At 68.7% G+C, this 55,298-nt stretch carries 56 protein-coding genes and 1 pseudogene (2 of these 57 cut by a window edge); 28 read left to right on the top strand and 29 right to left on the bottom strand.

Annotation, left to right across the window (positions count from 1 at the left end; genetic code table 11):
* The 7 genes in view from KPL78_RS05490 to KPL78_RS05460 are tightly spaced (at most 33 nt apart) and all read right to left on the bottom strand, a layout consistent with a single transcriptional unit that may run on beyond the window.
* Nucleotides 1-4: the 5' portion of a hypothetical protein gene (locus KPL78_RS05490; RefSeq protein WP_219761918.1), read on the bottom strand. Its footprint begins 2,867 nt before the window's first position; the window shows 4 of its 2,871 coding nt (coding positions 1-4); the start codon lies at nucleotides 2-4; the stop codon falls past the left edge of the window.
* Nucleotides 4-597 carry a protein phosphatase CheZ gene (locus KPL78_RS05485; RefSeq protein WP_219761917.1) on the bottom strand — a complete coding sequence of 198 codons (594 nt, stop codon included), beginning with the start codon at nucleotides 595-597 and terminating at the stop codon, nucleotides 4-6. The genes KPL78_RS05490 and KPL78_RS05485 overlap by 1 nt, the downstream gene beginning before the upstream one ends.
* Complete coding sequence (locus KPL78_RS05480) at nucleotides 590-970, bottom strand: chemotaxis response regulator CheY (RefSeq protein ID WP_219761916.1); 381 nt, start codon at nucleotides 968-970, stop codon at nucleotides 590-592. Before KPL78_RS05480 ends, KPL78_RS05485 begins: the two co-directional genes overlap by 8 nt.
* Before the next feature lie 33 nt (nucleotides 971-1,003).
* A complete protein-coding gene (locus tag KPL78_RS05475; protein ID WP_219761915.1) occupies nucleotides 1,004-1,645 on the bottom strand; it encodes a MotE family protein in 642 nt (213 codons plus the stop codon).
* The gene (locus tag KPL78_RS05470; protein ID WP_219761914.1) at nucleotides 1,642-2,073 is read right to left on the bottom strand and encodes a DUF6468 domain-containing protein; all 432 of its coding nucleotides are present in this window, start codon (nucleotides 2,071-2,073) and stop codon (nucleotides 1,642-1,644) included. The genes KPL78_RS05475 and KPL78_RS05470 overlap by 4 nt, the downstream gene beginning before the upstream one ends.
* Nucleotides 2,070-3,158: a flagellar motor switch protein FliM gene (gene fliM / locus KPL78_RS05465; RefSeq protein ID WP_219761913.1), complete on the bottom strand. Its 1,089-nt coding sequence runs from the start codon at nucleotides 3,156-3,158 to the stop codon at nucleotides 2,070-2,072. The genes KPL78_RS05470 and fliM overlap by 4 nt, the downstream gene beginning before the upstream one ends.
* Nucleotides 3,155-3,697: a flagellar basal body-associated FliL family protein gene (locus KPL78_RS05460; RefSeq protein ID WP_219761912.1), complete on the bottom strand. Its 543-nt coding sequence runs from the start codon at nucleotides 3,695-3,697 to the stop codon at nucleotides 3,155-3,157. The genes fliM and KPL78_RS05460 overlap by 4 nt, the downstream gene beginning before the upstream one ends.
* 178 nt (nucleotides 3,698-3,875) lie before the next feature.
* On the opposite strand from KPL78_RS05460, the gene flgF reads away from it, so the two are divergent.
* The 5 genes from flgF to KPL78_RS05435 all read left to right on the top strand — a co-directional run bounded on the left by flgF (nucleotide 3,876) and on the right by KPL78_RS05435 (nucleotide 7,664).
* Nucleotides 3,876-4,619 (top strand): flagellar basal-body rod protein FlgF, encoded by a 744-nt coding sequence (flgF, locus tag KPL78_RS05455; RefSeq protein WP_219761911.1) that lies wholly within the window; start codon nucleotides 3,876-3,878, stop codon nucleotides 4,617-4,619.
* A 117-nt stretch (nucleotides 4,620-4,736) separates the two neighbouring features.
* Nucleotides 4,737-5,522: a flagellar basal-body rod protein FlgG gene (flgG, locus tag KPL78_RS05450; protein ID WP_219761910.1), complete on the top strand. Its 786-nt coding sequence runs from the start codon at nucleotides 4,737-4,739 to the stop codon at nucleotides 5,520-5,522.
* On the top strand, nucleotides 5,522-6,472 hold the full coding sequence (flgA, locus tag KPL78_RS05445; RefSeq protein ID WP_219761909.1) for a flagellar basal body P-ring formation chaperone FlgA: 951 nt from the start codon (nucleotides 5,522-5,524) through the stop codon (nucleotides 6,470-6,472). The genes flgG and flgA overlap by 1 nt, the downstream gene beginning before the upstream one ends.
* A 5-nt stretch (nucleotides 6,473-6,477) precedes the next feature.
* A complete protein-coding gene (gene flgH, locus KPL78_RS05440; RefSeq protein ID WP_219761908.1) occupies nucleotides 6,478-7,212 on the top strand; it encodes a flagellar basal body L-ring protein FlgH in 735 nt (244 codons plus the stop codon).
* A 116-nt stretch (nucleotides 7,213-7,328) separates the two neighbouring features.
* Nucleotides 7,329-7,664 carry a hypothetical protein gene (locus KPL78_RS05435; RefSeq protein ID WP_219761907.1) on the top strand — a complete coding sequence of 112 codons (336 nt, stop codon included), beginning with the start codon at nucleotides 7,329-7,331 and terminating at the stop codon, nucleotides 7,662-7,664.
* Nucleotides 7,665-7,749: 85 nt separating this feature from the next.
* Here KPL78_RS05435 and argC read toward each other — a convergent pair whose 3' ends face one another.
* The 3 genes from argC to rplM form a co-directional block, all read right to left on the bottom strand.
* Entirely contained in the window at nucleotides 7,750-8,715 is a 966-nt protein-coding gene (argC, locus tag KPL78_RS05430; RefSeq protein WP_219761906.1) for an N-acetyl-gamma-glutamyl-phosphate reductase, read from the bottom strand.
* A 141-nt stretch (nucleotides 8,716-8,856) separates the two neighbouring features.
* Nucleotides 8,857-9,342, bottom strand: coding sequence for a 30S ribosomal protein S9 (gene rpsI / locus KPL78_RS05425; RefSeq protein WP_219761905.1), 486 nt, complete (start codon nucleotides 9,340-9,342; stop codon nucleotides 8,857-8,859).
* Between the two features lie 4 nt (nucleotides 9,343-9,346).
* On the bottom strand, nucleotides 9,347-9,832 hold the full coding sequence (rplM, locus tag KPL78_RS05420) for a 50S ribosomal protein L13 (protein WP_219761904.1): 486 nt from the start codon (nucleotides 9,830-9,832) through the stop codon (nucleotides 9,347-9,349).
* 181 nt (nucleotides 9,833-10,013) lie between these two features.
* On the opposite strand from rplM, the gene KPL78_RS05415 reads away from it, so the two are divergent.
* From KPL78_RS05415 to rutD, 12 genes and pseudogenes are all read left to right on the top strand, one after another.
* A complete protein-coding gene (locus KPL78_RS05415) occupies nucleotides 10,014-10,415 on the top strand; it encodes a VOC family protein (RefSeq protein WP_219761903.1) in 402 nt (133 codons plus the stop codon).
* 675 nt (nucleotides 10,416-11,090) lie between these two features.
* Nucleotides 11,091-11,250, top strand: a pseudogene (locus KPL78_RS30980) (DapH/DapD/GlmU-related protein); the annotation flags it as partial.
* Nucleotides 11,251-11,509: 259 nt separating this feature from the next.
* A complete protein-coding gene (locus tag KPL78_RS05405; protein ID WP_219761902.1) occupies nucleotides 11,510-13,249 on the top strand; it encodes a dihydroxy-acid dehydratase in 1,740 nt (579 codons plus the stop codon).
* A 46-nt stretch (nucleotides 13,250-13,295) separates the two neighbouring features.
* The gene (locus tag KPL78_RS05400) at nucleotides 13,296-13,961 is read left to right on the top strand and encodes an extensin-like domain-containing protein (RefSeq protein ID WP_219761901.1); all 666 of its coding nucleotides are present in this window, start codon (nucleotides 13,296-13,298) and stop codon (nucleotides 13,959-13,961) included.
* Between the two features lie 175 nt (nucleotides 13,962-14,136).
* Nucleotides 14,137-14,997, top strand: a complete 861-nt coding sequence (locus tag KPL78_RS05395; protein WP_219761900.1) for an SDR family oxidoreductase — start codon at nucleotides 14,137-14,139, stop codon at nucleotides 14,995-14,997.
* 16 nt (nucleotides 14,998-15,013) lie between these two features.
* Entirely contained in the window at nucleotides 15,014-16,195 is a 1,182-nt protein-coding gene (locus tag KPL78_RS05390; protein WP_219761899.1) for a M20 aminoacylase family protein, read from the top strand.
* 146 nt (nucleotides 16,196-16,341) lie between these two features.
* Nucleotides 16,342-16,830 carry a hypothetical protein gene (locus tag KPL78_RS05385; protein WP_219761898.1) on the top strand — a complete coding sequence of 163 codons (489 nt, stop codon included), beginning with the start codon at nucleotides 16,342-16,344 and terminating at the stop codon, nucleotides 16,828-16,830.
* Nucleotides 16,831-16,983: 153 nt separating this feature from the next.
* Entirely contained in the window at nucleotides 16,984-17,481 is a 498-nt protein-coding gene (locus KPL78_RS05380; protein WP_219761897.1) for a cupin domain-containing protein, read from the top strand.
* Nucleotides 17,482-17,645: 164 nt separating this feature from the next.
* A complete protein-coding gene (locus KPL78_RS05375; RefSeq protein ID WP_219761896.1) occupies nucleotides 17,646-19,148 on the top strand; it encodes an ABC transporter substrate-binding protein in 1,503 nt (500 codons plus the stop codon).
* A 7-nt stretch (nucleotides 19,149-19,155) separates the two neighbouring features.
* Nucleotides 19,156-20,139, top strand: a complete 984-nt coding sequence (locus KPL78_RS05370; protein ID WP_219761895.1) for a zinc-binding dehydrogenase — start codon at nucleotides 19,156-19,158, stop codon at nucleotides 20,137-20,139.
* Nucleotides 20,140-20,337: 198 nt separating this feature from the next.
* Nucleotides 20,338-20,724: a pyrimidine utilization protein C gene (rutC, locus tag KPL78_RS05365; protein WP_219761894.1), complete on the top strand. Its 387-nt coding sequence runs from the start codon at nucleotides 20,338-20,340 to the stop codon at nucleotides 20,722-20,724.
* Nucleotides 20,721-21,500, top strand: coding sequence for a pyrimidine utilization protein D (gene rutD, locus KPL78_RS05360; RefSeq protein ID WP_219761893.1), 780 nt, complete (start codon nucleotides 20,721-20,723; stop codon nucleotides 21,498-21,500). Before rutC ends, rutD begins: the two co-directional genes overlap by 4 nt.
* Nucleotides 21,501-21,785: 285 nt before the next feature.
* Here the strand turns inward: rutD and KPL78_RS05355 are convergent, their stop codons facing one another.
* From KPL78_RS05355 to KPL78_RS05345, 3 genes are read right to left on the bottom strand one after another with little or no spacing between them, the layout of a single operon-like run.
* The gene (locus KPL78_RS05355; RefSeq protein ID WP_219761892.1) at nucleotides 21,786-22,586 is read right to left on the bottom strand and encodes a substrate-binding domain-containing protein; all 801 of its coding nucleotides are present in this window, start codon (nucleotides 22,584-22,586) and stop codon (nucleotides 21,786-21,788) included.
* Entirely contained in the window at nucleotides 22,583-23,419 is an 837-nt protein-coding gene (locus KPL78_RS05350) for an alpha/beta fold hydrolase (protein WP_219761891.1), read from the bottom strand. Before KPL78_RS05350 ends, KPL78_RS05355 begins: the two co-directional genes overlap by 4 nt.
* The gene (locus KPL78_RS05345; protein ID WP_219761890.1) at nucleotides 23,416-24,132 is read right to left on the bottom strand and encodes a PIG-L deacetylase family protein; all 717 of its coding nucleotides are present in this window, start codon (nucleotides 24,130-24,132) and stop codon (nucleotides 23,416-23,418) included. The genes KPL78_RS05350 and KPL78_RS05345 overlap by 4 nt, the downstream gene beginning before the upstream one ends.
* 104 nt (nucleotides 24,133-24,236) lie before the next feature.
* On the opposite strand from KPL78_RS05345, the gene KPL78_RS05340 reads away from it, so the two are divergent.
* Nucleotides 24,237-25,859, top strand: coding sequence for a GMC family oxidoreductase (locus KPL78_RS05340; RefSeq protein WP_219761889.1), 1,623 nt, complete (start codon nucleotides 24,237-24,239; stop codon nucleotides 25,857-25,859).
* Between the two features lie 117 nt (nucleotides 25,860-25,976).
* On the top strand, nucleotides 25,977-26,771 hold the full coding sequence (locus KPL78_RS05335) for a DUF2189 domain-containing protein (RefSeq protein WP_219761888.1): 795 nt from the start codon (nucleotides 25,977-25,979) through the stop codon (nucleotides 26,769-26,771).
* A 210-nt stretch (nucleotides 26,772-26,981) separates the two neighbouring features.
* Here KPL78_RS05335 and KPL78_RS05330 read toward each other — a convergent pair whose 3' ends face one another.
* The gene (locus KPL78_RS05330; protein WP_219761887.1) at nucleotides 26,982-27,536 is read right to left on the bottom strand and encodes a TIGR00645 family protein; all 555 of its coding nucleotides are present in this window, start codon (nucleotides 27,534-27,536) and stop codon (nucleotides 26,982-26,984) included.
* A 94-nt stretch (nucleotides 27,537-27,630) separates the two neighbouring features.
* Complete coding sequence (gene hemA / locus KPL78_RS05325) at nucleotides 27,631-28,842, bottom strand: 5-aminolevulinate synthase (protein WP_219761886.1); 1,212 nt, start codon at nucleotides 28,840-28,842, stop codon at nucleotides 27,631-27,633.
* A 247-nt stretch (nucleotides 28,843-29,089) separates the two neighbouring features.
* Here hemA and KPL78_RS05320 point away from each other — a divergent pair, with 247 nt between their 5' ends.
* Nucleotides 29,090-29,476 carry a c-type cytochrome gene (locus KPL78_RS05320; protein ID WP_219761885.1) on the top strand — a complete coding sequence of 129 codons (387 nt, stop codon included), beginning with the start codon at nucleotides 29,090-29,092 and terminating at the stop codon, nucleotides 29,474-29,476.
* Here the strand turns inward: KPL78_RS05320 and KPL78_RS05315 are convergent, their stop codons facing one another.
* On the bottom strand, nucleotides 29,477-30,445 hold the full coding sequence (locus tag KPL78_RS05315; protein ID WP_219761884.1) for a hydroxymethylglutaryl-CoA lyase: 969 nt from the start codon (nucleotides 30,443-30,445) through the stop codon (nucleotides 29,477-29,479). It lies immediately after the preceding gene.
* Nucleotides 30,446-30,575: 130 nt separating this feature from the next.
* On the opposite strand from KPL78_RS05315, the gene KPL78_RS05310 reads away from it, so the two are divergent.
* Both KPL78_RS05310 and KPL78_RS05305 read left to right on the top strand, forming a co-directional pair.
* Nucleotides 30,576-31,553, top strand: coding sequence for a Bug family tripartite tricarboxylate transporter substrate binding protein (locus tag KPL78_RS05310; RefSeq protein WP_219761883.1), 978 nt, complete (start codon nucleotides 30,576-30,578; stop codon nucleotides 31,551-31,553).
* A complete protein-coding gene (locus tag KPL78_RS05305) occupies nucleotides 31,550-32,686 on the top strand; it encodes a CaiB/BaiF CoA transferase family protein (protein ID WP_219761882.1) in 1,137 nt (378 codons plus the stop codon). Before KPL78_RS05310 ends, KPL78_RS05305 begins: the two co-directional genes overlap by 4 nt.
* On the opposite strand, the gene KPL78_RS05300 is transcribed toward KPL78_RS05305, so the two are convergent.
* Together KPL78_RS05300 and KPL78_RS05295 are read right to left on the bottom strand one after the other, a co-directional pair.
* Entirely contained in the window at nucleotides 32,687-33,658 is a 972-nt protein-coding gene (locus KPL78_RS05300; RefSeq protein ID WP_219761881.1) for a Bug family tripartite tricarboxylate transporter substrate binding protein, read from the bottom strand.
* A 101-nt stretch (nucleotides 33,659-33,759) separates the two neighbouring features.
* A complete protein-coding gene (locus KPL78_RS05295; protein WP_219761880.1) occupies nucleotides 33,760-34,461 on the bottom strand; it encodes a GntR family transcriptional regulator in 702 nt (233 codons plus the stop codon).
* Nucleotides 34,462-34,541: 80 nt separating this feature from the next.
* On the opposite strand from KPL78_RS05295, the gene KPL78_RS05290 reads away from it, so the two are divergent.
* Nucleotides 34,542-35,873: an LLM class flavin-dependent oxidoreductase gene (locus KPL78_RS05290; protein WP_219761879.1), complete on the top strand. Its 1,332-nt coding sequence runs from the start codon at nucleotides 34,542-34,544 to the stop codon at nucleotides 35,871-35,873.
* Between the two features lie 3 nt (nucleotides 35,874-35,876).
* Here the strand turns inward: KPL78_RS05290 and KPL78_RS05285 are convergent, their stop codons facing one another.
* Together KPL78_RS05285 and KPL78_RS05280 are read right to left on the bottom strand one after the other, a co-directional pair.
* Nucleotides 35,877-37,109 (bottom strand): alpha-hydroxy acid oxidase, encoded by a 1,233-nt coding sequence (locus KPL78_RS05285; RefSeq protein WP_219761878.1) that lies wholly within the window; start codon nucleotides 37,107-37,109, stop codon nucleotides 35,877-35,879.
* Between the two features lie 67 nt (nucleotides 37,110-37,176).
* A complete protein-coding gene (locus tag KPL78_RS05280; RefSeq protein ID WP_219761877.1) occupies nucleotides 37,177-37,569 on the bottom strand; it encodes a YraN family protein in 393 nt (130 codons plus the stop codon).
* Between the two features lie 17 nt (nucleotides 37,570-37,586).
* On the opposite strand from KPL78_RS05280, the gene ggt reads away from it, so the two are divergent.
* Nucleotides 37,587-39,269: a gamma-glutamyltransferase gene (ggt, locus tag KPL78_RS05275; RefSeq protein ID WP_219761876.1), complete on the top strand. Its 1,683-nt coding sequence runs from the start codon at nucleotides 37,587-37,589 to the stop codon at nucleotides 39,267-39,269.
* A gap of 146 nt (nucleotides 39,270-39,415) precedes the next feature.
* Complete coding sequence (locus KPL78_RS05270; protein WP_219761875.1) at nucleotides 39,416-39,886, top strand: CreA family protein; 471 nt, start codon at nucleotides 39,416-39,418, stop codon at nucleotides 39,884-39,886.
* A gap of 769 nt (nucleotides 39,887-40,655) precedes the next feature.
* On the opposite strand, the gene KPL78_RS05265 is transcribed toward KPL78_RS05270, so the two are convergent.
* The 6 genes from KPL78_RS05265 to KPL78_RS05240 form a co-directional block, all read right to left on the bottom strand.
* A complete protein-coding gene (locus KPL78_RS05265; RefSeq protein WP_369412639.1) occupies nucleotides 40,656-41,657 on the bottom strand; it encodes an ABC transporter ATP-binding protein in 1,002 nt (333 codons plus the stop codon).
* Entirely contained in the window at nucleotides 41,650-42,636 is a 987-nt protein-coding gene (locus tag KPL78_RS05260) for an ABC transporter ATP-binding protein (RefSeq protein ID WP_219761874.1), read from the bottom strand. Before KPL78_RS05260 ends, KPL78_RS05265 begins: the two co-directional genes overlap by 8 nt.
* Complete coding sequence (locus KPL78_RS05255; RefSeq protein WP_219761873.1) at nucleotides 42,636-43,550, bottom strand: ABC transporter permease; 915 nt, start codon at nucleotides 43,548-43,550, stop codon at nucleotides 42,636-42,638. The genes KPL78_RS05260 and KPL78_RS05255 overlap by 1 nt, the downstream gene beginning before the upstream one ends.
* Nucleotide 43,551: 1 nt before the next feature.
* Entirely contained in the window at nucleotides 43,552-44,535 is a 984-nt protein-coding gene (locus KPL78_RS05250; RefSeq protein ID WP_219761872.1) for an ABC transporter permease, read from the bottom strand.
* 200 nt (nucleotides 44,536-44,735) lie between these two features.
* A complete protein-coding gene (locus KPL78_RS05245) occupies nucleotides 44,736-46,322 on the bottom strand; it encodes an ABC transporter substrate-binding protein (RefSeq protein ID WP_255568653.1) in 1,587 nt (528 codons plus the stop codon).
* 66 nt (nucleotides 46,323-46,388) lie between these two features.
* The gene (locus tag KPL78_RS05240; RefSeq protein WP_219761871.1) at nucleotides 46,389-47,480 is read right to left on the bottom strand and encodes an AI-2E family transporter; all 1,092 of its coding nucleotides are present in this window, start codon (nucleotides 47,478-47,480) and stop codon (nucleotides 46,389-46,391) included.
* A gap of 112 nt (nucleotides 47,481-47,592) precedes the next feature.
* On the opposite strand from KPL78_RS05240, the gene otnI reads away from it, so the two are divergent.
* Nucleotides 47,593-48,372 carry a 2-oxo-tetronate isomerase gene (gene otnI / locus KPL78_RS05235; protein ID WP_219761870.1) on the top strand — a complete coding sequence of 260 codons (780 nt, stop codon included), beginning with the start codon at nucleotides 47,593-47,595 and terminating at the stop codon, nucleotides 48,370-48,372.
* A gap of 49 nt (nucleotides 48,373-48,421) precedes the next feature.
* Here otnI and KPL78_RS05230 read toward each other — a convergent pair whose 3' ends face one another.
* Nucleotides 48,422-48,973, bottom strand: a complete 552-nt coding sequence (locus KPL78_RS05230; RefSeq protein ID WP_219761869.1) for a hypothetical protein — start codon at nucleotides 48,971-48,973, stop codon at nucleotides 48,422-48,424.
* 176 nt (nucleotides 48,974-49,149) lie between these two features.
* Here KPL78_RS05230 and KPL78_RS05225 point away from each other — a divergent pair, with 176 nt between their 5' ends.
* Entirely contained in the window at nucleotides 49,150-50,034 is an 885-nt protein-coding gene (locus tag KPL78_RS05225; RefSeq protein ID WP_219761868.1) for a 2-hydroxy-3-oxopropionate reductase, read from the top strand.
* A gap of 121 nt (nucleotides 50,035-50,155) precedes the next feature.
* Nucleotides 50,156-51,034: a helix-turn-helix domain-containing protein gene (locus tag KPL78_RS05220; protein WP_219761867.1), complete on the top strand. Its 879-nt coding sequence runs from the start codon at nucleotides 50,156-50,158 to the stop codon at nucleotides 51,032-51,034.
* Nucleotides 51,035-51,813: 779 nt separating this feature from the next.
* On the opposite strand, the gene KPL78_RS05215 is transcribed toward KPL78_RS05220, so the two are convergent.
* Together KPL78_RS05215 and KPL78_RS05210 are read right to left on the bottom strand one after the other, a co-directional pair.
* Nucleotides 51,814-52,770, bottom strand: coding sequence for a Hint domain-containing protein (locus tag KPL78_RS05215; protein ID WP_219761866.1), 957 nt, complete (start codon nucleotides 52,768-52,770; stop codon nucleotides 51,814-51,816).
* 491 nt (nucleotides 52,771-53,261) lie between these two features.
* A protein-coding gene (locus tag KPL78_RS05210) for a bifunctional acetate--CoA ligase family protein/GNAT family N-acetyltransferase (RefSeq protein WP_219761865.1) crosses the window boundary here: on the bottom strand, nucleotides 53,262-55,298 show its 3' portion. Its footprint extends 594 nt past the window's final position; 2,037 of the gene's 2,631 nt are visible here — the last part of the coding sequence; its start codon lies beyond the right edge, outside the window — the gene reads right to left on this strand; its stop codon occupies nucleotides 53,262-53,264.

The following is a 55,298-nucleotide window of genomic DNA, read 5'->3' as shown; positions in this document are numbered from 1 at the left end:
GCATCAGTCGAAACTCGCCAGCAGGCGGTCAATCTCTTCCTGCGAGGTGCCACCGCCGGGCAGTTGCGGCCCGTGCGCCAGTTCCTGCCCCTCGGTGCGCGGCACCGCCGGCGCGGCGGGCGCGGGCGCGACGCGGCCGGCAGCATTGGCGACGGCAGCCTCGACCCGGGATTCGATCGCCTTCAGCGCAGAGACCACCTTGCTGATCCGCTGGCCGGTGATGTCCTGGAAGGAGCATGCCTCGTAGATCCGCGTCACCGCGCCCTGCAGAGCGGTCGAGGCCGGCTCGGGCACCTCGGTCTGGAGGCGTTCCAGCACCTCGCAACTGTCGAGGATCTCGTTCGTCGCCTCGGCCGTATGGCCGACGATGGCGTCGAGTTCATCGGTCGCGGAGGGGATATGCGCGCCGGTGATGTCGTCCACCGACAGCGCCGCGATCTCGGCCTTCGCCCGGGCGATGGTGCGGCCCAAAGCCTCGAGCTCGGCGAGCAGCGCCGCCTCGCGTGCCGTGAGGTCGCCGGCCATGGAACCGAGCACCGCGCGCACCGCGGCCTCGATGCGATCGTCGTCTGACGTGCCGGGGGTTCCGTCAGGCATGGACCATCACCTTCTCGATCTTCTCCTTCAGCGTCTCGGCGTTGAAGGGCTTGACGATGTAGTTGGACACGCCCGCCTGCTTGGCAGCGACCACGTTCTCCGTCTTGCTCTCGGCGGTGATCATGATGAAGGGCAGGTTCTTCAGCTTCGCGTCGGCCCGGACCTCCTTCAGCAGGTCGAGCCCCGTCATCGGCGCCATGTTCCAGTCGCTGATGACCAGGCCGAAATTGCCGGCGCGCAGCTTGGCCAGCGCCTCCTGCCCGTCCGTCGCCTCATCGACATTGTTGAAGTCGAGCTGCTTCAACAGGTTGCGGATGATCCGCAACATGGTCCGGTAGTCGTCCACGATCAGGACGTTGATGTTCCGATCCATCGGTGGTGTTCGCCTCCTGCCAGGGGTCCGTCGTCAATCCGCCGCGTTGCGCTGCGCGCGGTGCCGCGCGAGCTCGGCCGTCACCGTCCGCGCCTTTTCAGGGCGCATCGCCCCGATCACGGGCGCGGCCTTGCGCTCATTCATGCGGTCGAGGATCTCGACCAGCACGGGGAGTTCGAGGTCGTCGAAGATCGCCGCCGCATCGCGCGGTCGCATCGCCTCATAGGTGCGCACCAGGCCGCGCCAGCCGGCTTCCTCGCGATCCGTGCGGGCGCGATCGAGGGATTCCAGACGCTGCTGGAGCGCGGTCAGTTCCTCGACGCGACGGGCGAGACGCTGTTCGGCGGCCTGGATCATGACCTGCTGCGCCGCCACGGCCTGCTCGCGCGCCTCGATGTCGGCACGGCGGGCGCGGAGCTGCTCCAGCAGCGCGCGCTCCGCCTGGGCGGCCGGATCGGGCGGCGCCGGCGGCGCGACGGGCGTGGCCGCGGGGGCGGCAGCGGGCCGCGACGCGGGTGCCGGTGCCGGCGCGGGATCGGAGGCCTGCGCGGGCGCCACGACGGCCAGGGACGGTGCACGCAGCGCGACCAGCAGCGTCTCCGCCTTCACCAGGAACAGGCCGCCCATGGCGAGAATCGCCGCGGGCACCAGGCGCGGGCGCGGCAGGGCCATCATCGCGCCGTCCGTGCGGCGCCGAGGCTAATGGCGCGCAGCAGGTCGCGCTCGGCCTGGCTTTGCAGCGGCGCGGGCTCGGCGCGCGGCGCGTCGTTCGTCAGCGGGCGGCCGGCGCGCACCAGCCCTTCCAGGCGGTCGGCCAACGCCTCCGCGCGTTCGATCAGGTAGCGCAGATCGTCGCGCAGAGGTTCGGCCGTCGCGGTGCGTTCGGCGACCTGCCGACCCGCCAGTTCCGCCGAGGCGCGCAGCCGCACCATCGCCGCCTCGGCCATGCGCGCAGCCTCGCCCAGGCCCTGGGCGCTGCTGTCGAGCGCGGAGCGATCGCGCCGGATCTCCCGCAGCGCGCGTTCCAGCCGCAGCGCGAAGGGAATGGCGGCCGCCAGCATCAGCAGCAATACCAGTTGCAGCACCCATTCGAGCGGCGTCATGCGGCAATCCCTCCCGCGGCGCGGCCGCGTTCCAGTTCGCGCGAGATGCGCACGGCCAGCCGCTGGTCCTGGCGGCCGAGCTCAGCCTCGAAGAGCGGCACCTCCCCGCAGCGCAGCCGCACCGGCGCGCCGGGCGCGACGCCAAGCGCGATGCGGTCGCCCACCTTCAGGTCGATCACGGTGGAGAGCGGCAACACCTGCTCATCCAGCACCACGTCGAGCGCGACCTCGGTGGAGCGCAGCTCCTCGGCGAGGTGGGTTTCCCAGATGCTGTCGCGGCCGAACTTCTCGCCCATGAATTGCTGGAGCAGCAGCTCGCGCACCGGTTCCAGCGTCGCATAGGGCAGCAGCAATTCGAGCTTGCCGCCGCGATCCTCCATGTCGATGCGTAGCCGCACGAGCACGCAGGCATTGGAGGGCCGCGAGATGGCGGCGAAGCGGGGATTCACCTCCAGCCGCTCGAAGCCGAAGACGACCGGGCAGAGCGGTTCGAAGGCCGCGGTCAGGTCTTCGAGCACCACGCCGATCAGGCGCTCGACCAGGGTGCGTTCGATGGTGGTGTAGGGGCGGCCCTCGATGCGCATCGCCGCGGTGCCGCGCCGCCCGCCCAGCAGCACGTCCACCACGGAATAGATCAACGCGGAATCAACGACGATCAACCCGTAGTTGTCCCATTGCTCGGCGCGTGTGACGCCGAGCATCGCCGGCAGCGGGATCGAGTTCAGGTAGTCCGCGAAGCGCAGCGAGACGATGCCGTCGATCGACACCTCGACATTGTCCGAGGTGAAGTTGCGCAGCGTCGTCGACATCAGGCGCACCATGCGGTCGAAGACGATCTCCAGCATGGGCAGGCGTTCATAGGACACCAGCCCGGAGGAGATGATCTTCTGGATCCCGCTCTCCTCGCCGCCCTCGCCCCCCTTGCTGTCGAAGCCGAGCAGGCTGTCGATCTCGGCCTGGTTCAGCACGCGGGTGGCATCGGGCGGCGGCGCGGCCTCGGCGGGCTCGCCGCCGCCGGTGCCTTCCTCCTCGAGCGCCGCGCCCCAGGCTGCGGCGAGATCGTCGTCCTCCGAGGAGCCACTCATTGGACGAGCATCTCGAGGAACAGCACGTCGGTGACGCGCGGTGCGGGTTGGGTGCTGCCCGGCGGCGGGGCGACGGCGATGTTGGCGCGCGCGATCAGCTCCTCCCGCAGGCGCTGGGTACCGGCGGAACCGCGCAACTCCTCGGGGCGCATCTCCCGCAGATGGGTCTGGAACAGGTCGAGCAGCCGCGGCATCGCGGTCTGGATCGCCGCGGCATCCTCGGCGCGCGTGATCTCGAGCTTGCTGCGCAGCTTCACATAGACGGGGCGGCGGCCGGAGGCGTTCAGGTTGGTGATGATGTCCGGCATCTCGAAGAAGACGGGTGGGCGTGGCGCCTCGGCCTGCGGCTGTTCGCCGTGTCCGGCCGCCGCGTCATGCGCGCCCATGCCGAGCAGCTTCGGCAGGATACCGCTGAACCACAGCCCCGCCCCGATCCCGGCCAGGAGCAGCGGCAGGACGATGAGGATCAGCTTCTTCCTGCCCCCGCCGCCCTTGCCTTCCGCTGCGTCAATCGCCTCGGCCGCTGCTGCCGTTGCCATGCCATGCCTCCTGCATCCGGGCAGCATCCCTCAGCGCCGTTAAGGAAGACTTGCAGAGGCCCGTGCTGCCGGGTGCCGGGGCCAGCCCTGCCGCCTCCCGGCAGCAAATGCCGGCGGAAACCCGTCCCGGGGCTGGCACGCCGGTTGCGCCAGCGGTCGCGGGAACGGAGAGCACCACATGGACGGCCCCGGCTACATCATCCTGTCGCGCCTGGCGTTGCAGAGCCGCGCCACCGAGGTGCTGGCGCACAACGTCGCCAATGCCGACACGCCCGGCTTCCGCGCCATGCGGCCGGTATTCGCGGAATTCGTCTCGCGCCAGACCGGAACGGAAACGCCGACTGGCGGCCGCAACGTCGCCTTCGTTCAGGACCGCGCCACCTGGCGCGAGATGGAGGCCGGCCCGTTGCAGAGCACCGGCAATCCGCTCGATGTCGCGATCAGCGGCGAAGGCTTCTTCGCGGTCGAGACCCCGCGCGGCGAGCGCTTCACCCGCGCCGGCCGCTTCACCATCGGCGATGGCGGCAGGATCGTGGACATGGAGGGCAACCCGGTGCTGAGCGACCAGCAGCAGCCCATCGCCGTGTCCCCCAACGACACGCGCATCACCATACAGGGCGACGGCGCCATCCGCAGCGAGAACGGCACGCTCGGCCGGCTGCGCGTAGTGAACTTCGCCAATCCGCAATCCCTGCGCGCCGAGGGCGACCGCAACTTCGACGCCGGGGGCGAGCAGCCCCAGCCGATCGAACGCCCCACGGTCGTCCAGGGGTCACTGGAGGGCAGCAATGTCCGCCCGATCCTGGAAATGACGCGCCTGACCGCGGAGCTCCGCGAATTCCAATACGCCGCCCAATTCGCCGAGCGCGAGGGCGAGCGCCTGTCCACCGCGGTCGAGCGCATCCTGCGCCGCCGGTCCTAGAGCGTGATTGGTTCACCTTCGTTCACCAATCACGCTCCAGCCTCTTGTTTGATCGCGTGATTCAGACCTCCGGTGCATTCGCACCTGCGGCCATCACGCTCATAAGGATCCGCCCCAATGCGATCGCTGCACACCGCCGCCACGGGCATGCAGGCCCAGCAGAACAATGTCGAGGTCATCTCGAACAACATCGCGAACCTGTCGACCACCGGCTACAAGCGGCGGCGCGCGGAATTCCAGGACCTCGTCTACCAGAACCTGCGGCGCACCGGGTCGCAATCCGCCGATACCGGGACGGTGCTGCCCTCGGGCGCGCAGATCGGCCTCGGCGTGCGCACGGCGGCGGTGTACCGGATCAGCGAGCAGGGCAACCTGCAGCAGACCGAGAACCGCTTCGACCTCGCCATCCGCGGCAATGGCTACTTCCAGATCCAGCTTCCTTCGGGCGAGACCGCCTATACGCGCGACGGCACCTTCGGGCTGAGCGCGGAGGGCACCATCGTCACGGCCGAAGGCTTCATCGTGAATCCCGGCATCACCATCCCGGCCAATGCGCGCGATGTGACCATCAACGCGAATGGCGAGGTGCTGGCGAAGATCGACGGCCAGACCCAGCCGCAGAATGTCGGGCAGATCCAGCTCGCCATCTTCGCCAATGAAGGCGGGCTGGAGGCGGTGGGCGACAACCTGTTCCTCGCCACGCCGGCATCCGGCGAGGCGCAGCAGGGATCGCCCGGCGCGGTCGGCTACGGCCAGACCATGCAGGGCTTCATCGAGACCTCCAACGTCAACGTCGTGCAGGAGATCACCGCGCTGATCACGGCGCAGCGCGCCTATGAGATGAACTCCCGCGTCATCACCGCCTCCGACGAGATGCTCTCCACCCTGACGAGGCTCCGCTGATGCGCCGGCGTGGCCTGTTCCTGCTGCCGCTGCTCGCCGCGCCGGCGCGCGCGCAGGGAGTTCCGCCGGCGCCGAAGCCGCTCGTCCTCGTCGAGGACCCGGTGCTGCGGCTCGGCGACCTGTTCGACAATCCCGGCGATCTCGGCACGGCGACGATCGGCGCGGCGCCGGCGCCGGGGCGGCGCTTCATGCTCGATGCCGCGCAGCTTTCGGCCATTGCGCGGCGACATGGCCTGGCCTGGCGGCCGCTCTCCGGCGAGGAGCGCAGCATCGTCGAACGCCCCGGCCGTCCCTTCCCGCGCGAGGAGGTGGAAAGCCTGCTGCGGGAAGAACTGGTGCGCCTCGGCATGGACCCGGAGGCCGAGCTCGAACTGCCGGGCTTCGCCCCGCCCGCCGTGCCGCTCGCCGCGCTGCCGCAGGCCATGGTGGAAGCGGCGCATTACGAGCCGAGCACGCGGCGCTTCGCGGCAACGCTGGTGGTCGCCGCGGATGGCATGGCGACCTGGCGCGGGCGCATCGCCGGCCGCGCGCTGACCACCGTGCCGGTGGTGGTGGCGACGCGCCGCCTGGCCGTGGGCGACATCGTCAGCCCTGGCGATCTGCGCGAGATCCGCATGCGATCCGAACGCGTGCGTCCCGGCACCGCACAGCGCGCGGAGCAGGTGCGCGGCAAGCAGCTCCGGCGCCCGATCGCGGCGGAGCTGCCCTTCATGACGGCGGACCTCACGGCGCCGTCGATCGTCGCCAAGAACCAGATGGTGCTGATGATTCTCGAAGGGCCCGGCCTGTCGCTGACCGCGCAGGGCCGCGCCATGGACAGCGCGGCGCGCGGCGAGCGCATCCCGGTGATGAACCTGCTCTCCCGCAGCGTCGTCGAGGCCGAGGCGATCGGGCCGGGCCGGGTGCGCGTGATGATCGGCAGCGTGCCCCTCCAGAGCGCGCGGAGGTGAAGACCATGCGCAGGCTGCTGCTGATGATGATGCCGCTCGCGACCATCGCCTGTTCGGGGGCGGAGCGGCTGTCCCGCCTGGGCGACCCGCCCGAGATGGCGAGCGTAACCAACCCAACCTCGGACCCGCGCTGGCGGCCGGTGTCCATGCCCATGCCGAACCCGCAGGACCCGCCGCTCGCCAACAATTCCTTGTGGCGGCCGGGCAGCCGGACCTTCCTGCGCGACCAGCGCGCCGCGACGGTGGGCGACCTGGTCACCGTGCTGGTCTCGGTCGCCGACGAGGCCGAGCTGGAGAACCGCACCATCCGGTCGCGCGACAACAGCGAGGGGATGGGCATTCCGCAGATGCTCGGCCTGCAGGCCTCCTATGGTCGGCTGTTCCCCGCGGGCATCGACCCGTCGCGGCTGGTCGAGGCCAATTCCACCAGCGGCGTGAACGGCACCGGCCAGATCCGACGCAATGAGACGGTGACGCTGCGCGTCGCCGCGACCGTGACGCAGGTGCTGCCGAACGGGAACCTGGTGCTGATGGGCCGGCAGCAGATGCGGGTGAACAGTGAGCTGCGCGACCTCACGATCGGCGGCGTGATCCGCCCGCAGGACATCGCCTCCGACAACACGATCCGGCATGATCGGCTGGCCGAGGCGCGCATCTCCTATGGCGGGCGCGGCACGATCAGTGACGTGCAGCGGCCGCGCACCGGGCAGGAGCTGCTCGACATCATCCTGCCGTTCTGACGCGGCCGCGCGCGGGGCGCGGCTGCGCAAAGCGGATACTGGCTGCGGCGCCTGGATTGCGCCGCGGTCCGTCGTTTCGGAGCCTTGCGGCGTCGTCACCGATCCGGAGAAGCACGATGACCGTAAGCTCCCTGTTGCGCGGCAGCGTCGCCCTGGGCGCGCTGCTCGGCCTTGCCGCCTGCGGCGGTTCCTCGGCGCCGCCGCCGGTCGCCACGCCCGCGGTGGTGCAGCCCGTCACGCCGCCGGCGGCGCCCAATGTCGCCGACCTTCAGGGCGCGCGGGCATCCTCTGGCGAGAGCGAGATGCAGCAGCGCGGCTTCGCCGTGGCCCGCCAACGCGGACTGACCGCGTATTGGTGGCATGCGGCGTCCGGCACCTGCGTGCGCACCGTCACGTCAAATGGCCGCTACAGCACGGTGAACGGCGTCGCGGCGCCGAATTGCGGTCACTGAGGGGCGCCGCACGAGGGAAGGACATCGGATCAGGCCCCCCGATGGGGGCTGGTGGAGAGGGGCAACGCCCCTCTCCGGTTCCGCCTCACTCCGCCGCGTGCGGCGTCGCCACCGGCAGGCTGGCGTTCACCGGAATCCCGAGCATCAATCCGAGATTCTGCACCGCCGCCCCCGACGCGCCCTTGCCGAGGTTGTCGAAGCGCGCGACCAGCACCGCCTGGCCCAGCGCCGCATCCCCGAAGACCCGGATCTCGAGCCCGTTGGTGCCGTTCAGCGCCTGCGGCTCGATCTTGCCGTTGCCCTCGGCGGGCACGACGCGGACGTATTCGCTGCCGGCATAGCGCGCGGCGAGCAATGCCTCGATCTCCGCCGGCGTCACACGCTTCTCCAGCATGTCGAGATGCAGCGGAATCGCGTCCAGCATGCCCTGCGCATAATCCGCGACGGCCGGGACGAAAATCGGCCGGCGCGACAGCAGGGAGTACTTCTGCAGTTCCGGCAGGTGCTTGTGATGCAGGCCGAGGCCATACATCTCGAAATCCGGCGCCGTGCGGGCCTCATAGGCCGCGACCATGGACTTGCCGCCGCCGGTGTAGCCCGACACGGCATTGACCGTGATGGGATGGTCGGCGGCCATGATCCCGGCCTCGACCAGCGGACGCAGCATCAGGATCGCGCCGGTCGGGTAGCAGCCCGGATTGGACACGTTCTGCGCCGCCGCGATCGCCGCCGGCTGATCCGGCGTCAGCTCCGCCAGGCCGTAGGCCCAGGTCGGATCGACGCGATGCGCGGTCGAGGCATCGAGCAGCTTCGGCGCCTTGGCGCCCAGCGAAGCGGCCAGCGCCGCGCTTTCCTTCGCCGCGTCGTCAGGCAGGCAGAGGATGACGAGGTCCACCTCCTCCATCATCTCGCGGCGCGCCCCGGCGTCCTTTCGGCGGTCGGGCGCGATCGAACGCAGGGCGACATGCGGGTTCGCCGCCAGCCGCTCGCGGATCTGCAGGCCGGTCGTGCCGGCCTCGCCGTCGATGAACACCGTGGGGGTCTTGGCCATGGGATATGGACCTCCGTTGCGTGGATAGTGTGCCGCGAAAAGCGGCCCGAAATGCAAGAGGGGCGGACCCTCGCGGATCCACCCCATCTGCATGACAGTCCTGCGTAGGCGGGACCGGCGCGTGACGCCGATCCGCCGGCGTCAGCGCTTGCTGAACTGGAAGGAACGTCGCGCCTTCGCCTTGCCGTACTTCTTGCGCTCCACGACGCGGGGGTCGCGGGTCAGGAAGCCGGCCTTCTTGAGGATCGCGCGCAGCTCGGGCTCGTAGTTGCAGAGCGCACGGGAGATGCCGTGGCGCACCGCGCCGGCCTGGCCGGACAGGCCACCGCCGACCACCGAGCACACCACGTCGAACTGCTGGTAGCGGTCGGCCACCAGGAAGGGCTGGGTGATCAGCATGCGCAGCACAGGACGCGCGAAGTACTTCGACTGCGTCCTGCCGTTGATCTCGATGCTGCCCTTGCCGGGCTTCACCCAGACGCGGGCCACGGCGTCCTTACGGCGACCGGTGGCATAGGCGCGGCCCTGGGCGTCACGCTTGGGTTCGCGCTTGATCGCGGCCTCGGGCGCCGCCGGGGTGCCGGCGACGAGCTCCTTGAGGTCCGCGAGGGTACGGGTCTCGCTCATGGACTCAGGCCGCCTTCTTCACGAGAACGGAGTTCTTCCGGTTGAGCGCCGCGACGTCCAGCGCCTCGGGCGTCTGGCCGGCATGCGGGTGCTCGGCACCGGCATAGACATGCAGGTTGCGCATCTGGGCGCGGCCGAGGGGGCCACGGGTGATCATGCGCTCGACCGCCTTCTCGATGACCCGCTCGGGGTACTTGCTCTCGAGGCGCTCGCGCACGGTGCGCTGCTTGATGCCGCCGGCGTAGCCGGTGTGCCAGTAGAACACCTTCTGCTCCGCCTTCGCACCGGTCACGCGGACCTTGCGGGCATTGATGATGACGACATGGTCGCCGCAATCCACATGCGGGGTGAACTGCGCCTTGTGCTTGCCGCGGAGCCGGTTGGCCACCAGGGTCGCGAGGCGGCCGAGCACGAGCCCGTCCGCATCGATCAACACCCAGGCCTTCTTCACATCCGCCGGCTTCAGCGAGGTGGTCTGTCTCGTGAGCATCGGTGTTCCAAGGGTATGACTGGAGAAGTGGCGGGGCTTATCGCGGCATGCGGCCGGAAAGTCAAGCACAGCCTGCGATTGATCGAGGCGGTATCCCGCTACCGCAATCCCCTGCCCCGATGCGCAACCCGGATCAAACCGGCTTGGCTATGGTGCCGCCGCGGCGGAGGAGGCCGCGCCCATGTACAGCCACACCACGCTTGGCACCAACGACATCCGCCGTGCCGTTGCCTTCTACGACCCGCTGCTGGCCAAGCTGGGGGTGACGCGGCAGGAATCGGACCTGGAGCGCGGCTATGCCGGCTATGCCGCAGGACCGGATACGACACCGCAATTCTGGATCCTTCGCCCGATCAACCGCGAGGACGCCACGGTCGGCAACGGCGTGACCATCGCCTTCGAAGCCCCCGACCGCGCCACCGTGGACCGCTTCCACGCCACCGCCCTGGCCCATGGCGGCACGGATGAAGGCGCCCCGGGCCTGCGCCCGCACTACCACCCCGACTATTACGGTGCTTATCTGCGCGACCCTGACGGCAACAAGCTGTGCTGCGTGTGCCACCGCCCTCAGTCCTTACGCTAGCGCTGCTTCCGATCGAACGGCATCAGCCTGCATCGACTGCCCGTCCGGGTCGCATCCCATCGCGTGGTGTAGGACAGATTGTGCTTGGTGGATTGCTGCCGCTCCACCGGGAGTGCAAAGCAATCCAGTCACCGTTGCCTTGGAGGTCGTCCCTCTCGGGCCGGAATGGTTGGCGCAGTCCTCATCCCCCTTTCAAAGCGCCTGAAGGCGTGGGAGATCATCTCTCGTCCGGCACGTACTGCGCGCCATCCTGCTCCAGCACCGGAATTCCAGATGCAGATCTTGTTGAATCACAATCAAATCGAGTGGCTGGCTCGTCGGCGGATCTTTTTCTCGAAACACCCAATGGGCCTGCGCTTCAAGCAGGGAGATCGTGTTAACTTCCTTGCCGAGGCATCGGCAGAACCATACTGCGGGATACTGATCGGCCTGAATCTTCCTTGCATCGGAAGCTTCTCATACTCCTGGTCTCCACTTCCACTTGATATATCCATAGGAAGATATTGTTCTATAGCGGCCGGCCTGCAGATTCCCGGCCCTCGACATACACTGGATTATGTGTCCACTTCTTCCTTTATGTACGATAAGACGTTTTCTATTCTTAGATCTCACTGCGACGATATCGGAATTTCTTTTACAAATCAGCAACCGAACCCGCAGAAGGCATCCCCTGTGATTGGCCATGATGTCTGGATCGGTGCGAACGCGACCATCATGCCGGGCGTCAGGATTGGTGATGGGGCGGTCATCGCTGCGGGCGCCGTAGTCACAAAGGACGTATCGCCCTATGCGGTCGTCGGTGGAAATCCAGCCAAATTGTTACGATTTCGTTTCGCCGAAGCCCATATCGATAGGCTTCTGACACTCCGCTGGTGGCGGTACAGCTTCACGGACTTCAACGATCTTCATCTCGACGACGTGGAACGCTTCATCGGCGAACTCGAGAATCGCTCCGCCACCTTGAAGGAGTTCGCGCCCGAGCGGGTAAAGTTCAGGGAACTCATGACTATCCCGCCGAATCCGGATAGCCGTGGGAATCATTGATGGAATTCGAATCCACAGCGACCACGCACTTGGTGGGGGGAACATAAGGCATGGATGGTGCAAGCTCTTCCGGTCGAAACGCGAGGCCAGGCCAAGCAGCCAGTCCGGTTGGCCTTGGCCGGAATGCCTCCAACTATGGCGACCCGGCCTTCGCATTGTATCTGCGCCGGTCCTTCGCGAAGTCGATGGGCTACAGCCAGGCGATGCTCGACAAGCCGGTGGTGGGCATCGCGGATACGGCGTCCGACTACAACAACTGCCACCGCACCATCCCCGAGCTGATCGAGGCGGTGAAGCGCGGCGTGCTCGCGGCCGGCGGCCTGCCAATGGCCTTCCCGACCATCAGCATCTGCGAACCGTCGCTGTCGCCCTGCTCAATGCACTACCGCAACCTGATGGCGCTCGACACCGAGACCATGCTGGCAAATCAGCCGATGGATGCCGCGGTGCTGGTGGGCGGCTGCGACAAGACCGTCCCGGCGCAGCTCATGGGCGCGATCTCCTCGGGCACGCCGTCCGTCATGCTGGTCGTCGGCCCGATGCTGGCCCAGGCCTTCGAGGGCGAGCGCCTGTCCGCCTGCACGGATTGCCGCCGCTACTGGGCGCGCTATCGCGCCGGGGAAGTGAGCGACGAGAAGATCAACACGCTGGAAGGCAAGCTTGCGACGACGGCCGGGACCTGCGGGGTGATGGGCACGGCCTCGACCATGGCCTGCCTGGCCTCGACGCTCGGCTTCATGCCGCTGGATGCAGCCTCTGCCCCGGCCGTGCATGCCGACCGGCTCCGTATCGCGGAGGAAGCCGGCGCCCAGGCCGTGCGGCTGATCCAGAATCCTGTCTCGCCGCTGTCGCTGATGACGCAGGGCAACCTCGACAACGCGGTGCGCGTGTTGCTGTCGCTGGGCGGGTCGACCAACGCCATCGTGCATCTCGCCGCCATCGCCGGCCGCGCCGGGCTATCGCTGGACCTCAAGCGGCTGGATGCGCTGTCGGAGGAAACCCCTGTCCTGGTGGACCTGAAGCCCACCGGCGAGGGCTATATGGAGGACTTCCACAGCGCCGGCGGCATGCGCGCCCTGCTGTGGGAGCTGCGCGACCTGCTCGACCTCTCGGCGAAGGATCTCGACGGCAGGACGCTGGAACAGCGCCTCGGCGACGGGTCGCATTTCGTCGACCGCCGCATCATCCGCGCCCGCGCCGAGCCGGTCTCCCCGGTCGGCGGCCTGGTCGCGCTGTTCGGGTCATTGGCGCCGGAAGGCGCGATCCTCAAGCGCAGCGCCGCGACGCCGTCGCTGTTCGAGACTGAAGCGCGCTGCCTCGTCTTCGACGGCCTCAAGGACCTGTCGGACCGCATCGACGACCCGGACCTCGACGTGACCCCGCAGGACATCCTGGTGCTGAAGGGTGCCGGGCCGCGTTCCCCCGCGGGCATGCCGGAAGCGGGCTATCTGCCCATTCCGAAGAAGCTCGCCCGCCAGGGCGTGAAGGACATGGTGCGGATGAGCGACTGCCGCATGTCCGGCACCGCCTTCGGTACCATCGTGCTGCACATTTCGCCCGAGGCCTCGGTCGGCGGTCCGCTGCAATTCGTCGAGACGGGCGACCGCATCCGGCTTTCGGTGAAGAACCGCTCGCTCGACCTGCTGGTGGACGAGGCGACGCTGGCGCAGCGCCGCGCCGCCTGGACCCCGGCGCCGGCGCCAAAGCGCGGCTGGGACAAGCTGGTCTACGACCAGGTGACCCAGGCACCGCAGGGCGCCGATCTCGCCTTCCTGCGCGCGGAGCCTTGATCGCGCGCAGCGACGCCGGCGCCCCCATATTGGATGGGTGCGCCACGTGATCGTCCTTGTCCTGCTTCTGGCCGCCGCCGCGGGCGTGGCGTGGCTTCTGCCGCGCCTGCCCGAGGCCTGGAACCCCTTCGCGCCCATCAACCTGGCCGGGCCGACGGGCCCCTTCACGCGCCAGAAACTGCGCGCCCTGGCGCGCGATCCCGAGGCCTGCTTCGCCGCACTGCATGCCGCGGGCGTCTCGGCGACGCCCATGCCCGCCTCCTCGGCCGGTCCGGACTGCGCGCTGAACGACACCACCCGCCTGCCCGGCGGCTTCGACCCCGCGCGGCCTCTCCTGACCTGCGCCATGGCCGCCGCTTGGACCATCTATGACCGCCAGGTGCTGCAACCCGCCGCCGAGCGCCATTTCGGCAGCGGTATCGCGCGGGCAATGCATCTCGGGACCCTGGCCTGCCGGGACGTACGGGGCGGCACGCGGCGCAGCCAGCACGCGACGGCCAATGCGATCGACCTCGCCGCGCTGCGCCTGACCGATGGGCGGGAGGTCACCGTGCTGCGCGACTGGCGCCGGGACACGCCCGCCGGCGCCTTCCTGCGGGATGCCCATGACGGCGCCTGCCGGATCTTCGCCGCCGTCCTGGGGCCGGATCGCGACGTGGCGCACGCCAATCATTTCCACCTCGACCTCGGATACCGGAGGGCCTGCCGATGACGTGCCGCCATTCGCCTGGGGCGATCAGAGGGGCTCTGCTCCTCCGAACCTCCGCGGCAGGGGCTTGGAGCCCCCGGGCCGCAATCCATCGGTGCGGCGCGGCACGCGCCTTCTCCGTCGCCGCACCCGCGTTGCCCTCGGCGGCATGGCGAAATGTCCGGATCGGGAAGCCAGCATGACCCTCGCCCTGATCGGCGCCACCGGGCGATCGGGTGCCGCCCTGGCGCGCGCGCTCGCCGATGCCGGCACCCCCTTCATCCCCGTGGTGCGCGATGCCGCCAAATGGCGCGCGTTGGCCCTGCCCGGGGCGCTGCGCGCGGCGGACCTGCGCGACCCGGCGGCGTTGAAGCGCGCTCTCGCCGGCGCCGACCGTGTCGTCAGCACCGTTCATGCGCGCTGGGCGTCGGCCCTGCTCACCGCGGCGGAACCCGGCGCGTCCTTCGTGCTGATGGGCTCGACGCGGCGGTTCTCTCAATGGCCCGATGCCCATGGCAACGGCGTCCGCGCCGGGGAAGCGGCGCTGCTCGCCTCGGGCCGAGCGGGCATCATGCTGCACCCGACCATGATCTATGGCGCGGAAGGCGAGGACAACGTCCGCCGCCTCGCCGCCCTGATCGCTCGCCTGCCCGTTGCCCCCCTGCCCGGCGGCGGCCGCGCCCTGGTCCAGCCGATCCACCAATCTGACGTGACGCGCTGCCTGATGGCCGCCCTCGCCCGCGACTGGCCCGAGGCAACCACCCGCGTCGTCGCCGGCCCGGAACCCCTACCCTATCGCGACTTCCTGCGCGCCGTCGCCGCCGCCGCCGGCCTGCGCGCCCCGCCCATCCTGCCCATCCCGGCTCTGCCGCTGCGGCTTCTGGCACCCCTCACCCGCCTCATCCCCGGCCTGCCGCGCATCGGCGCCGACGAGATCCGCCGCCTCACCGAGGATAAGGCCTTCGACATCACGCCCATGCGGAACGACCTCGGCGTCGATCCCATCCCCCTGGAAGAAGGTCTTGCCCTGACCTTCCCGCCTCGCCACACAGCGCCGTGAAGCAGGAGCCGCACCCATGCCCGTGAACAACCGCATCGCCGATTTCCATGCCGAAATGACCGCCTGGCGGCGCGATTTCCACGAACACCCCGAACTGGCCTTCGAGGAGGTCCGCACCTCCGAGATCGTCGCCGACAAGCTGCGCGCCTTCGGCTGCGACGAGGTCATCACCGGCATCGCGAAGACCGGCGTGGTTGGCGTGATCCGCGGCAACAATGCCGCCTCGGGCCGTGCCATCGGCCTGCGCGCCGACATGGATGCGCTGCCGATCCTCGAGGAGACCGGCCTCGCCTATGCCTCCAAGAATGCCGGCAAGATGCACGCCTGCGGCCATGACGGGCACACCACCATGCTGCTGGGCGCGGCGAAGTATCTCGCCGAGACCCGCAACTTCGACGGCACCGTCTATGTGATCTTCCAGCCGGCCGAGGAGAATTTCGGCGGCGGCGAGGTCATGGTGAAGGAAGGTCTCTTCGAGCGCTTCCCGATGGAGCGCGTCTTCGGCCTGCACAACTGGCCGTCCCTGCCGGCCGGCACCTTCGCCTGGCGCGAGGGTCCGGTGATGGCCGCCGTCGCCAACTTGGAAGTCACCATCACAGGCAAGGGCGCGCATGGCGCCATTCCGCAGAACGGCAATGACCCGATCGTCATCGCCGCGGCCATTGTCCAGGCGCTGCAATCCATCGTCGCGCGCAATGTCGAACCGGTCGAAGGCGGCGTCATCACCATCGGCCACATCAATGGTGGCCACACCTACAACGTGATCCCCGAGCAGGTGAGCATGCTCGGCACGGCCCGGTGGTTCGCCCCGGAGGTGGGAGACCTGCTCGAGAAGCGGTTCCTCGAGACCGTCACCGGCATCGCCGCGGCGTTCGGCGCGAAGGCCGATGCGAAGTTCATCCGTCTCTACCCCGCCACGATCAACGAACCGGTCAGCACCGGCCTCGCCGCGGATGCCGCGCGCGCCGTGCAGGGCGACGCCCGCGTCATCCCGATGGCGAAGCCCACCATGGGCGGAGAGGATTTTTCCTTCATGCTGAACGTGAAGGATGGCGCCTACCTGATGCTCGGCGGCGGGCGCTCTGCAACCGACGCGATGGTCCATCACCCGAAATACGACTTCAACGACGAGATCCTGCCGGTGGGCGCATCCTGGTGGGCGGCGCTGGCCGAACGGCTGCTACCGCGCCAGGGTTAGTGCATGTCTGGAAATGCGCCGCACGGCGCATTTCCCGTCTGGGTCCGGCCTTTCGCGCAGCTTCCGAGCCCACGGGGATGTGTTAGGCGCACGGCAATCACTTGCGGCGAAGATCAAGGAGAGCATTCACTGATCGGAGCCTCCGCATGGCCGACCAGCGTCTACCCGTCGATCCCTGGCCATTGCTGCCGCGCCGACTTGGCCCAGGCGAATCCCGCAGCACGACCGAGCCCGCCGAGGCAGCCTTCACCGCAGCGGCCGTGCTCGCCGGACTTTTCCTACTGCTGCGCTGGATCACGCCGGGCCTAGCCCTGGCGCCGGAACTCGCACGTCTCGTGGCATTGCTCGGCTGCCTCGGCGGCATGACGCTCGCCGCGGTGCTGATGGCCTTGCTGGTCGGCGCAGCCTTTGCCACGCCCATGATGCCCATGGCGGGGCCGCTGAAGACCGTCGGGCTCGCGATCTTCGATCACATGGTCCATCTCGCCCTGGTGCTCACGATCGCCGGCCTGGTCGGCCTGCTCGTCCTGCATGGACCCGGTTCCAACCTCGCAGCCCTGTTCGTCGGGCAGGCCCTGTTGCTCTGGCTCTGTCATCGCACGCGGCTTTGGCTGTCCGGCCGCAGCGCCGCCTGAACCGGCGCGGCAAACCCTTTCACGACGCCTTTCGATGACAGAACCGGCTGCTCCCCAGCTACCGGCCGGGAGCACGGGTTCGCTATTTTCTTCAATGGCTTGCGGTCACGCATGTCCTGGCGTTTCCCTGCGGCCAGCAGAGGAGCCAGCACCATGCCGCATGACGGTCACGACCATGCCTCCATCCCCGATGACGGCTGGAAGCACAGCGGCGTCCGCGTCATCCCGGGCAACAGCCTGGACGCCAACACCGCCCAGACGCCCGGCATGAACCGCGCCGCCGCCATCAATGCCGCCCGCGTCGGCGCGCAGAAGATCTGGGCCGGCACCGTCCACATCCACCCCGATGCCAAGACCGGCGCCCATCACCACGGGCACCTCGAAAGCGTCATCTACGTGGTGAAGGGCAAGGCCCGCATGCGCTGGGGCGAAAAGCTCGAATTCGTCGCCGAGGCCGGGCCGGGCGACTTCATCTACGTGCCGCCCTACGTGCCGCACCAGGAGATCAACGCCTCGGCCGACGAGACGCTGGAATGCGTCCTCGTCCGTTCCGACAATGAGGCGGTGGCGATCAACATCGATATCGAGCCGGTGGAGAAGCCCGAAACAGTGCTGTGGGTCGATCCGATCCACCGGGCGCCCGGGGAATAGGACAGGCCCCGGGGGAGAGAACTCCCCCGGCCCCCCCCTCATTCTTCTGACGGCCACCAAGGCGTGCTGGCGCGAAGCGACGGCCCATCCGACGAAGGGCGCATTGCGCGTTCCCATGACGCAGGAAACACTGAGGGCGATCACGCATCCGAAAGGAGCCGCCCATGCGCCGTTTCGCCGCCCTGCTGGTCCTCGCAGGCCTCGCCAGCCCCGCCGCCGCGCAGCATCTGCGCATCGGCCTGAACTCCGATCCCGATGTCCTGGACCCGACCCTCTCGCGCACCGTCGCAGGCCGCCAGGTCTTCGCCGCCATGTGCGACAAGCTGGTCGACATCAATGAGCGCCTGGAGATCGTGCCCCAGCTCGCCACCGCCTGGCGCTGGAGCGACGACGGTCGCGCCCTGACCTTCACCCTGCGCGAGGGCGTCCGATTCCACGATGGCGAGCCCCTGACCGGGGAAGCCGCCGCCATCGGCCTGCGCCGCCATCTCCAGACCCCGGGCTCCACCCGCAAGGCGGAGATGGGGCCGGTGACGGAGGTCGTCGCGACCGGCCCGATGGAAGTCACGCTCCGCCTGTCCGATCCCTTCGCACCGCTGCTCGCCGCGCTGGCGGATCGCGCCGGCATGCTGGTCTCGCCGCGCCAGGCGCAGGTGACCGGCGCCGACTTCCAGCGCGAACCCGCCTGCGCCGGCCCCTTCCGCCTGACCCGCCGCATTCCGCAGGACCGCATGGAGCTCGAGCGTTTCGACGGCTATTGGGACCGCTCCAATATCCATATCGATCGCGTCACCTACCGGCCGATCCCTGATGCGACGGTGCGCCTGGCCAATCTGCGCGCCGGCGCGCTCGACATCATGGAGCGCGTCAGCCCCTCAGACGTCGCAGAGATCCGGCGCGACCAACGCGTGCGCGTCGTGCAGGCACCGTCCCTCGCGACCTTCTATCTCGTCATCAACGTGGCGAATGGCGCGCGGTCACAGACGCCGCTCGGCCAGGATGCGCGGGTGCGGGAGGCGCTGGAACTGTCCATCGACCGCCAGGCCCTGGTGAACGTGGCCTTCGAGGGGCTCTGGGTCCCCGCCAACCAGGCCGTGCCGCCCAATCATCCCTTCTATGCGCGCTCGGTCCCGATGCCCCAGCGCGACGTCGCGCGCGCCCGCGCCCTGCTGCGCGCGTCGGGGCACGACCGCGTGAAGATCAAGCTCTCGGTGCCCAACACCACGGACTACATCCAGGCGTCGGAAGTCATCCAGGCCATGGCCGCCGAGGCGGGCATCGACATCGAGATCCAGCAGATCGAGACAGCCACCCTGCTGAACCAGTGGACCGCCGGCGATTTCGAGGCGCTGATGATCCAGTGGTCCGGCCGCGTCGATCTCGACGGCAATCTCTACGCCTTCTATGCCTGTGGCGTGCCGCTGAACGGCGGCCGTTACTGCAACCGGGACGTCGATGCCGCGCTGACCGAGGCGCGCCGTTCCGTCGATCCGGCGGTGCGCGCCGCGGCCTATGACCGCGCGGCGCGGATGTATCTGGCCGATCGTCCCTACATTAACCTCTGGCAGCCCTTGACGCTGCACGGCGTCAGCGCCTCCATCCAAGGTCTGAGTGCGGTCCCGGACGGCCTGATCCGTCTGCAGGGCCTGCGCGGTGCTAGGGGATGAAGCGGACATGACCGAGTTGATGCGTGCGGCAGTCGTCACTGCCGATGGGGTCTGGGTGCAGGATGTGCCGCGCCCGGCCCCGGGACCGGAGGAAGTGCTGGTGCGCGTGCGCGCCGCCACGCTGAACCGGGCGGACCTTGCCGTCGCGGCCGGGCATTCGCACGGGTCGATGGGTGGGCCGGGGACGATCCTCGGCCTCGACTTCGCCGGTGAGGTCGCCGCGGTCGGCAGCTTCGTGCATGGCGTGAAGGTGGGTGACCGCGTCACCGCATCTGGCGCCGGCGGCTATGCCGAATACGCCGTGGCGGACATGGGCCGGGTGCAGAAAGTGCCCGACCGCAACCTCTCCTGGGAGGAAGCGGCGACACTGCCCATCGCGCTCGCGACGATGCACGACGCGATCGTGACGAATGGGCGCGTCGCCAAGGGCGAGAGCGTGATGATCCTCGGCGCGTCCTCCGGCGTCGGGATCATGGGACTGCAGATCGCGAAGTTCATGGGGGCCTCGCTGGTCGTCGGTACCTCGACCGATGCGGAACGCCGGGCGAAGCTGAAGGACCACGGCGCCGATGTCGCGGTGAATACGCGCGATGCCGATTGGGCCGACCAGGTGCTCGCCGCGACGGGCGGCAAGGGTGTGGATCTGGTGATCGACCAGATCAGCGGCCCCACCATCAACGCGGCGATGCGCTGCACGGCCATCACGGGGCGCATCGTCAATGTCGGGCGGCTCGGCGGGTCGAAGGGCGAGTTCGACTTCGATCTGCACGCCAATCGCCGCATCGCCTATATCGGCGTCACCCACCGCACCCGGACCCGCGAGGAGATCCGCGTCGAATACGACGCCATGCGCCGCGACCTTTGGCATGCGGTCGAGCACGGAAAATTCAGCATCCCGATCGACCGCGTCTTCCCGCTGGACCTGGTGGTCGAGGCGCTGGGCCACATGAAGGCCAACAAGCACTTCGGAAAGATCGTCCTGTCCATCTGAGCGGCCGTCTTGATTGGAAATGCGCCAATCGGCGCATTTCCGTGTCCCGCACCGGCCCGCACCCCAACACGGCCCCCACGTCAGCATCCTTGAATGGGTGGCCGGATGGGTGTGCCGGCCGATGTTGGATCTTTCAAACCGTCTCAGTCCTGGCGTGCCGCTTGCTTGCCCCCAGGCGGCACAGCCAAGGACGCATCCATGCCCTTCAAGCCTGTCATCCCCGCGGGATCCGGCACGCCGCTCGCGCCCTATTCCCCCGGCGCCATTGCGGATGGCGTGCTCTATGTCGCGGGCACGCTGCCGCTTGATGCCACGAACAACGTCGTCCACCCGGGCGATGCCGCCGCCCAGACGCGCCACGTGCTGGAAAGCATCAAGGCGGTGGTCGAGGCCGCCGGCGGCACCATGGCCGATGTGGTGATGAACCACATATTCCTGACCGACTGGGCGAACTACGCGCCGCTCAACAGCGTCTATGCGGAGTATTTCCCGGGCGACAAGCCGGCGCGCTACTGCATCCAGTGCGGCCTGGTGAAGCCCGAGGCGCTGGTCGAGATCGCCACCGTCGCCCATATCGCGACGTGAAGTTCACCGTCAGCGGCTCGGGCGAGACCGCGATCGTCCTCTCGGCGGGTCTCGGCGGCGCGGCGGCCTTCTGGGCGCCGCAGCGCGCGGCGCTGGAGGAGCACTTCCGCGTCGTCGCCTTCGATCATCGCGGCACGGGTGCCAATGCCGGCCCGCTGCCCGACGACTACAGCATCGCCCACATGGCCGACGATGTGATCGAGGTGCTGGACGCCGCCGGCATCGCGCGGGCCCATCTGCTGGGCCATGCGCTGGGCGGGTTGGTAGGGTTGGAACTTGCCCGGCGGCATCCCACGCGACTGGATCGCCTGGTCGCGGTGAATGCCTGGGCGAAGGTCGATCGTCATTCGGAGCGCTGCTTCGACATCCGCATCGGCATCCTGAACGCGCAGGGTCCGGCGGCCTATGTCGCCGCCCAGCCGCTGTTTCTGCACACCGCGCCCTTCCTGTCCGCGAACCATGATCGCATCACCGCCGAAATCGCGCATGGCACCGCGCATTTCCAGGGGGCAGAGACGCTGCTGAAGCGCATCGGCGCGCTGCGTGCCTTCGATGCGCGGCCCGACCTGGCGCGCATCACCGCGCCGGTGCTGGTGGCGGCCTCGCGCGACGATCTGCTGGTGCCGTGGACCGCGTCGCAGGTGTTGGCGGACGCCTTGCCGAACGCCGAATTCTGGCTGACGCCGGAAGGCGGCCACGCCTTCACCGTCGAGCAGCCGGAGCGCTTCAACCCCGTGCTGCTGAACTTCCTGCTGCGGACCGGGGGCGATCGGTAGTCAGGGAAGATCGGCTGAACGGGGGAATTGCCGCGGCAGTAGGGTCATTGGAGGGGCGCCGCCCCTCCAAACCACCCTGCCAAGTGCTTGGAGCACTTGGAACGCAATCTATTGGCGCTGGGCGCGACGGCCGTGCCGCCCCCTCCAAATACCCGACGAGCACAAGAGCGGATCTCGGCGCCATTCTGCCCGAAGGGCCCGGTGCCAAGTTGAGGTTTCCAAAGGCCCTTCGGCCTTTGGTGGGGAGAGCCCGAGAGGGGCAAAGCCCCTCTCGGTTCCACAGTCTCAGGCCCAGACCTCTTCTGCCGTCAGCGGTCGTGCGATCAGCCCCTGCGCCGCGCACCAGCGCCCGGCCAGCGCGATCGCCGGGTCCAGCGCCTCCCGCGTCGTCGCCACCGCGCCGAAGATCCGCAGCAGTTCCGCCGCCAGCGTGGCATCGCGCGCCAGTTCGGACCGCACCACCAGCATATGGTTCACCGGCTCGAAGCCGTAGCGCGCCTCGAAGTCGCGCGCGGCGGCGGCGACATCGGGGAAGACCGGCACGAAGCCCTCGGGCAGGTCGTTGCCGAAGATCGCCGCATCGAGCGCACCCTCGCGCAGCATCGCCGTCATGTCGGACCCGGCCGGCGCCCGCGAGCAGAAGGCGGGGTCGCGGAAGCTCGGGACGTGGGCGTCCTCGAAGGTCGTCCAGGCGATGGCGTCGGGCGTGATGCCGAAGCTGTCGGACAGCACGCCGCGGATCCACATGCCGGTGGTCTGGCTATAGGCACGCACGCCGACGCGCATGCCAGGCAGATCGATGGGGCCCCGGATACCCCGGTCGGCACGGCACAGCAGCGCGCCTTCCTGGAAACGCCTGGCCATCACCACCGGCAACAGGGTGATGGGCACGCCCGCTTCCTTCGCCATCAGGAAGGTGGCGATGGCCATCTCCGACACGTCGTAGCGCAGTTCCCGCACCATCGGCGCGAAGGCCTTGCTGATCGGCGTCACCGGGATGCGGTCAAGCTGGATCAGATCGGACGCCGGCAGCGCGGCGGTGTGCGGATAGTCGCCGAAGGCAGCCGTCAGGGCGCGCCGGGTCATGCGCCGACCTCGGCGAAGAAGTCCTCGACCAGCGTGTTGAAGGTCGCGGCGCGTTCGAAGTGACCGGAATGCCCGGCCTTGGGCAGCGACGCGACGCGGGCGCCGGGGATTGCCGGCGCCATGGCTTGAGGCGCGAAGGGAGTCGCGACCACATCTTCTTCCGACGCCACGAACAGCGTCGGGGTCTGCGCGGCCGCGAAGGCCTCGGGCGGCCGGTTGCGCGTGGCGTGCAGCCTGGCGCGCACGGCCTCCCGATCGAAGCCCTGCGTCAGGCCGTTGATCTGGGTATAGATGTGGAACAGTGCCGGTTGTTCCTCGGCCATGCGGGCACCGGTCGCGGGCAGGATGTTGCGCGTCAGCAGATCCGACCGGATCTCGGCACTCTCCTTGCTCCAGGCCGCGAGCCGGCCGCGTTCCGGCTCGCGCATCTGGCGCGGGTCGAGCGTGCCCGTCGTCGCCGCCAGCACCAGCGCCTTCACCCGGCCCGGGCGCAGCAGCGCATATTCCACGCCAGACCAGCCGCCCATCGACTGGCAGACCATGCGGATGTCGCCGAGCTTCAGCTCATCCACCAGCGCCGCGACATCGCCGGCGTACTCCGCCGGATCGGGGCCGCCCGCCGGCGCGGTGGAAGGAAAGAAGCCACGATGCGAGAAGGCGACGCAGGTGTAGCGCGTCGCGAAATGCGCCACCTGCTGCCACCAGGAGAACAGACAGCCCCCGAGCCCATGCGCGAAGACGATGGCGGGGCCGGACCCCGTCACCTCATAGCGGATGCGCGCATCGGGGCGCTCGATCCAGCCGGCGCGGCGCGGCGGCGCGGCGAAGCTCACGCGAGGCTCTCCACGACATGCGGGAAGACGGACTGGAAGCCCTCGCCCCAGGTGATCTTCTTGTCGGAGTTGCGCGCCGCCTGCGCGCCCCGCTGCTGCGCGACGCGGGTGTAGTATTCCCAGAGGTGCTCCTGCCCCTCCATGCACTCGATCGCCGCGCGCTTCTTCGTCCAGACGCTGCCGATGTCGAGCAGCATGTCGGGCTTCCAGTTGCACTGTTCCGGCTGGTGCGGCTCGAACAGGAAGACCGGCGGCGCACCCAGCACCTTCTGCCCCGGATTGTGCCCATGCGCCTGGGCCGTGATGCGCGCATGCTGCGCGAAGTCGGTCACCGCCGGGTGGTCGTGGTTGTAGATGTCCTCCTTGCTGTGGGTCAGCATGAAGGCGGGGTGGATGTCGCGATAGACATCGACCAGGCGGAAGAAGGCGTCCTTGGTCAGGTCGATCGGATAGTCGCCGAGGTCCCAGAACTGGATGTCGTGCACGCCGAGCACCTCGGCGGCCTTCTTCGCTTCCGCCTCGCGCCCCGCCTTCACGCGATCCAGCGTCATGCCCGGCACGCGCCACAGCTTCGCCGATTCGCCGCGCTCGCCATAGGACAGGCAGATCACCGTGACCTTGAAGCCCTGCTCGGCGTGCAGCGCGATGGCGCCGCCGCAGCGCCAGACGAAATCGGCCGAATGGGCGCTGACGACGAGAGCGGTCTTGGACATGCATTCCCTCCGGGGATAGGCGGATACCGAGCCACAGTCTGGCGGCGCACCGCGTGGCCGCCTAGGCTGGGCCGGGAGAAAACCACAGGAGCCGTCCGCCCGCCATGGCCGACACCTTCGACTACGTCATCGTCGGCGCCGGTGCCGCCGGATCGATCCTCGCCGCGCGCCTGACCGAGGATCCGGGTGTCACCGTCTGCGTCCTGGAAGCCGGCCCACCCGACAGCAATCCATGGATTCACATCCCGGCGGGCTTCATCAAGACGCTGGTCGATCCGTCCGTGACCTGGCAGTTCAAGACGGCGCCGACCGAACGCACCGGCGGGCGCGCCATCGCGACGACGCAGGGCCGCACGCTGGGCGGGTCTTCTTCCGTCAACGGCATGATCTACAACCGCGGCCAGCCGGGCGACCTGAATTCCTGGGCGCAGCGCGGTAATCGCGGCTGGGGCTATGACGACTGCCTGCCCTACTACATGCGCACCGAGAAGCGCATCGGCTTCGGCCGCGACGACCGGCGCGGCAAGGGCGGGTCGCTGCCCGTCACCGACATGGACTGGATCCATCCGCTGTCGGAAGCCTTCATCGAGGGCTGCGTCGAGGCCGGCCTGCCGCGGAACCCGGACTACAATTCCGGAGACCAGGCGGGCGTCGGCTACTTCCAGCGCGGCATCCAGAAGGGCTGGCGCGTCTCCGCGGCGCGCGCCTTCCTCAAGCCCGCCATGGCGCGCAAGGAACTCGAGGTCCGCACCAATGCGCGCGCCTGCGGTATCGTCTTCGAGGGCAAGCGCGCGGTCGGCGTCCGCTACCTCACGGAACGCGGCGGCACGCCGGTCGAGGTGCGCGCGCGGCGCGAGGTGATCGTCTCGGCCGGCACAGCGAATACCGCGCGGCTGCTGCAAGTCTCGGGCATCGGGCCGGCCTCGACGCTGGCGCGCATCGGCGTACCGGTCTTCCACGAATTGCCGGTGGGCGAGAATTTCCGCGACCACTATGCCTCGCGCATCGTCATGCGCGCGAAGGATGGCGTGGAGACGCTGAACCAGCTCGCCAAGGGCTTCAACCTGGTGAAGCAAGTGGCACGCTGGGCGGCGGGCAAGCCGTCGATCCTCGCGACCGCACCGTCCCATGTGCACATCTTCTGGAAGTCCTTCGAAGGGCTGGACGAGCCTGACCTGCAGGGCGTCTTCACCCCGGGCTCCTATGCCGAGGGCAAGGTCTATGTCCTCGACGACTATCCCGGCTGCACGGCAGGCGCCTGGCAGCATCGCCCGGAGAGCATCGGTTGGGTCCGCGCCAAGACCGCCGATGTCTTCGACGATCCCGAGATCCAGCCGAACTACCTGAGCAACGAGATGGATCGCCGCGTCCATCTCGGCGGCATCCGGCTGATCCGCCGCCTGCTGAACACCGCGCCCATGCAGCGCCTGCTGGCCGCCGAAGTCCTGCCCGGCGTGAACACGCAGAGCGACGATGAGCTGCTCGACTTCGCCTATCGCAACGGCTCGACCACCTATCACCTGATCGGCACCTGCCGGATGGGGCCGGAGACGGACACCACCGCCGTGGTGAACGACCGGCTCCAGGTGCATGGGCTGGAGGCGCTGCGGGTGATCGATGCCTCGGTCATGCCGTCCATGACCTCGTCGAACACCTACGCCACGACGATGATGATCGCCGAGCGCGGATCGGATTTCATCCGCGGCCGGCCGCCGCTCGCGGCCTGATCACGGGGACTTGATGCCGGGCCATGCGCCTGGCGTCCCATCTTCCCAGCCGGACGGAGGCCCGCCAGGTGCCTGCCGGCGAAGGTCTCCGGGCCGCCAAGGTCAGGGAGGACCCACATGGCCCATTCCATCGCCCATCACGGCGCTGGCGCGCAGGCGCCGCCCGCCATCCGCCGCATCGGCCTCGCCGATCTGCGGGAGGCGCTGTCCCGCGGCGTCGACGATTTCCTCGCCACCCCGACGCAGCTCGTCTTCCTCGCCCTGATCTATCCGGTGGTCGGGCTGCTGGCTGCGCGGCTCGCGTGGGGCGGCAACGCCTTTCACCTGATCTATCCGCTGGTGATGGGTTTCGCCCTGCTCGGGCCTGTCGGCGCGATCGGCCTGTACGAGATCAGCCGCCGGCGGGAGGCCGGCGAGGCGACGAGCTGGCTCGACGCCATCAAGGTGCTGCGCTCGCCGGCCATCCTCTCCGTGCTCGCCCTCGGCATGGTGTTGGTGGGCATCTTCGTCGCCTGGCTGCTGGTAGCCCAGGCGATCTACGACGCTGCCTTCCCCGCCATGCGCCATGCGAGCCTCGGCGCCCTGCTGCGCGACGTGATCGACACGCCGGAAGGGCGCTGGATGATCCTGGCCGGCAATGCGGTCGGGCTGGTCTTCGCGGCGGTGGTGCTGGCGATCTCGGTCGTCGCCTTCCCGCTGATGCTGGACCGCCAGGCCGGGGTCGGTGAGGCGGTCGCAACCTCGCTCCGTGCCGTGATGGCAAACCCCGGCACCATGCTGGCCTGGGGACTGATGGTGCTGGCGGGCTTCGTGCTGGGCTGTCTGCCGCTTTTCGTTGGGCTGGCGGTGGTCATGCCCATCCTGGGGCACGCCACCTGGCACCTGTATCGCAGGCTGCTCGAGGCACCCTAGGCCAAGTGCCTCGAAGCGGCCGGCAGGCTCATACCGGGGGCAACCAAGTTCCGATCTGCGGCCCGAAGAGCCGGGGCCGCGAATGCGGCCCGCCGGCGCTACGCCGGAGACGTGCCTTCGGCACGACGCCAGGCAGACCGAAAGTTAGCGACCGGCGTCTGAGGGCACGAAAAAGGCGCATACCGGCGGCCCGAACAGGGCCGTTGGGTATCAGTGCTTGGCCTGGGTCAGCCGGTCCACATAGGCAATGCCAATGGCCGAGACGATGAAGGCCATGTGGATGATGGTCTGCCACATCACCGATTCCGCCGTGACGGAGGCGTTCGGCAGGCCGATCCGACTTGCCTCGATGAAGGTGCGCAGCAGGTGGATCGAGGAGATGCCGATGATCGCCATCGCCAGCTTCACCTTCAGCACGCCGGCATTCACGTGGCTCAGCCATTCCGGCTGGTCCGGATGCCCCTGCAGCCGCAGGCGGGAGACGAAGGTCTCGTAGCCGCCGACGATGACCATCACCAGCAGGTTCGAGATCATCACCACGTCTATCAGCCCGAGCACCACCAGCATGATCTGCTGTTCCGAGAAGTCTCCGGCATGGGCGACGAGGTGCCAGAGCTCCTTGAGGAACAGGAACACATAGACCGCCTGCGCGACGATCAGTCCGACATAGAGAGGAAACTGCAGCCAGCGCGACCCGAAGATGAGCTGGGCAACAAGGCCCAGCCGGACCGGAGATGTTGCGAGGGCTTCACGCTGCATGGGCATGCCGTCTCCTGATGAGGCGGCGGCGCGATAGCACGAATCCCGGCACGTTACTCCATGGTAATCTGAAGTCGGCCGCTGCGGCGGGCTACCCCGTTCAGGCGGCGCGCTTCAGGCTGAACCGCGCCCAGACCTGTTCCAGCGCGGCCACCAGCCGATCCATGTCGGCGTCGCTGTGCACCGGGGATGGCGTGATGCGCAGGCGTTCGGTGCCGCGCGGCACGGTCGGATAGTTGATCGGCTGGACGTAGATGCCGTGCTCGTCCAGCAGGATGTCGCTGATCGTCTTGCACAGCACCGGGTCGTAGACCATGACCGGCACGATGTGGCTCGGATTCGGCAGATGCGGCACGGCGATCGCGTCCAGCCGCCGCCGCAGCGTCGCCGCGCGCTCGTGCAGCCGGTCGCGTTCGGCGCGGCTGTCCCGCAGATGCTCGATCGCCGCCCGCGCCCCCGCCGCGATCGCCGGCGGCAGCGCGGTCGAGAAGATGAAGCCCGAGGCATAGGACCGCACGAAATCCACCATCGCCGCAGACCCGGCGATGTAGCCGCCGATCACGCCAAAAGCCTTGGCAAGCGTGCCCTCGATGACCGTCAGGCGATGCGCCACGCCGTCGCGTTCCGTCACCCCGCCGCCGGTCGGGCCGTAGAGGCCGACGCCATGCACCTCGTCGCAATAGGTCATGGCGCCGAACGCGTCGGCCACGTCGCAGATATCCGCAATCGGGGCGATGTCGCCATCCATGGAATAGACGCTCTCGAAGGCGACCAGCTTCGGCGTCTCGCGCGGCAATTCGGCCAGGACGCGCCGCAGGTCGGCGACGTCGTTGTGGCGGAACAGGTGCCGGTGGGCCTTGGAATGGCGCATGCCCTCGATCATCGAAGCATGGTTCATCTCGTCCGAGACGATGACGCAGCCCGGGATGCGCGAGGCGAGCGTCGACAACGACGCCCAGTTCGACATGTAGCCGGAATTGAACAGCAGCGCGGATTCCGTCCCGTGCAGGTCGGCGAGCGCGCGTTCCAGCAGGACATGCTCATGATTGGTGCCGGAGATGTTGCGCGTGCCACCTGCGCCCGCCCCGTGGCGATCGAGCGCGGCATGCATCGCGGCCAGCACCTTCGGATGCTGCCCCATGCCGAGATAGTCGTTGGAGCACCAGACGGTGACCTCACGGGCCGTGCCCGCATCATGGCGGATGGCGTGCGGGTAGCGCCCGGCCTGGCGTTCGATGTCGGCGAAGACGCGATACCGTCCCTCACGCTGCAGCGTGTCGAGCTCGGAACGGAAAAAGGCCTCATAGTCCATCGCGTACCTCCGCGGCGGGGCGGGGCCGCAGGGCGCCGCATCCGGCCTCATGGCCCGGACCGGCGTCCCGCGCCTTGACGCGCATCAAGCCGCACATCCGCCCATAAGCCCCTTGCGCGGCAGGCTCAAGACAACATCGGCCATGCTGCCCCACCCCGCCTTGCCATATCGCAAAGCGCCGCACTTCGGCACAATCCATGCATCACCGGGCCGGAGGCCCGACGAACCAAAGGGGAAGGATCTGCGGATGCGACGGATGATGCTGACGGCGGTGCTGGCCATGGGCGCGGCGATACCGGGGATGGCGTTCGCCGAGGAAGGCAATGCCGAAGCCGGCCAGCGCGTCTTCAACCAGTGCCGCGCCTGCCACACGGCCGACCAGGGCGGCCGCAACGGCGTCGGTCCGAACCTGTTCGGCATCGTCGGCCGCAAGGCCGGCTCCATCGAAGGCTTCCGCTACTCCGCCAATCTCCGCGAACTCGCCGAAGGCGGGTTGGAATGGAACGAGGACCGCCTGCGCGCCTACATCCACAACCCGAAATCCGTCATCCCGCGCGGCAGCATGTCCTTCCCCGGCATCCGCAACGAGACGCAGATCAACGACCTGATCGCCTACCTCGCGACGCTGAAGTAGTCACGCCGCGGCGCGCCGCCCGCGATAGGCGGCGAGCGTGCCCGCATGCATCAGCCGGCCGGCGAGCGGCCGGCCGATGATGCGCTCGGCGAGGCGCGCCGCCTCGACCAGGGCTTCGAGGTCGATCCCCGTCCCGATGCCCATCTCGTGGCACAGGAACACCATGTCCTCGGTGCAGATGTTCCCCGCGCCCCTGCTGTCGCCATGCCCGGCGAAGGGACAGCCGCCGAGCCCGGCCACCGCGCTATCGAAATGGCTGATGCCCATCTCCAGCGCCGCCAGGACATTGGCGGCGCCGAGGCCGCGCGTGTCGTGCAGGTGCAGGCCGATCTCGGCCTCGGGCAGCGCGTCGCGCAGCAGGCCGACGGCGCGGCGGATCGCCTGCGGATTGGCCCAGCCCATGGTGTCCGCCAAGTAGAGCCGTGGCAGCGCGAGGCCGCGGTCCCGACAGACGCGGTACGCCCAGACCAACTCTCCCACGGCGCGCTCGGGCGGGATCTCGCCCTCGAAATTGCAGCCGAAGGCAGCCATGACCAGGGCGCGTTCGATCGGCACGCCATCGGCCTCGTAGCGGTCGAGCCAGGCATTCACCCGCTCCCGCATCACCGCCGCCGTGCAGTTGTTGTTGCGCAGCGCGAAGGCATCCGAGGCATAGAGCGCGATGCGCCCACCGATATCCACACCGGGGCAGGCGCGGGCGCGGTCGTAGCCACGCTCGTTCAGCCAGACCGCGTCATAGCGCACCCCCGGCTTGCGGCGGATGGCGGCGAACAGCGCCTCGGCATCCGCCATCTGCGGCACGGCCTTGGGGGAGACGAAGGAGGTGACCTGGATCTCCTCCAGCCCCGTCTCCGACAGGGCATCAACCAGCGCCGCCCGATCGGCCAGGGAAAAGCCGCCGCGCTCGATCTGGAAGCCCTCGCGCGGACCTTCCTCGTGAAAATGCACGTGCTTCGGCAGGTCGGACATGGCGTTTCCCCTGCCATGCCTTCGGGCCGATTGACGGGCACGGCCACGGCATGGACGCTGTTGCTGTGCGGCCGAGTATGCGGTCGTGGCCCGGCCCCCGCCAGAGGGCGCCCGAACGGAGGATGCATCCATGACCCGACCGATCGGTCGGCGTGCGGCCCTGTCCGCGCTTGCCGCCGCCCCTGCCCTGCCCCGTCTCGCCGCGGCCCAGGGCGCCTGGCCCGACCGCCCGATCCGCGCCATCGTCGCCTTTCCCGCGGGCAGCGGCACCGACGTCACCACGCGGCTGCTGACCGAACCGATCGCGGCGGACCTCGGCCAGCCCATCGTGGTGGACAATCGTGGCGGCGCGAACGGCTTCATCGCCTCCGAGGCCGTGGCCCGGTCGCGGCCGGATGGCTACACCTTCCTCTTCACCGCCAACACCACGCATGGGTCGAACCCGGCGCTGTTCCGCCGCCTGCCCTACGACCCGGTGAACGACTTCGCGCCCGTCGCGCTCATCGGCGTCGGCGTGCTGCTGGTTGTGGTGAACAATGACCTGCCGATCCGGTCCATGCAGGACCTCGTCGCCTATGCGCGCGCCAATCCGGGTCGGCTGAACTTCGCCTCGGGCTCCGCTTCCTCCCGCGTCGCGGGGGAGATGTTCAAGTCCATGGCGAATGTGGACATGGTGAACGTCACCTACCGGTCGAACCCGCTCGGCATCACCGATGTCATCGGCGGCGTCGCGCAGGTCATGTTCGTCGATGCAACGACCTCGGCCCCGCATGCGCGCGAGGGCCGCGTGCGGGCGATCGGCGTGACCAGCCGGCAGCGCGTCGCGATGCTGCCCGACGTGCCGACCGTCGAGGAACAGGGCTTCCCCGGCTACGAGATGCTGTCCTGGAATGCCGTCTATGCGCCCGCCGGCACGCCGGCGCCGATCGTGCTGCGCATGAACGAGTTGATCAACGCCGCCATGGCGAAGCCGGACATCGCCGCACGCCTGACCGCGAACGGCATGGTGCTGCGCCCCGGCAGCCCCGAGGACCTGGCCAATTTCCAGGCCGCGGAGATCGACAAGTGGAAGCGACTGGTGACGGCGGCAGGGATCGAACTGCAATGACCGAGGGTGTCCTCGCAGGGCTGCGCGTGGTCGAGCTCGGCCAGGTGCTGTCCGGCCCCTTCGCCGGGGCGATCTTCGCCGATCTCGGTGCCGAAGTGATCAAGGTCGAGAAGCCAGAGGGCGGCGACGATGCCCGCCAGATGGGTCCCGCCTTCCGCCATGGCGACGCGCTGAACTTCCACGAATTCAACCGCGGCAAGCAGTCGGTCACGCTCGACCTGAAATCGCCCGAGGGCGTCGAGGCACTGCATGCGCTGCTCGAGACCGCGGACATCATGCTTCACAATCTCCGCCCCGGCGTGGCCGAGAGCCTCGGTATCGGACCGGAGGAGGTCACGGCACGCCATCCGCGCCTGATCTACTGCGCCATGGGCGCCTTCGGTCATGTCGGGCCCGAGAAGCTGCGGCCCGGCTACGAACCGCTGCTGCAGGCCTTCGGCGGGCTGTCGTCGATCACCGGCGAACCGGGCGGGCCGCCCGTGCGCATGGGGGCATCGGTCGTCGATCAGGGCACGGGGATGTGGACCGTCATGGGGGCGCTCGCGCTGCTGGAACGGCGGCACCGGACCGGGCGCGGCGGGGTGGTGAACACCTCGCTGCTGGAAACCGCGCTGCTCTGGGCCGGGCAGAAGATCAGCAGCTATGTGAACACGGGGAAGATGACGGAGCGCCACGCCTCCGGCCATCCGAACTTCGTACCCTACCAGGCCTTCGATGCGGCGGACGGGCCGATCCTGGTCTGCTGCGGCAATGACCGGCTCTTCGCGCGCTTCGCGGGTGAGCTTGGCCACCCGGAATGGGTCACGGATGAACGCTTCGCGAAGAACCGGCAGCGGCTGGTGAACCAGAAGACGCTACTGCCGCTGATCGCCGCGATCATGAAGGGCAGCAGCCGCGCCGACTGGCTGCAACGCCTCCAGCGCACCGGTATTCCCTGCGCCCCGGTCAACGCCATCCCCGAAGTGCTGGAGGAACCGCAGGTCCAGGCGCTGGAGATGGTGCAGACCGTGCCCGGCGAGGATTTCTCGCTGGTCGCCCTGCCGCTCTCCTTCGACGGCGAGCGCCCAAGGGTGAAGAGCGCCGCGCCGCGGCTCGGCCAGCACAATGCGCGGGTGGCGAAGGCGGCGGAGTAGCTACTCCTTCTCGATCCTCGCCATCTGCACCACGCGGCCCCAGCGCTCGCGGTCTTCGGCGAGCATGCGGTCCATGTCCTCGGGCGTGCCGCCCAGCGGTTCCGATCCCCAGGAAGCGAGACGCTCCTGGACCTCGCGCGTCTTCACGATGCGGTCGATCTCCGTCGCGAGGCGCCGGCGGATCTCGATCGGCGTGCCGGTGGGCGCGCCATAGCCCATCCAGGCATTGGCTTCGTAGCCGGGCAGGCCGGCCTCCTCCATGGTCGGCACATCCGGCAGCAGGGCGAAGCGGCGCTTGGTGCCCACCGCGAGCGGGATGAGCCGCCCCGAGCGGAAATCCTCGAGGAAGGAGGGCACCTGCTCGATGACGAGCTGGATACGCCCCGCGAGCAGATCCGTCCGCGCCGGCGCGCCGCCGCGATACTGCACCATCTCCAGTTCAAGCCCGCCGGCCATGGCCCGGAACATCTCGACCGTCAGGCGGGACGCCATGCCCGAGGTCGCGAAGTTCAGGCTGCCCGGGTTCGCGCGGGCGCGGTCGAGGAATTGCTGCACGCTGGTGATGCCGAGCGAGGCGGGCACCGCCATGACGTATGGAATATTCGCGACCATGCAGACGCCGCAGAGGTCGCGCGCCGGGTCGTAGGGCAGGTTGCGATAGACATGCCCGTTCACCGCCATCGGCCCGGGCGACCCCGCCAGCAGCGTGTAGCCATCCGGCGCGGCCTTCGCGACGGCATCCGCGCCGATCACGCCGAAGGCCCCGGCCCGGTTCTCCACCACCACCTGCTGGCCCAGCGGGGCGCCGAGATTGTCGGCGACCAGCCGCGTCATCAGGTCGGTCGTCCCGCCCGGTGCGAAGGGCACGATCACGCGGATCGGGCGGGTCGGAAAGCCTTGGGCGAGCGCCGGCCGGGCCAGCGCGATGGCGGCGGGAATGCCGAGGAGGAGGCGGCGGGTCGTCACGGGCATGCGGGCGGCTCCGGCGGAAGGCCGGTCATTGCCGGCGGGTCGGAAGGGTCGTGCAGCGTCCTCGCCCGCATAGCAGCGGATTTGAATTCAATTTACAACCGTCAGCGCGCCCGCAGCGACCGCAGCAGCCGCGCGCCGGCATCATGAACATGCAGCCGCAGCAGCAGTCCAAGCCGGTCGCCATCGCCTTCCCGCAGGGCCGCCAGGATGTCGCGATGCTCGCGGTTCACCTGGCCCCGGCTGTTGGCGATTTGCCCGCCCAGACGGATGTAGCGCTCCACGCGGTTGCCCAGCACGCCGAGCAGTTCCCCCATGACACGCCGTCCGCTCGCCGCATGGATGCGGTCGTGAAAGCGGCGATTGTGTTCGCCGAAGCTGCGGCCGCCTTCCGGGGTGCCTGCCGGCAGCGCTTCCATCGCCGCGACCTCGACCTCCAGCGCCGCGAGGTCCGCCTCGGTCCGGAGCCGCGCCGCGGCCTGGCCGATGCGTTCCTCGAACAGGGCGCGGATCTCGAAGATCTCGGCGATGTCGGCGGGGTCGAGGGCGGCGACGACATAGCCGCGCCGCGGGCGGGATTGCGCCAGGCCCTCGGCCTCGAGCTGGCGCAGCGCCTCGCGCACCGGGGGGCGGGAGACGCCGAGCCGCCCGGCGATGTCTTCCTGGCGCAGCAGCGCCTCGGGCGCGATGGCGCCGGACAGGATCGCCTCGCGCAGATGCGCGGCGACGAAGGCCGGCACCGAGGCATGGACGGCCTGGGCGCCGGGGCCCGGTTCGGGGAGATCGAGGTAGGGGGCGTGGGTCATGGTAAAATTGAATTCAAAATGCCTGGACAGCCTGCCCGGATGCAAGCAGCCTTTGCGCCGACGCCCCGGAGCCCGCGCCCATGCCGATGATCCTCGCCGCCAATGCCAATGCCCAGGGCAGCCATGTCGGCGAATGGCGGCACCCGGATGCCTGGGACAAGCCCGCCGCGAACATCGCCAACGCCGTGCGCCTCGCGCAGATCGCCGAGGCCGGGAAGATGGACCTGCTCTTCCTCGCCGACGGCAACGGGGTGCGGAACCTCGACAAGCCGGATCTGTTCGCCGCGACCTCGCCCTCCGACCGGCCTGGCGTCTTCGAACCCGTCACGCTGCTCTCCGCGCTGGCGATGGTCACGCGGCACATCGGCCTGGTCGCGACCACCACCACCACCTACGACGAGCCCTTCCACGTTGCCCGGCGCTTCGCTTCGCTCGACCACATCAGCGGCGGACGCGCGGGGTGGAACCTCGTCACCACCTCCAACCCCGGCGATGCGCTGAACTTCTCGCGCGAGGAGCATGTCGCGCGCCCCACGCGCTACGAACGCGCCAATGAATTCGCCGAGGTCGTGAAGGGGCTTTGGGATTCCTGGGCCGATGACGCCTTCCCGCAGGACAAGGCCTCCGGCCGCTTCCTGCACCCCGACAAGGTGCACGCGCTCAATCACAAGGGCCCGCATTTCCAGGTCGCGGGTCCGCTCAACGCGCCGCGCCCGCCGCAGGGCCATCCCGTCGGCTTTTCGGCAGGACAGTCCGAGACAGGCAAGGATCTTGCCGCACGCCATTCCGACTGCGTCTTCGCCATCGAGGGATCGCTGCCCGCCGCCCAGACGCTCTATGCCGACATCAAGGGTCGGCTGGCGAAGTACGGTCGCGCGCCCGACGACCTGAAGATCCTCAGCGGCGTGACGATCTTCGTGGGCGAGACGGCACAGGAAGCCGAGGATCTTGCCGGCGCGCTGGACGATCTGGTGCCGGTCGCGGTGGGCGTGGACTACCTGTCGAAGATGATGGGCCAGGACATGAAGCGGTATCCGCTCGACGAACCGATGCCGGATTTCGACGGCCGCTATGCCGGGCCGACCGGCATCGGCCAGGCGATCCTGAACGTCGCGCTGGAACAGGGCCTGACGGTGCGCCAGACCTCGCGCCGCATCCTGCCGCAGATGGCCGGCAACATGTTCAAGGGCGATCCCATCCAGGTCGCCGACGTGATGGAGCAATGGTATCGCGGCCAGGGCTGCGACGGCTTCATGGTCGCCGCCCCGGTCGTGCCCACCGGGCTCGAACGCTTCACCCGGCTGGTGATCCCCGAGCTCCAGCGTCGCGGCCTGTTCCGCACCGAATACGAAGGCCGCACGCTGCGCGAGAATCTCGGGCTGAAGCGGCCACCCGACCGCTTCAGCCGATAGGCATTACACCTTCGTCAGGAATTCCGGACCGATCTCGGGGATCGTATTCGCCCCGATCAGCGCCAGGTCGCGGTTGATCTCCTCCTGCAGCAGATCGATCGCGCGCTCCACGCCGGGCTGCCCGCGCACTGCGGCCGCGCAGAGCATCGGCCGTCCCACGAAGACGAAGGACGCGCCGAGCGCATAGGCCTTCAAGACATCCGTCCCGCGCCGCACCCCGCCGTCATAGATGACGGGCATGCCGCCGGCGACCTTCACGATCTCGGGCAGCATGCGCAGGCCGGACACCGCGCCATCGAGCTGCCGGCCGCCATGGTTCGACACCATGACGCCGTCGACGCCGATCTCCTTCGCGCGCACCACATCGTCAGGGTGCAGCACGCCCTTGATCAGCACCTTGCCGGGGAAGCGCCTACGGATCAGTTCCAGATGCGGCCAGGACAGGCCGTCGCGCGCCCCGAAGGCGCGCTCCAGCTCGCGCGACAGGATGGGCGGGCCGCGCCCGGCATCCATGTTCTCGAAATACGGCATGCCGTGGTTCTTCAGCGTCCGGAACCAGGTGCCGAAGGACCATTGCGGGTGCGTCGCACCCTGCCAGAACAGCTTGAAGCTGGGCTTCAGCGGAATGGAATAGCCGTTGCGGATGTTGTTCTCGCGGTTGGACGAGACCTGCACATCCACCGTCAGCACGAAGGTCTTGAAACCCGCGGCGATGACGCGGTCGACCAGTGGTTCGATGCGCGACGGCTCGCCCGGCAGGTAGGCCTGGTACCAGGCATCCGGGTTCGCCTTGGCGATCTCCTCCAGCTTGATCAGCGAGGAGGCCGACATGATCATCGGGATGTTGCGCGCCTTCGCCGCCTCGGTCAGCACCAGGTCGCCGCGATAGGCGAGCAGGGCCGAGGACCCCATCGGCGGAATACCGAAGGGTGCCGCGTATTCCTTGCCGAACAGCGACATCCGGGTGTGCCGCGCCCGGGCATCGACCAGCACGCGGGGGATGAAGCCGTATTCGGCGAAGGCGCGGCGATTGTCCTCGAGCGACCAGTCGGTCTCGACGCCGCCGGCCATGTAGCCATGCAGCATCTTGGGCAAATGGCGCTTCGCCGCGACCTCGAAATCGTTGAGGGACAGGAATTTCGCGAGGCTCGGGGGCACCGGCGGCGCCGCGCGCTTCTGGGACAGGGCCTGGGCGGTGGCAGGGGCGCGGGACTGCGCGGAACCTTCGGCGGTCATGGACATTTCATCCCGGGATCACTTGGGACGGTGATTTTGGCCGGGAATGGGGCGGGTGGCCAGCCGGCTACTCCCCGACCCGGAAGGCATCGGCTATGCGCCGGGCGGTGCCGTCCGCCGCCACGATCACCACGTCGAACCGCATGCCCGCCTCCCCGTGGCCGGGATGGACCGCCAGCCAGCATTCCGCCGCCGCGACGAGCCGCGCCCGCTGGCGCGGGCCGAGCGCGAAGGCAGCCTCGGCCAGGGAAGGCCGGGCCTTCACCTCGACGAAGGCCAGCAGTCCGTCGCGTTCCGCGACCAGATCAATCTCGCCTGCCGGCGTGCGGGCGCGCTGCGCGAGGATCGCCCAGCCTTCCGCCGCCAGCGCCCGTGCGGCGATGCCCTCCGCGTCGCGGCCCGAGGCTTCCGCGCGGCGTCCCCGCAGCAGGCGACGCGTTCCTTCGTTGAAACCGGTCATGCCGCTATCCTGCCGCCATGATCCTGCGCCGCGCCATCCTGCTGCTCCTCCTCTTCACCGGATTCGCGAATGCCCAGACGCCCGCCCGGCGCTTCATGGTCTCCGCCGGCCATCCGCTGGCGGTCGAGGCCGGGCTCGGCGTGCTGCGGGACGGCGGCAACGCGGTTGATGCCGCCATCGCCGTGCAGATGGTCCTGACGCTGGTCGAGCCGCAATCCTCCGGCATCGGCGGCGGCGCCCTGCTGCTGCATTTCGCCGCCGGCAGCGGCCGCCTGACCGCCTGGGACGGGCGCGAGACCGCCCCCGCCGCCGCGACCCCCGACCTCTTCCTGCGCGACGGCCGCCCCCTGCCCTTCATGGAGGCCGTGACGAGCGGCCGGTCCGTGGGCGTGCCGGGCACGGTCGCGATGCTGGCGGCGGCGCATCGCGAACTCGGCCACCTGCCCTGGCCGCGCCTGATCGCGCCCGCCATCCGCCTCGCCGAGGAGGGCTTCCCGATCAGCGCCCGCCTCGCGCGCGACATCGCCGCCGATGCGGAGAACCTGAAGCGCGACGCCAATGCCGCCGCCTATTACTTCTCGCCCGCCGGCGAGCCGCTCCCCCAAGGCCATCGCCTGCGCAACCCCGCTCTGGCCGAAACCTTGCGCGCCATCGCGGAGCAGGGCGCGCAGGCCATGGCCCAGGGGCCGATCGCCGACGCCATTGTCGCCGCCGTCACGACCCATCCGCACCTGCCGGGGGCGATGGCGGCGACCGACCTGTCCACCTACGCGCCCCGGCGGCGGGAGGCGATCTGCAGCCCCTATCGCCGCTTCCGCGTCTGCGGATTTCCGCCGCCGTCGTCGGGCGGCATCGCGGTCGCGCAGATCCTCGGCCTGCTGGCGCACACGACGATGCGCCCCCTCGACCCCCATGGCGTGGAGGCGGCGCATTGGCTGGGCGATGCCGGCCGCCTCGCCTTCGCCGACCGCAACGCCTATGTCGCCGATCCCGACTTCGTCTCGGTGCCGACACGCGGCCTGACCGATGCGGCGTATCTGACGGCCCGCGCGCAGATCCTCGACCGCGACCGCGCCGTCGCATCCGCCCGCGCCGGCAATCCGCCCTGGCGCGAGACCCGCTACGCCCCGCAGACCCAGGAACGCGAGGCCGGCACCAGCCAGGTCTCCATCGTCGACGCCGACGGCAACGCCCTGTCCATGACCACCACGGTCGAGGCCCTGTTCGGCGCCCGCCTGATGGTCGCGGGCTTCATGCTGAACAACGAGCTGACCGACTTCTCCTTCACCCCCGAACGCGACGGCCGCCCCATCGCCAACCGCGTCGAGGGCGGCAAGCGCCCGCGTTCCTCCATGTCCCCCACCATCGTGCTCGACGCCGACGGCAAGCTGTATGCGGTCACCGGATCGCCCGGCGGCGCCCGCATCATCGGCTATGTCGCGCAGTCGCTGGTCGCGCTGCTCGACTGGGGCATGACCCCGCAGGAGGCCGCCGCCCTGCCCCATATCGGCACGCTCGGCGGTCCCATCGAGGTCGAGGCCGACACCTCCGCCGCCGCCCTGGCCCCAGCGCTGCGCGCCATGGGCCATGAGGTCCGCATCACCGAGATGAATTCCGGCCTGCAGATCATTCGCGTGACGCCCGACGGCCTGGTCGGGGGTTCGGATCCGCGGCGCGAGGGCGTGGCCCTCGGTGACTGATCGCTCTTCCGCGCGTTAGAGCACGATGACCGCAGGTGCGCATGCACCGAAGGTCTGAATCGCGCGACCAAACAACAGGTTAGAGTGTGATTGGTGAACGGATGTGAACCGATCACACCCTAGGCCCGCGAAAGACGGAGACCCACATGATTCGCATCACCCTCGCCGCCTGTCTCGTGCTTGCCCTCGCCGCCCCCGCGCGCGCCGAGGAAACCCGCCAGATCGGCTATGTGAACACCGCGCTGACCAATCTCGGCCTGACGCGCAGCCACCGCGTGGTGGTCGAGCGCTTCAACGACCCCAAGGTCGCCGGCGTGTCCTGCTACATCAGCGAGGCGCGCACCGGCGGCATCAGCGGCACGCTGGGACTGGCGGAAGACCCAGGCCGCTTCTCCCTGACCTGCGTCGCGACCGGAGACGTGCAAGTGTCCGACGGCGCCCGCCGCGGCGAACGCGGGGAACAGGTCTATGAGAGCAACACCTCGCTGTTCTTCAAGGAAACGCGTGTGCAGCGCTTCATCGACGAGGAACAGGGGGCGGTCGTGTACCTGGCGTGGTCGACACGGCTTGTGGACGGGTCGCCATTCAATGCGGTAGCGGTGGTGCCGTATCGGTGAGGGCGAGCGGGGATGGGCTTCGTCCCTCCCCGAAACCCCAACCCACTAAAGGCCAAAAGTCCTTTGGAAATTAATACTTAGGGTTTTTTGGAAAATTCGCTCTTATATTTTGAACTTTCAATCCTGCGGCTACCTGAGGCCCGTCCTGCTGAAGGTGATCTGCTGATTCATGTCGTATCCAGCACGAAAATGGGGCGGACGCTCTACCCGCAGATTGATCTCGATTTCCCGTAGCCCGCGTCCCGACTGGCCGAGATTGCATGGACTGCGCGGCCTAACACCGATGATCGTTTCACCGGGTGGCAGAAAAAGCGTGACAGTTTGCCCAGACCAAAGCGTTGCTGATGGCTCACCCTCGACCTGGACCTCCATCGAACAGCCTGCCCCGACGTAGCCACCATCTCTCGTAACCGTCACGGGTACGTATCCGTCGTGGCGCTCACCATGGGCAAGGATCTCGCCGGGCCTCGCCTCGCTTGGTCTCAGTGGCCGGGTGGAGCAAGCACATACCGCCAAAGCGACACCTGCCAAGAACGCGACTATCCGCATATGAACCTCCCGGGAAACGATAGCGGGTGGTTCGAGACCGGCAGCAAGAACTAAACGCGGCCCATGGCCATCGTTACCCTTCAAGAACCAGAAGCGAGCCGGCGCAACAGCGTCCTACGACGCCAGGGCCTCACCCGCCCCCCGAAGCCAATTCAAGGTTTCCAAAGGCCCTTCGGCCTTTGGCGGGGTGGTCTGGAGGGGCAGAGCCCCTCCAGCCTCCTCACGCCGCCATGTCCCGCCCTTCCTCCACCGCGTGACACGCCACCAGCGCATCCCCTGCCACCTCCATCTCCGGCCGTTCCCGCTTGCAGCGATCATTCGCCAGCGGGCAACGCGGATGAAACGCGCAGCCTGTCGGCGGGTCGATCGGCGACGGTACTTCGCCCGCCACCGGAATGCGCTCCCGCCCCGTCATGTCGAGGTCCGGGATCGCCTCCATCAGCGCGCGCGTGTAGGGATGGCGCGGCCGCTCGAACAGGCTTTCAGCCGGGGCGAGTTCCACCAGGCGCCCGAGATACATCACCCCGATCCGGTCGCTGACCTGCCGCACCACGGCGAGGTTATGGCTGATGAACAGGTAGGTCAGCCCCAGCCGCTGCTGTAGCTCCTTCATCAGGTTCAGGATCTGCGCCTGCACGGACACGTCCAGCGCCGAGGTCGGTTCGTCGCAGACCAGGAATTCCGGGTTCGACGACAAGGCGCGCGCGATGGAAATCCGCTGCCGCTGCCCGCCCGAGAATTCATGCGGGAATTTCTGACCGTCGAGCGGCGACAGGCCGACCTGCGTCAGCAATTCCGCGACGCGGTTCGCCTGTTCGCTGCGGGTCGTCACCAGGCCGAAGGCGCGGATCGGCTCGGCGATGATGTCCGCCACGCGCCAGCGCGGATTCAGTGACGCGTAGGGATCCTGGAAGATCATCTGCATGCGCCGGCGCTGATCGGCCATGCCGCGGGCTTCGGCCAGGTCGCGTCCGTCGAACACGGCCTCACCGACGGACGGTTCGTAGAGTCCGACCGACAGTCGCGCGACGGTGGACTTGCCGCAGCCGGATTCGCCGACCAGCGACAGCGTCGTGCCCTTGGGGATCGCGAAGGTCACGCCATCCACGGCCCGCAGCAGGCGCCTTCCCTCGCCCGAGATCAGGCGTTGCAGCGCCGGGCGGGACACATCGAAATAGCGCGCGAGGTCGCGCGCCTCGAACATCGGCACCGCATCAGCCACGGGCGGCCTCCGTCTCGTAGAGCCAGCAGGCGGCCTCGGTCGTACCGGCCGGCATCAGGTCTGGCCGGACCTCGCGGCATTTGTCGAAGACCCTGGGGCAGCGCGGATTGTAGGCACAGCCCTTCGGGATCGCGGACAGGCGCGGCATGGCGCCATCGATCTGCGCGAGCCGTTCGACGCGCCGATCCAAAGGCGGGATCGAGGCCATCAGCCCGGCCGAATAGGGATGGTTCGCGTGCTTCACCACCTCCCGCACCGGGCCGATCTCGGCGATGCGGCCGGCATACATGACGGCGACGCGGTCGGCGGTCTCGGCGATCACGCCCATGTCGTGGGTCACCAGCATCATCGCCGTGCCCTTCTCCCGCGCCAGCCGCTTCAGCAGAGCGATCACCTGCGCCTGGATGGACACGTCGAGCGCCGTGGTCGGCTCATCCGCTACGATCAGCCGCGGTTCGGCGCACAGCGCGAGTGCGATCACCACGCGCTGCCGCATGCCGCCGGAGAACTCATGCGGGTAGCTGTCGATGCGCTGCGCGGCCGCCGGGATGCCCACCATCTCCAGCCAGCCGATGGCGCGCTTGCGGGCCTCGGCGGGGTTGATCGGCAGATGGGTGGTCATCGTCTCCACCAATTGCCGGCCCACCGTGTAGAGCGGGTTCAGCGTGGTCAGCGGGTCCTGGAAGATCGCGCCGATCTCCTTGCCGCGGATGCGCCGCATCTGCTCGTAGCGCAGATTGTCGATGCGGCGGCCGTCGAGCAGGATCTCGCCCTTCGCGATGCGCCCGGGTGGCTCCAGCAGCCCGATGATGGCGGCACCGGTCATCGACTTGCCGGCGCCGGATTCACCGACCACGCCCAGCACCTCGCCCGGCGCGATCTGGAAGGACACGTCGTCGAGGGCGACCAGAGTGCCGCGCCGCGTGGGGAATTCGACGCGCAGGTTCTTCACCTGCAGCAGGGGAACAGCGTTCGACATCAGCGCAGCTTCGGGTTCAGGGCGTCGCGCAGCCAATCGCCCAGCAGGTTGACGGACAGCACCATCGCGACGAGCGCGACGCCGGGGAAGATCGTGATCCACCACTCGCCCGAGAACAGGAAGTCGTTGCCGATCCTGATCAGCGTGCCGAGCGAAGGCTGGGTCGGCGGCACGCCGACGCCAAGGAAGGAGAGCGTCGCCTCCGACAGGATGGCGAGGCCGAGGTTGAGCGTCGCCACCACCAGCACCGGCCCCACCACATTGGGCAGGACGTGCGTCGCCATGATGCGCAGCTTCGGCACGCCGATGACGCGCGCGGCCTGGACATATTCCTTGTTGCGCTCGACCAGCGTCGACCCGCGCACGGTGCGCGCGAATTTCGGCCACTCGCTGATGCCGATGGCGAAGATCACGACGAAGATCGCGATCTGGTCATGCACCTCGCGCGGCACCACGGCGCGCACCACGCCATCGACCAGAAGTGCCACCAGGATGGAGGGAAAGGTGAGCTGGATGTCGCAGATGCGCATCAGCAGCCCGTCCACCGCCCCGCCGACATAACCGGCGATCAGCCCGACCGACACGCCGACCAGCGTCGCGAAGGCCGTCGCCGAAAGCCCCACCAGCAGCGACACCCGCGCCCCGTACATGATGGCCGAGAGCACGTCCCGCCCCTGGTCGTCGGTGCCGAGCAGATATTCGGCCACGCCGTCCTCCGCCCAGACCGGCGGCTTGAAGGCGTCGATCAGGTTCAGGCTGGCCAGGTCGAAGGGATCATGCGGCGCGATCCAGGGCGCGAGCGCGGCCCCAAATATGCAGACCAGCGCGACGACCGCGGACAGCACCGTGACCGGGGACCGCTTGAACGACCACCACAGGTCGGAATCGAAGAAACGCTTCACCACAGCGGCCATGTCAGTGTCCCCCCTTGCCGCGCCCGATGCGCAGCCGCGGGTCCACCGCGTAATAGAGCAGGTCGACGATCAGGTTGATGGTCACGAAGACCACGGCGATCAGCAGCAGATAGGCGCTCATCACCGGAATGTCTGCCACGCCGACCGATTGGATGAACAGCAGCCCCATCCCGGGCCACTGGAACACCGTCTCGGTGACGATGGCGAAGGCGATGATGGCCCCCAGTTGCAGCCCGACGATGGTGATGACCGGCACCAGCGTATTCTTCAGCGCATGGCCGAAATGCACGACGCGGTTCGGCAGGCCGCGCGCACGGGCGAACTTGATGTAGTCGCTGCGCAGCACCTCCATCATCTCCGCCCGCACCAGGCGCATGATCAGCGTCAACTGGAACAGCCCGAGGGTGATGGAGGGAAGGATCAGCGCCTTGATCCCCGACCAGGTCAGGAAGCCGGTGGACCACCAGCCGATCTGCACCGTGTCCCCCCGTCCGAAGGAGGGCAGCCAGCCCAGCCATACCGCGAAAACCAGGATCAGCAGGATGCCGATCAGGAAGGTCGGCAGCGACACGCCGACCAGCGAGAAGGTCAGGAAGAAGCGGGACAGCCAGGAATTCCGGTAGAGCCCCGTATAGACCCCCATCGGCACGCCGATCGCCAGCGACAGCACCGCCGCGCAGAAGGCCAGTTCCAGCGTCGCCGGCGCACGTTCCGCGATCAGTTCTGCGACCGGCCGCGACAGGCGGTAGGACAGTCCGAACTGCCCCTGCACCGCATTGCCGACGAATTCCGCGAACTGCACCCAGAAGGGCTGGTCGAGGCCAAGGTCGCGCACCAGCGCGTCGCGCTGCGCCTCGGTGAAGTCCTGGCCGAGCATGATCGCCACGGGGTCGCCGACATAGGCGAACATGGCGAAGGAGATCAGCGAGACCGTCAGCAGGACCGGTATCGCCTGGAGGATGCGGCTGATGACGAAGGCGAACATTCATGTGCTCCGTCCCGGGTGCGGCCGGCATCCGCCGCCGCCCCCGGGGTGATTGTCAGAGTCTGATTGGAAACGCGCCTCGCGGCGCGCTTCCAAGTCCGGCACCGGCCCGCACCCCCAGCGGGCCACCCAACGGAAGTATACTGAATTGGGGGGCCCGCTGGGGGTGCGGGCCAGTGCCGAATTTTCCAAACAGGCTCTCAGTTCATTCGCGCCCAGCGGAAATAGGGCTGGTTGTTGGCCATGTGCGGAATGGTGAAGTTCGCGCGCATGGCCCAGGGGATCATCTGGTGGTGCAGCGGGATGTGGGGGATGTCCTCCCGATAGATCCGCAACGCCTCGCGGATCGCCGCATCGCGCGGCGCGCCGGACTGGTTCACCATGATGCCGATCAGTTCGTCCATCCGGGCGTTGGAATACCGCCCGTAATTCCAGATGCCGTTGCCCTGCCCGCCATCGCGAGAGCGCAGCAGCGATTGGAAGGAATACAGGGCATCGAGCGTCGGCACGCCCCAGCCCAGCAGGTAGACCGAGGTGTCGTCCCGCTGGATCTTGGCGAAGAAGGGCGCGAGAGGCATGGCGTTCAGCCGCGTCCGCACGCCGACCCGCGTCCACATGGCAGCGACCGCCTGGCAGATCTGCTCGTCATTGATGTAGCGGTTGTTTGGGCAGTCCAGCGTCACCTCGAAGCCATTCGGATAGCCTGCCTCGGCCAGCAACTGCCGCGCACGCGCCTGATCATAGGGCAGGCGGACATCTTCCTCCTGTGAATAGCCGTTCACCTGCGGCGGGAAGAAGGTGCCGGTCACCACGGACTGGCCGCGCATGACGGTGCGGTGGATCGCCTGGATGTCGATTGCCTGGTACAATGCCTGGCGCACCCGCAGATCCTTGAAGGGGTTGCGGCCGCGCACATCCGAATAAAGCAGCTCGTCGCGATAGACGTCCATCGCCAGGAAGATGGTGCGGACCTCCGGCCCCTCCGTCACCTTGATGTTCGGCGCGGCGCGCAGCCGGTTCAGGTCCTGCAGCGGCGGGTCCAGCACGAAATCCACCTCGCCCGAGAGCAGCGCCGCGACGCGCGTCGCGTCGGAGGAGATCGGCCGGTAGATGATCTCCTGGATATTGGCCTCGCGGCTCGCCGGCTCGCGCCAGCCCCACCAGTCGCGGTTGCGCACCAGCACCGTGCGAACGTCCGGTTCGCGGGTCTGAAGCCGGAAGGCGCCGGTGCCATTGGCGTTGCGGGTGGTGAACATCTCCTCGCGCGCGCGCGTGTTCTGCGGGCGGGTGGCGTTGTGCGCCTCGGACCAGCTCCGCGACATGATCATGAGGGAGGCGATCTTGTTCGGCAGAATCGGGTCGGCGACCGTGGTGATCACGTCCACCACCAGCGGTTCGACCTGGACCGCGCGGTCGATGGTGTCCACGTAGATGGCGTAGTTCGAGGTCGGCTGCTGCGCTCGCGTCACGCTGAAGACGACATCCTCGGCGGCGAAGGCCTGGCCTTCGTGGAACGTCACGCCGTCACGCAGCCAGAAGCGCCAGCGCGTCGGTTCCACCTGCTCCCAGCGCGTTGCCAGGCCCGGTGCAAGGCCGAGATCCTGGTTGCGCGCAATGAGCGTGTCGTAGATCTGCTGCAGCACCATGGTCACGGTGCCGACATTCTGGCTGTGGGGATCCATGGTGTTCGGATCGCCCGAGGCGGACCAGCGCACGGTCTGCGCCTCCGCGGCCCATCCCGCGCAGAGGCCCATGGCCAGCGCGGCTGCCATCAGCAGCTTTCGCATCCCTCATTCTCCCTCATTGCCCAGCCCCGGCTCCGTTGATCGGTCCGGAATCTCCCATATTGCGGCCTATAGGGCGGCGGGCGGCGGCGGGGAAGAGGCTTGCGCATCCTCCACGCCCGGCTCGCCGGCGAATTGCAGCAGCAACGTGTAGCCCACCGCCAGCACCACGGGCCCGAGGAACAATCCCAGGAAGCCGAAGGCCAGCACGCCCCCCAGCGCCCCCATCAGCGTCAGCAGCAGCGGCAGGTCCGCCCCGCGCGCGATCGCCCAGGGCCGGATGATGTTGTCCACCGACGACACCACCAGCCCGCCATAGAGCAGCATGAAGATGCCCCAGCCCGTCTGCCCCTGGGTCAGCAGCCACAGCCCCGCCGGCGCCCAAACCAGCGGCGCACCGACCGGGAAGATCGAGATCACCCCGGTCACCACGCCGAGCAGCACCGGCTGCGGCACGCCCGCGATCCACAGGCCGAGCCCGGCCAGGATGCCCTGCGCGACCGCCGTGCCGACCAGCCCCCAGACCACGCCGCGCGTCACATCCGCGGCGAGGCGCATCATACGGCTGCCCGTCTCACCCCCGAGGCGCTGCATCAGCGCCTGCGCCCGCCCGGCCATGGCCGGCCCGTCGCGATAGAAGAAGAAGGCGAGGACGATGGCGAGCAGCAGTTCCGCCAGCCCCGACAGCACGGCCAGCAGTACCGAGACCGCCTGCTGCGTGAGCGTCCCCGCATAGGGCCGCAACAGGCCTGCGAGGCCGAGCAGGTCGAATTCCGCATCGCCGATCCATTGGTGGATCCAGGGCCCCACCACCGGCAGCCCGGACAGCCAGACGCCGAGGCCGGGCAGCCCCTCGGTCAGCAGCCCCTCGATGCTGGCGCGCAGCGCCTCCACCTCCTCCCGGTTCGTCGGTGCGGCGAGCGCGATGGGCAGCCCGATCAGCAGGAACATGGCGGCGACCATCAGCGCCGCGGCGAAGCCGCGCGACAGGCGCGCCTTCTCCCGCAGGAAGGCGAAGATCGGCCAAGTCGAGAAGGCCAGGATCACCGCCCAGAGAAGCGCCGAGATGAAGGGCCGCAGCACCAGCAGGCAGGCCGCCGCCAGGGCCGCCAGCGCCGCGATCCCGATGATGCGCGCCGCGCGCGGGGTATCCATGGGCATGCTGCCATCCTGCCCGAAGCCGCCGGCCGAGGCGAGCACGGGGCTGGCCCGCCGGGGCGGGCGAAGCTAGCCTTCCGGGAAGCAACGCCAGCCAGTGGGGGAAACACCGTCAATGCCGCGCTTCGCCGCGAACCTCTCGATGATGTTCAACGAGGTCCCCTTCCTCGACCGCTTCGACCGCGCCGCCGAGGCCGGGTTCAAGGCGGTGGAGTTCCTCTTCCCCTACGACTTCCCCGCCGCCGAGATCGCCGCCCGACTGAAGGCGAACGGGCTGCAGCAGGTACTGTTCAACGCGCCCCCCGGCGACTGGACCAAGGGCGAGCGCGGCATGGCCGCCCTGCCCGGCCGCCAGGGCGAGTTCCGCGAGGCGATCTGGAAGGCGCTCGACTACGCCGCCACCCTGTCCTGCCCGCGGCTGCATGTCATGGCGGGGCTGATCCCCGATGGCGTGCCGCACGACACGCTGACCGCGGTCTATGGCGCGAACCTCGCCTGGGCGGCCGAGGAATGCACCAAGGCCGGCGTGAAGCCGGTGATCGAGCCGATCAACCACCGCGACATCCCGGGATTCTTCCTCAACACCACCGACCAGGCGGCGGCGATCATCAACGCCGTGGGGCCCGATAAGGTAGGGATGCAGTTCGACCTCTATCACTGCCAGATCACCGAGGGCGACATCGTGAAGCGGGTCGAGAAGCACCTGCCGCTGATCGCCCACATGCAGGTCGCCGACAATCCCGGCCGCAACGAGCCCGGCACCGGGGAAGTGAACTGGCCCTTCGTCTTCGAGCGCATCGACGCGCTCGGCTTCCGCGGCTGGATCGGCTGCGAATACCGCCCGGCGGGCGAGACGGTCGCCGGCCTCGGGTGGTTCGCGCCCTATCGCGGGTAAGGGCGGGCGGGACAGAAGGCAAGCGTCGCCCCGCGACGGATGCCCCGGGTCAGCGCCGCGCCGTCGTCGTGCGGCGCGCCGGCTCGCAATCCTCGAGGAAGACCGTCATCTCGCGCGCCATGGCGTCACGCCCGATCGCAAGACCGGCCACGCCGCCGACCAGCACCTGCAACTCCCCGCCCTCGGGCGCGGGATATTCGGCCCGGGCCTGAGCCAGTGCGCGGGCAAAGGCTGTACGCCCCACGGTGAAGCGCAGCCGGTCCTCAGACTCATCGACCGGAACGGCCGGCACCGCGATGAAGCCGCCGCGCGGATCCCCGAAGCCCACATCGAGCCGCACCCCCGGGGCCGCCTGGATGCCGGTGAGGTCCATGGTCCAGACGCCATGCGCCGGGCAACCCATCTCGAGCGCCATCATCGCATAGGGAAGCCCCAACCCGGTGCCGAGCACGGAGAAGACCGGCCGCCCCGAGACGTCATCGGCCATGCGGGCAAAGCTGTCCTGCGCGTGCGCCGGCGCGGCGGAAAAACCGGCCCACAGCAGGGACAAGGCAATCGCGGCCGCCTTGCAGCCGCCCCGCCGGGACGGGAGAGTGCGCATCGCTCCGCTCGCTCCACGAAACGGTAATTGTCATAGACGGAATGCAACCCGGTCGCGCGTCTTGTTTTCCGGAATTTCTTCAGATTTTACATCAACGGCAGCCGGCGTGTTCGCATGGTGCCAAAGCCGCTATTCCTCGCCCATCCGATGTGACCTGCCCTACAGGAGAGAAACGCATGAAGATCGCCTTCATTGGCCTCGGCATCATGGGCCGCCCCATGGCCGGGCACCTCAAGGCCGCAGGCCATGACATCACCGTCGTCGAGCGCAAGAGCCTGACCGCCGAGGATCGCGCCGCCTTCGCCGTCGCCCCGGACGCCAGGACCGCCGTGGCGGGCGCCGAGGCCGTCATCCTGATGGTCCCCGATACCGCCGATGTCGAGGCGGTGCTGTTCTCCGCCGGCGGCGTGGCGGAGGGGCTGAAGGCCGGCACCCTCGTGATCGACATGTCCTCGATCAGTCCGACGGCGACCAAGGGTTTCGCCGAGAAGATCGCCGCGAAGGGCTGCGACTATCTCGACGCGCCGGTTTCCGGCGGCGAGGTCGGCGCCAAGCAGGCAACCCTGACCATCATGGTCGGCGGGTCCGAGGCCGCATTCGCGAAGGCAACGCCCCTATTCGAAGCCATGGGCAAGAATATCACGCTGGTCGGCCCGGTCGGCGCCGGACAGACCTGCAAGGTGGCGAATCAGATCATCGTCGCGCTGACCATCGAAGCGGTGGCTGAAGCACTGACGTTCGCGTCCAAAGCGGGGGCCGATCCGGCCAAGGTACGTCAGGCCCTGATGGGCGGGCTCGCCACATCGCGCATTCTTGAACTGCACGGTGAACGCATGATCAAGCGCACATTCGCGCCCGGATTCCGCATTCGCCTGCATCAGAAGGACCTGAATCTGGCGCTCTCGGCGGGGCGTGATCTGGGCGTCGCGCTGCCCAATACTGCCTCCACACAGCAGCTTTTCTCTGCGGTTGCGGCCGCGGGCGGTGCGGAGCTCGACCATTCCGGCCTCGTCAAGGCGCTCGAGACGCTGGCCGCGCACAAGGTCGCGGAAGACGCTTGATCCATCCTTGAAACGCCTGGCACGGGAAACCGTGCCATGGCGAAAGGCATGAGATTACGTCTCGAAAAGCGCAATTGCTGTCGCTATCCTGACCTACCATGGCCTTCCGGGTGAGGTTGATATGCGATTCGCGGAAATCGGCCAGCAGTTGCGGGCCTATCGTCTTGAATCTGGTCTGCGGGCTGAAGAAATCGCCGCCCGGCTCGGCGTGTCACGTGCCGCCCTGTACCGGTACGAGAAGGGCGAGGTCATCAAGCTCGACACGATCCGCCGGCTTGCGGAACTGCTGAAGATTTCACCCCTCTCACTGCTGGGCATCGGTGTCGAGTATTTCGGCCGCCCGGCCGCCTTCCAGGAGCGGCTCCGCCAGGTCGAGGAACAGGCCGACCAGGTGCTGCAGGTCGGCGGCGGGCTCTGCTACCCGGTCTCGACCGACGCCTTCGACGGCGCGCTGGCCGAGGCCTGGACTGAGGCGGCGGATGCCAGCCCCGACCGCCTGCTGGCGCGCACCCAGGTCGAGCAGATGCTGGGCCTGCTCACCGCGCGCAAGAAGCTGCACCAGTCGCGCAGGCCGAACATCATCGCCCTGTTGGGCGAAGCGACCATCGCCCGCATGCTGACGGAAGGCGTCGCCCCCGGCCTTGCCCTGTCCGAACGCGCGCGCATGCGCTGCCGCCTCGCCGCCCGCGCCGAGGTGGAGGCCATTGCCGAACAGATGGAGAGCGTGCCGATCGGGTTGCAGATCGGCCTGATCGCCGGCGGCGAGCCGGCGGGCCCCTTTATGGTGATGCGCGGCCGCGAGCGCGCGCATGTGGTGGGTAGCGCCTTCGCGCCGGACACGCATCCGAATGCGACCGCCGGCGTCGCCTTCATCACCGCAGCGGACGAAGCCGTCGGCACGCATCAGCGCGTGGCCGAGGCCGCCTGGCGGGAGGCTCTCAAGGGAGCGGAAGCGACGGCACGGATCAAGGCCCTGCTCCGCAGCACCGCGCCGGAGTAGCCTGGGTCCGGCTGACGACGGCGCAATCGCTCCGCTTCGGCGGAGCGGCCATGTCTGACGATCCGAGCAGTCGAACAGCCCAGGCCTGAAGCGAGCGCTGTCCTCGCGCCGATGAAACTGCGACCGGCACAATTGCGAACATCGCCGCACCAGCTGGGGCGACGAGCCAGCCGGATCGGACATACCGCGCGGGACGGCGACCAATGCCCCAGGTTGGCGGCGAGCACCTGCCCTTCGTTTATGCACCTGGAGCATTTCCGGCGAACTTCCGTTCACCGGCAATGTTCTAGGTATTTGTTTTTGCGAACATCTTCACCTGTCCAGATCAGTTTATCCGGACAGGATCTGCTGTAGAGCATTCTTCGCGCACGCTGGAACGGCGCCAGCCCGCCCCCACCGAACGGCCACCCATCCAGAACACTGCCGTCGGATGGCCGTGTGGGGGTGCGGGCTGGCGCCGTTCGATCGAAAAATGCGCTAGCCCAGCGTCGGCGCTCCGTGGCGCGGCGCGCGGAAGGCTGACCGCGTCGACTTGGCCAGTGGTCGGTTCATCACGCCGATTGGCCTGCTGCGCGAGAATCGCCCGCCCCATCGCCGACCGGCCGATCCAGTATTCTCGCGCACCCTGGCAGCGCCCTGCCATGCGGAACGCTGCGCCGACAACACATCACCGGCGCGGCGCAAGACGACGGTGACCCGGCCGTGCAATGCCGGATCACAGTTTGGACGGTACGCTCAAAGGCGGCGTGACCGGATCACCCGCGGCTGCGGTGCGGCCGTCAGGCCGCCCGCACGAACTGGCTCGCAAGTTCCGCCGCACGACGCAGGATCCGCTCCCGCGTTGCTGCCGGAACCTGCCGCACGGACTTCACCACCGGCACATCCATTTCACCAACCTCTCGCCCCTCGGGGAACAGGGCCGCGAACTCCGCAAAATTGTGGAAGCGCGTGCGGGGAACGTTATCGGCGAAGGATTCGACTTCGGCGCCCTCGGCCACGATCACTTCGTGCGCGTCGAGTTCGAGATTGTAATAGGTGAAGACCTCCGCGGGGGGCGCCACCTGCGCGATGGTGTCGCCATTCACCAGCGCCTTCGCAAAGACCAGCACGCCGTCGATGTGCAGCGCGTGATGGGGCGACACCCAGAGGTCGGCGGCCGGCACACCTTCCGCCAGCGCACCGGCGCGGATCCGGACGGGATACAGCGTCTCGCGGTCGGCGAAGCGGGTGCTGTAGGTCTGCCGCCCGATGAAGCGGATCGTCTCCGCACGGCCATCAGCGGTCAGAATGTGATCCCCAATGTGCAGTTCCTCCACCGCCCGCTCTCCCTCTGGCGTGCGGATGCGCGTGGCGGCGAGGAAGCAGACGGCATCATTCCCATCGACATTCCAGGCCATCGAGGAGACGTCCGTGTCGAGCGTCGAAGCGCCCTCCGTCACTTCCGCATAGAAGCGGACGCCGTCGGTATCGCCGACGTCGTAGAGGTCCACATTGTTGAAGTTCACCGTGTCGCTGGTGATGTCCGTTCGGATTGGCGCCTGGGCGACCTGGACGACTGAACCGTCTGCACGCTGCGCGAAGAGCGTCACCGTGCCGCTCGACACCGGTGCCGGCCCGGACACGCTGTAGTTCACCTGGACCGAGGAAAGATGGGTGACAGGCGTACCCGGCTGGCCGTTCTGACCCGGCTGCGGCTGGGGATTGATCATGCCGAGTGTCGCGGTGAGAACGGCCATCAGTCATCTCCTTCATCTGCTCGCCGACGCAGCCATGCACCGCCCTGCCGCTCGCAGATGCGGCAGGGCACGCCGTGCCGGCGGTCATGCTCTAAAAAGATACATGAACCGATATTACGGACGACTCAACTAGCAGAATTAATCTTATTTTTAAGAATTCTGAGACGAGCAGCCCCGAAATTGGCATAATATATTGGTTTTTCGTGATTTTTCTGCCCGCCTTCCCGACGCAGCGCGAGAGGTAGCGGTGCGAACAGCCTCGCCCGCCGCCTAATGGGCGCGGGAGCGGCCTTCAAATGTCTCTTTATGCGATTTCTCGCTCTTTTTTTAACTCTTTGCTGCGCCCATGCATGGCACTTCGCTCACGCAAAATCGACAGCCGGGGGCGATGTCCGCCACGGCCGACCGGTGGCGTCGGACGTCCGACGCTGTTCGGGAGGGACGCGCTGTCGCCACCGGGTCCGGAATCACAGCGGGTCCCGAACCAGATGCTACAGCCGCTTCCGCGCCTCCATCACCTCGGCGTCCTCGGCGCTGGTGCGCAGCGTGAAGCCCAGGGCGCGCATGAAGGCTAGCATGGGCTTGTTGTCCGCCAGCACCTGGCCGACGATCTCACGCATCCCGACGCTGCGGCCCCAGTCGAACAGCCGCTCCATCAGGTGCCGCGCCAGGCCCTGACCCTTCCAGGACGGATCGACGACGACCGCGAATTCGCCGGTGGCGCCACCTGGCTCGCGGATCAGCCGCGACGTGCCGACCGTCCGGTCCAGCCCGTCGGAGACGTCTTCCACCGCCACGAACGCCATTTCCCGGTCGTAGTCGATCTGCGTCATGCGGGCGATCTGCGGCGCGCCCAGCTCCGCGATGGACGAGAAGAAGCGGAACCGCACATCCTCCGCCGAGAGCCGCCGGAATGCCTCGGCATGCGCGGCCGCATCCTCGGGCCGGATGGGCCGGACCATCACCTCCCGCCCGTCCTTGCCGCGCCACGACCGGGCAAGCTCCGCCGGATAGGGCGGGATGGCCAGCGCCGAGACCTCCCCCGCCGGCCGCAGCGTCAGGGAGCAGTCGAGCGCCAGCACCCCATCCGGGTCGGCGAGCAGCGGGTTGATTCCGCAGAAGGCGATCTCGGGGAAATCCACCGCGATCTGCGACAGCCGCACCAGCGCATCGGCAATGGCCGGAATGTTCGCCGGCGCGTGGTCCCGCCAGCCGGCGAGCAACCGTGCCGTCCGCGTCCGCCCGATCAACGCATGGGCCAAGGCGAGGTTCAGCGGCGGCAGGTCGAAGCCCTCATCTGGGTCGATATCGGCGGCAGTGCCGCCTCGGCCGAAGGCGATCCACGGGCCGAACATGGCGTCGTCGGCCAGGCGCAGGCGCAATTCCTGCGCCCGCGCTGCCTGGCGCTGAACCAGGAAGCCGGTCAGCCGGGCCTCGGGCCGTTCCGTTCCGATTCGGGTCTGCATCTCGATCGCCGCGGCGCGCACCGCGGCCGGGCTGGTAAGTCCAACCACCACCCCACCGACCTCGGTCTTACGCGGAATGTCAGGGCTGAGGATCTTCAACACCACCGGGAAGCCGAGCATGGCGGCCGCATCCCCGGCCTCCTCGGGCCCCGCCACCGCGCGGCCCGGCACGGTCGGGATGCCATAGGCGGCGAGGACGGAGAGCGCCTCCTCCTCCGTCAGTTCCAGCCGGCCCTGGCTGCGGACCAGGGCGAATTTCCGCGCGACCCGCGCGCGATCCGGCGCGAGGTCCAGCACCTGCGCCGGCGGCAGTTCCGACGCCGACACCCGGTTGCGCCGGTCCTGGGCAAGGTGCAGCGCCCCGCGCACCGCGGCCTCCGGCGTCGGGAAGACGGCGACGCCGGCCTCGGCGAGCGCGGCGCGCTGGCGGCCCGCACTCGCCTGGCCCGGCCAGCCGACCAGGATGGGCGCGCCGCGGGACGCCTTCACCGCGGCCGCCAGCGTCTCCCGCACCAGGTCGGGCGAGACCTCGGGCTCCGGCGCATGCACCGCGACCACCGCATCCACCCCGGACAGCCCGGCGAGCATCGCCGCCGCATCGCCCAGCCGCGCCGCCGCCCCATGGCCGAGCGACAGGGGATTGCGCCCGCTCGACCCTTCCGGCAGGCCGAGCGACAGGGCTGCGAAGGCGTCATCGTCGATCTCGGCGAGCCGCCCGCCGCCGGCGAGCGCCGCATCCGAGGCGAGGCTGCCCAGCCCCACCCCGTTCGTCACCACCGCGATCCGGTCGCCCGATCCCGGCACCGGCCGCGCCGGCACCCGCACGCGCGCCAGTGTCTCCGCCGCCGAGAGCAGGTCCTCGAGTCCCGCGACCCGCAGCACGCCGGCTCGCCGCAGTGCCGCCTCCATGACCGCATCCGCCTGGCCCGAGGCATCGCCCAGCCGCCCGCCGGCCCGGATCGCCACCACCGGCCGCGTCCGCGCCGCCGCCCGGGCCGCCGAGATGAACATCCGCCGATTCTTGATGCGCCGGATATCGAGCAGGATCGCCCCCGTCCCCGG

The organism is Roseomonas alba (assembly GCF_019430885.1).
GTDB lineage: Bacteria > Pseudomonadota > Alphaproteobacteria > Acetobacterales > Acetobacteraceae > Neoroseomonas > Neoroseomonas alba.
This window is presented reverse-complemented; position numbering and strand designations above follow the sequence as displayed.

Coding starts and splice junctions, on each gene's coding strand:
- KPL78_RS05485 (WP_219761917.1), bottom strand. CDS start 597: ATGCCTGACGGAACCCCCGGCACGTCAGACGACGATCGCATCGAGGCC.
- KPL78_RS05480 (WP_219761916.1), bottom strand. CDS start 970: ATGGATCGGAACATCAACGTCCTGATCGTGGACGACTACCGGACCATG.
- KPL78_RS05475 (WP_219761915.1), bottom strand. CDS start 1,645: ATGATGGCCCTGCCGCGCCCGCGCCTGGTGCCCGCGGCGATTCTCGCC.
- KPL78_RS05470 (WP_219761914.1), bottom strand. CDS start 2,073: ATGACGCCGCTCGAATGGGTGCTGCAACTGGTATTGCTGCTGATGCTG.
- fliM (WP_219761913.1), bottom strand. CDS start 3,158: ATGAGTGGCTCCTCGGAGGACGACGATCTCGCCGCAGCCTGGGGCGCG.
- KPL78_RS05460 (WP_219761912.1), bottom strand. CDS start 3,697: ATGGCAACGGCAGCAGCGGCCGAGGCGATTGACGCAGCGGAAGGCAAG.
- flgF (WP_219761911.1), top strand. CDS start 3,876: ATGGACGGCCCCGGCTACATCATCCTGTCGCGCCTGGCGTTGCAGAGC.
- flgG (WP_219761910.1), top strand. CDS start 4,737: ATGCGATCGCTGCACACCGCCGCCACGGGCATGCAGGCCCAGCAGAAC.
- flgA (WP_219761909.1), top strand. CDS start 5,522: ATGCGCCGGCGTGGCCTGTTCCTGCTGCCGCTGCTCGCCGCGCCGGCG.
- flgH (WP_219761908.1), top strand. CDS start 6,478: ATGCGCAGGCTGCTGCTGATGATGATGCCGCTCGCGACCATCGCCTGT.
- KPL78_RS05435 (WP_219761907.1), top strand. CDS start 7,329: ATGACCGTAAGCTCCCTGTTGCGCGGCAGCGTCGCCCTGGGCGCGCTG.
- argC (WP_219761906.1), bottom strand. CDS start 8,715: ATGGCCAAGACCCCCACGGTGTTCATCGACGGCGAGGCCGGCACGACC.
- rpsI (WP_219761905.1), bottom strand. CDS start 9,342: ATGAGCGAGACCCGTACCCTCGCGGACCTCAAGGAGCTCGTCGCCGGC.
- rplM (WP_219761904.1), bottom strand. CDS start 9,832: ATGCTCACGAGACAGACCACCTCGCTGAAGCCGGCGGATGTGAAGAAG.
- KPL78_RS05415 (WP_219761903.1), top strand. CDS start 10,014: ATGTACAGCCACACCACGCTTGGCACCAACGACATCCGCCGTGCCGTT.
- KPL78_RS05405 (WP_219761902.1), top strand. CDS start 11,510: ATGGATGGTGCAAGCTCTTCCGGTCGAAACGCGAGGCCAGGCCAAGCA.
- KPL78_RS05395 (WP_219761900.1), top strand. CDS start 14,137: ATGACCCTCGCCCTGATCGGCGCCACCGGGCGATCGGGTGCCGCCCTG.
- KPL78_RS05390 (WP_219761899.1), top strand. CDS start 15,014: ATGCCCGTGAACAACCGCATCGCCGATTTCCATGCCGAAATGACCGCC.
- KPL78_RS05385 (WP_219761898.1), top strand. CDS start 16,342: ATGGCCGACCAGCGTCTACCCGTCGATCCCTGGCCATTGCTGCCGCGC.
- KPL78_RS05380 (WP_219761897.1), top strand. CDS start 16,984: ATGCCGCATGACGGTCACGACCATGCCTCCATCCCCGATGACGGCTGG.
- KPL78_RS05375 (WP_219761896.1), top strand. CDS start 17,646: ATGCGCCGTTTCGCCGCCCTGCTGGTCCTCGCAGGCCTCGCCAGCCCC.
- KPL78_RS05370 (WP_219761895.1), top strand. CDS start 19,156: ATGACCGAGTTGATGCGTGCGGCAGTCGTCACTGCCGATGGGGTCTGG.
- rutC (WP_219761894.1), top strand. CDS start 20,338: ATGCCCTTCAAGCCTGTCATCCCCGCGGGATCCGGCACGCCGCTCGCG.
- KPL78_RS05355 (WP_219761892.1), bottom strand. CDS start 22,586: ATGACCCGGCGCGCCCTGACGGCTGCCTTCGGCGACTATCCGCACACC.
- KPL78_RS05345 (WP_219761890.1), bottom strand. CDS start 24,132: ATGTCCAAGACCGCTCTCGTCGTCAGCGCCCATTCGGCCGATTTCGTC.
- KPL78_RS05340 (WP_219761889.1), top strand. CDS start 24,237: ATGGCCGACACCTTCGACTACGTCATCGTCGGCGCCGGTGCCGCCGGA.
- KPL78_RS05335 (WP_219761888.1), top strand. CDS start 25,977: ATGGCCCATTCCATCGCCCATCACGGCGCTGGCGCGCAGGCGCCGCCC.
- KPL78_RS05330 (WP_219761887.1), bottom strand. CDS start 27,536: ATGCCCATGCAGCGTGAAGCCCTCGCAACATCTCCGGTCCGGCTGGGC.
- hemA (WP_219761886.1), bottom strand. CDS start 28,842: ATGGACTATGAGGCCTTTTTCCGTTCCGAGCTCGACACGCTGCAGCGT.
- KPL78_RS05320 (WP_219761885.1), top strand. CDS start 29,090: ATGCGACGGATGATGCTGACGGCGGTGCTGGCCATGGGCGCGGCGATA.
- KPL78_RS05315 (WP_219761884.1), bottom strand. CDS start 30,445: ATGTCCGACCTGCCGAAGCACGTGCATTTTCACGAGGAAGGTCCGCGC.
- KPL78_RS05310 (WP_219761883.1), top strand. CDS start 30,576: ATGACCCGACCGATCGGTCGGCGTGCGGCCCTGTCCGCGCTTGCCGCC.
- KPL78_RS05305 (WP_219761882.1), top strand. CDS start 31,550: ATGACCGAGGGTGTCCTCGCAGGGCTGCGCGTGGTCGAGCTCGGCCAG.
- KPL78_RS05300 (WP_219761881.1), bottom strand. CDS start 33,658: ATGCCCGTGACGACCCGCCGCCTCCTCCTCGGCATTCCCGCCGCCATC.
- KPL78_RS05295 (WP_219761880.1), bottom strand. CDS start 34,461: ATGACCCACGCCCCCTACCTCGATCTCCCCGAACCGGGCCCCGGCGCC.
- KPL78_RS05290 (WP_219761879.1), top strand. CDS start 34,542: ATGCCGATGATCCTCGCCGCCAATGCCAATGCCCAGGGCAGCCATGTC.
- KPL78_RS05285 (WP_219761878.1), bottom strand. CDS start 37,109: ATGACCGCCGAAGGTTCCGCGCAGTCCCGCGCCCCTGCCACCGCCCAG.
- KPL78_RS05280 (WP_219761877.1), bottom strand. CDS start 37,569: ATGACCGGTTTCAACGAAGGAACGCGTCGCCTGCTGCGGGGACGCCGC.
- ggt (WP_219761876.1), top strand. CDS start 37,587: ATGATCCTGCGCCGCGCCATCCTGCTGCTCCTCCTCTTCACCGGATTC.
- KPL78_RS05270 (WP_219761875.1), top strand. CDS start 39,416: ATGATTCGCATCACCCTCGCCGCCTGTCTCGTGCTTGCCCTCGCCGCC.
- KPL78_RS05260 (WP_219761874.1), bottom strand. CDS start 42,636: ATGTCGAACGCTGTTCCCCTGCTGCAGGTGAAGAACCTGCGCGTCGAA.
- KPL78_RS05255 (WP_219761873.1), bottom strand. CDS start 43,550: ATGGCCGCTGTGGTGAAGCGTTTCTTCGATTCCGACCTGTGGTGGTCG.
- KPL78_RS05250 (WP_219761872.1), bottom strand. CDS start 44,535: ATGTTCGCCTTCGTCATCAGCCGCATCCTCCAGGCGATACCGGTCCTG.
- KPL78_RS05245 (WP_255568653.1), bottom strand. CDS start 46,322: ATGCGAAAGCTGCTGATGGCAGCCGCGCTGGCCATGGGCCTCTGCGCG.
- KPL78_RS05240 (WP_219761871.1), bottom strand. CDS start 47,480: ATGCCCATGGATACCCCGCGCGCGGCGCGCATCATCGGGATCGCGGCG.
- otnI (WP_219761870.1), top strand. CDS start 47,593: ATGCCGCGCTTCGCCGCGAACCTCTCGATGATGTTCAACGAGGTCCCC.
- KPL78_RS05230 (WP_219761869.1), bottom strand. CDS start 48,973: ATGCGCACTCTCCCGTCCCGGCGGGGCGGCTGCAAGGCGGCCGCGATT.
- KPL78_RS05225 (WP_219761868.1), top strand. CDS start 49,150: ATGAAGATCGCCTTCATTGGCCTCGGCATCATGGGCCGCCCCATGGCC.
- KPL78_RS05220 (WP_219761867.1), top strand. CDS start 50,156: ATGCGATTCGCGGAAATCGGCCAGCAGTTGCGGGCCTATCGTCTTGAA.
- KPL78_RS05215 (WP_219761866.1), bottom strand. CDS start 52,770: ATGGCCGTTCTCACCGCGACACTCGGCATGATCAATCCCCAGCCGCAG.